We start from the raw sequence: 57,671 nt of genomic DNA on the forward strand, positions 1-57,671 counted from the left end.
CTTGATGAATTATAAAGAAGCAAAAATGGTTCATCTATATGATTATTCTATTCAGAATGGATATGAAAACATTTGGCTGCCTGGATGATGGGGTATTCCAATAAAACCCAAAGCTGATATCCCCGGTATAATGTAACTGCATGAATTTTAAGTATGTGAAATGTCCTGTAAGTTCGGGTGTCTTAATTTTACATCAACTAAGGAGGATATGATGGTGTCTAAAAGTAATCATAGCAGCGAGGAAGAATTGATTAACCTGTTAAAAAACAAGAAAGAAACGTTTTGGTCTAATGCATCACTTAAACCTTATCACACGCTTGAAGATAATCTAGCCATTCCTATCGAAGACCTTCATGAAGCAGAAAGGCTTCTTCAGAGATTCACTCCATATTTAGCTAAAGTATTTCCAGAAACCAGGAAAATGAGCGGAATCATTGAATCCCCAATTCGTGGCATACCTTCTATGCAGCAGATATTGGAAAAGCGATTCCAGCAATCCATTCCTGGCAATTTGTATTTAAAGTGTGACCATGAGCTTCCGATAGCTGGGTCCATAAAAGCGAGAGGAGGTATTTATGAAGTTTTAAAATACGCGGAAGAGCTGGCAATAAAACATGGAAAACTTACAAAAGACGACGACTATTCCAAGTTAGCTCATCCCGAATTCAAGCAGTTTTTTTCTAACTTTTCGATCGCTGTAGGATCAACAGGCAATCTGGCTTTGAGTATAGGCATAATGAGTGCAGTTTTAGGGTTTCAGGTAACGGTTCATATGTCCGTTGAAGCGAAAGAATGGAAGAAACAGTTACTCAGGGATAAAGGTGTAGTGGTGGTTGAGCATGATAAGGATTTTTCTTTTGCCGTAACTGAAGGACGAAGACAGTGTCAGGAAGAAAGTAACTGTTATTTTATTGATGACGAAAATTCAAAGGATTTATTTATGGGCTATGCAGTGGCTGCTTTGCGGCTCAATGAGCAATTAAAAAAAGAGAATATCACGGTTGATGCAGATCATCCCCTTGTGGTTTATTTACCATGCGGTGTAGGAGGTGGCCCTGCTGGTATCACTTATGGACTGAAGTATGTTTTCGGGGATCATGTGCACTGTTATTTTGCAGAGCCGACCAGCTCTCCTTGCATGATGCTTGGTCTTGCCACAGGAAAACATGAGGACATTTCTGTTCAGGATATCGGGCTTGATAATAAGACGGAAGCTGATGGATTAGCAGTTGGACGACCATCCGCTTTAGCTGGCCGGCTGGTAGAAAACATGGTGAACGGCATTTACACGATCAACGATGAAAACTTGTACAAGCTATTAGCCCTTTTGCATAACTCAGAAGGCATATCCCTCGAGCCCTCAGCACTTGCAGGCATGTATGGTCCTGCTTCCATTGATATTCAAAAGCAGTTAAGCCGCATGTATGACTCTAGGTTTAGTAATGCCACTCATTTAGTTTGGGCAACAGGAGGATGTTTGGTACCAAAAGAAATTATGGAAGGTTTTGTTTCTAAAGGAAGCAAATATCTTCGTGAGGAGGATTAGAAAAACTAACCTGTTGAGTCTGTGAAATCAGAAATTTTTCTCAAGTTTGATGATATCCTTCTATTCATGATAATAGCGAGCGAGCTATCTTACTTTCTTAGTATTTTCAAATAGCTCTTAAAGGTCAAAGCTCAGACAACAAAAACAACGAAGCATCGTGCGCCACATGTCGCATCGATGCTTCGTTGTTTTTTCATTCTGGTGGGGTTGGTTTGATTATCTTGCAGGTTCCATGAAACCAAGGGTACGTGAGGTAGAAACATGAACCCTATCTAGCAGTTCAGGATGATTCTCCAGCGACTCGCCGTAGGAAGGAATGATTTCTTTCAGCTTCGGTTCCCAAGCTTTAACATACTCAGGAAAGCACTTGTGTAAGACCTCGAGCATGATCGATACGGACACGGAAGCGCCTGGCGATTCGCCAAGAAGCGCCGCCATGGAACAGTCTTCAGCGTGAATCAATTTGGTTCCAAACTGGAGCGCGCCCCGTCCGCCGTCATCTGTATCTTCAATCAATTGCACGCGCTGCCCTGCTACGTGCAGGTCCCAGTCTTCACTTGAGGCGTTCGGAACAAAATGCCGAAGCTCTTTCATACGGTCCTCTTTGGACATGGTGAGCTGCTGGGCCAAGTATTTGAGCAGGGATGTATTCTTTGCGCCGGCTGCGAGCATCGTTAAAACATTCGTTGGCTTGACCGATCCAAGCAGATCCATCGGAGAACCGGTTTTCAAAAATTTTGGCGTAAACCCGGCGAAAGGTCCGTACAACAGCGTGGTTCTTCCATCAATATGGCGACGGTCCAGATGCGGAACGGTCATAGGCGGCGTGCCTGCTGGTTCCTTTCCATATACTTTGGAATGATGCTGTTGAACCACTTCTGGATTGTCACAGACGAGAAACTGTCCGCTGATCGGAAACCCTCCTATGTGTTTGCTTTCGGGGATGCCTGTTTTTTGAAGTAATGGAAGGGCATTGCCCCCGGCACCGATAAAGGCGAAGGAAGCCGAATGCTCCTCGAGCGTTCCTTTTTCAAGGTTCTGTACCTTTACTTCCCAAGCTCCGTCTTTCCTTTGTTTAACATCATTTACTGAATGATTGTAGCGGATTTCTACATTTTTCTGATTCTCTAAGTGGTTCAGCATTTGTCGGGTCAATTCTCCAAAATTAACATCTGTTCCATGATCGACCTTCGTTGCCGCTATCGGCTCTTCGGAGGAACGGCCTTCCATCATTAAAGGAATCCATTCCTTTATTTGTTCTGGATCATCGGAAAACTCCATGCCCTGAAATTGAGGGTGGTTAGTCAGAGCATCAAACCGCTTTTTCAAAAATTCCACATGATTTTCTCCGTAAACAAAGCTTATATGAGGCAAGGGGCGGATGAACTCCTCGGGACTTTTAAGGTCGCCCTGCTCGACAAGATACGACCATAGCTGTTTGGAAATCTGGAATTGTTCATTAATTTCCACAGCCCGGCTGATGTTAATGGTGCCGTCCGGTTGTACAGGGGTATAGTTCAGCTCGCAGAGAGCCGCGTGTCCGGTTCCAGCATTATTCCATTCATTTGAACTTTCTTGTCCAGCGGAGTCGAGCTGCTCGTATAAAGTGATATGCCAATCCGGCTGTAATTTATTTAGAAGCGTAGCCAGGGTCGCGCTCACGACGCCAGCACCGATAAGGACCACGTCGGTCGTTGTGTGGTTATGATTCATGCTCTTCCTCCTTCTTATAATTTAACAGGCAGTGGAGGAAACGTATTTTTACACAGACTTGGCGTTTTTTTCCTCTACGTACCTTGTTAGTAGTCGTGTCTGCCTTGCTGCTTTTGATCCAACATCAAGGCAGCATACCTTCTTGCATACCAAAAATGATAAAGTCATCAGATGACTTTTGTTGCCTTAATCTTAGCACTAGAAGAAAACGCTTTCAAAGATAAGGTGATCCGCAATGAGGAAGACAATTGTTCACATGGACGACTCGGAAATGTTACGTATCTTTCCCTCCGTATGTTCTAAACCTTTTTCGGTTATTTCTGGCTAGTTATGTCCATGATTTAAATGGAATTTGATCTGATCAGGCTCTGGATGACAACCGTTTTCGAATATTCCCGCACAAGGGTTCAGCATTTGTATCATCATTCTAAATATTGGCGCCATCATCGGTCGTGCGGTTTTCGGTTGGATTTTAGCCAATGCCGCCTATAAATTAATCTTCTTGATTTTAGGTATCATCGCTTGTTTAAAGGTGTTCGCTTTACCTTTAACAAATAAAACGCAATCAAAAAGTCCGTCTCTGTGACGGGCTTTTTGATTCACAATTCTGTAAACTAGCTTAAGATGGCACGAATGAAAGATGATGTCATCAGATCGGAAATAAGGTGGGACTTCCGTCTAACGATTATATGCATAGCAGGCTCTTATTTATTGATCAACTGCCAATGGCGTTGGTATTTGAAGAAGGACAAAGGTTAGATCCACCTCTGCCATCTTTTTGATCCACTTCGGACAGGGAATTGATCCACTCGTGCCATAAGTGAGCCACTACCATATATGATCGTGGCCATGAGTTTTACTGGTGTAACCCGTAACGCTCTCTCATCGTGAAAGTGCCTGACCCCCACTCTGCTAAAATAATAATGCAGTGGGGGTCAGGCACTTTTAACAAAAATATAATATTAGCGAACAATGTTTATAAATAATAGGATGCCCAATCTAACGCCATAGATTGGTTTTTTTATTTTGAGATATCTTTAAGTATAGGTTTTCTTTTACCAGAGTTTTTATTGTAATGTCTTAACATAAGGATAAGATCATCACGGTCTAGCAACTTCACTTTGTTTTTATGTGCCTGGATAATTGCTGCATTCGTATAGAATTGATTGGTTATTACCCACTTCTTATTGGCTTTATAATACCCTGAAGCACCAATTATTTCATTTACGGCTGATATACCTATATAGTCAGAGTACCTTTTCGCTTGGACTACAATGACATCTGATCCTTTTCTTAAGACAAGGTCTGCTCCATAATCACCAGACTTAGGAGTTGGTTTTACATCATATCCTTCACTTCTAAATAAGTGAGAAAGGACGGTCTCAAACTGAATACCACTCATTGAATCGATATCTTCAATTAAAGCATTCAATTGATTGCTGTTATAGAATAAGTTTTTGTATATATTCAAAATTATTTTAATGACTAAAAAAGCTAAGTAAATAACTGAATAAAGAAAGAAAAGAAGGAATGAAAAGTATATTATTTCATTAGTAGGAAATAGACAAACAACACAAAAATAAAGCAAGTTTGAAATTCCAATGAATATTGCCTTCTCTGATAATGACCAGTACTTGAACCGCTGTATTTTTTTCCATTGCTTTATGTAGTATTTAAATATTTTAATCAACCACCTTATATATAAGATCAGATGGTATTTTGCCCAATTATTAGGAGGTTATACTGCTTTTAATATTACTGAAATGGATTAAAGTAGAAGCACCAATTGGAAATGGTGAAAGTAAATTGGCAGATATGTCTATAATGAGCGATACAATGTTAAATTGGTTGATGTGAAGATAGCTGGTTTCTTTATTTAATCAGTACTATTAATCATTCCTGTAAGACGGTTGGATTTTTAAAACAAAAGAAGAAGGAAATTAAATAATAGTATATATTAAAGAGTTATCAGAAGGTTTGTGCATGAAGTTAAAAGACGATAAAAATGAGTAGGTAGGAATAAGCGACAATGGTGAGTAACATCGACTAAGGGAAAATGCCTGACCCCGACTCTGCTAAAGCGATAATGCAGCGGGGGTCAGGCATATTTAAAGTTTATATTTACCTTCTGAAATTTCCTACTACTTCTACAGTTTCACTGACACTGACAAATGCTTTGGGATCAATACTTGTAATAAGTGATTTAACTAACGCCAGCTCATAACGTGTAATGACTGTATAGAGCACTTTTCGTTCTGTGTTTGAATACCCGCCTTGACCGTGCATGACAGTGATGCCACGTATTAAATTATCCAGCAGCTCCGTTTTCACTTCTTCCCCACGATTGGATACAACCATTAAGCTAAGCTTCACGTGCCGGGTATGGACACGGTCGATAACTATTCCCGTAATATAAATGGATATCATGGTGTACAAAGCTAATTCCCATGAAAAAATAAAGCCGGATATAAAAACCACAACACTATTTATAGCGAAAATTAATACACCTAACGGGATATCACGCTTCAACGTTAGTAGCAGCCCAATAATATCAGCTCCACCACCGGATCCGTAAAACCTGATGATAAGACCGATAGCTCCACCGGCAATGGCTCCTCCAAATACACATGCTAACAATGCATCCTCTGTTACTTGAGTGACTGGGAGATATTGCATCGTGATGGAGGTTATGACTACAGAAAATACGCTATTCCCAATAAACTCTTTTCCTAGCTTCATCCACCCGATAATAAAGATCGGGGCATTAAGAAGCACTAACCAAATACCAGAATTTATAGGAGTAAGTATTCCGAACACCATAGCCAGACCGGTTACCCCACCAGTTAAAACTTCATTAGGTATTAAAAACAGGTTGAAGGCTACGCCTAAAACTATCGAGGCGACCAACAGTACTGATAAATTTCTCAAGCGACTCATGACAACACTCCAATTCATGTTAATGAAAATACTAGAATGAATTCTAGTGGCCATGTATTTGGAAGTCAATAGTATAGAAAGAGAGAATAATTTCCTTTGGTCATGTTGCAATCAAAGTCCGTTAATTCTTAAGAAAAGCCGCAATCAGTTACTGATTTATACACTTTTAACGAAGAGAGACTTCTGACTGAATAATAATAAAAATAAGCGATAAGTCTCTCTTATTAGATAATGAAACCGTAAATCGATACTACTATCAAAAAAAATTTTTTGATCTAATAGATATAGGCTACCTTTACAGTGTTATATAAATTAATAGAAATGGCTATCATTGTTCGTGCCTGACCCCCACTCTGCTAAAGCGATAATGCGTGGGGGTTAGGCACTGTTTTATCGTGAACTACTTTTAAAAGAAATTTTTTTAAGAACAAATTTATAATATTGAGGAGTCGAAAGTAAAAACTAAATATATTACTACCCACCGGAGAGGGCTGGCTTCCACCTGTTTTCTAAATTATTATTCTTCCATTTGTACTCCGAATCGTAAAACTCCCAGACTTTTTAAAATAGTTTTATTTAAAAAATAGAAAATCCTCCCAAAACACCCTTGATTATTCTGAAAATTCGTGGTAGTTTGAATATTGAAAGCGTATACAAAACTTAGTTTAATATACTAAACCAAAGAGGGATAATATGGGAAATAAATATTGGGTACCTGCAATTGAAAAAGCGAACAACATCATGACAATAATTGCAAAAGAGCCAGGGAAGTTAAAGTTAATTGAAATTTCAAGAAGAAGTAATATCAATAAGAGTTCACTTTTTTCAATATTGAACACGTTAGAAGAATTAGGGTGGGTTTATAAAGAAAGTGATCAAACATACTCGTTAGGAACTAGATTAGGATTTTTTAGTGCTCAATATTTTCAACAGTTTGATTTAGTAGGTTTTTTTAATCGAGAAGCAGAAAAGGCAATGAAAAAAATAGAAGAAACTATTCAACTTTCAATTTTAGAGGGGAACGAAATTATATATATAGCAAAAAAAGAGGGGCCATCAAGAGTAAGAATTGCATCGGGACCTGGAATGAGTTTACCAGCACATGCTACCGCAATGGGGAAAGCAATGTTGTCTAAATTTTCAAAAGACGATCTAGCCGAAATGTATAAGGAAAGTGGTTTCGAACAATTAACGGATAAGACCGTAGATAATTTACATGATTTACAGAATCAAATTAACGATATGAGGGAAAAAGGTTATGTTATTGAGAACCAAGAGTCAGTGAAAGGTTTTACCTGTATTGCGGCACCAGTGTGGAACGAGAGAAATGAAATTATAGCTGCTGTAAGTTTTACAATGCCACTTGATAATTGGGAGAAGAAAAGTGAGCTTTGTAAAAAGGAGATAATTTCCTTAGCAAAAATACTTTCGATTAATAGTCATGTGTGAAACTTGGCACCATCAGTTGAATGTAATAAATGAAATAAATGTAATTGAGGTGCCAACATTCATATATAAACTGTTGAAAAATTTAGGGGGTGATTATATAAAATTAAATAAAACCGTTTTATTTTGAAGGCGATTGTTAGGAGTTTATGGAAAGAATTAGTTTTGGCAATCAAATAGTATTTAAGGTTAATTACACCTATAAGATTCAGAATTTTTTGATTTAAAATAAGGTTAAGGAGAGATGAATGTGAAAGGATTTCTTAAGTTAAAACTAAGCTTTTTTGCAATTGTGTTACTAATATTTACTGTTGCATGCTCTTCCGAAACAGGTTCAGACAATGCGGAGGCTAAATCAGATGAAGGCACCTATACAATCAATGTTGCTTATGGTAATCAACCTGACGAGCCCATAGGTAAATTGGCTACAAAATGGAAAGAGCTTGCTGAAGAGAAAAGTGATGGCCGGTTAAAATTAAATCTTTACCCAAGTTCACAATTAGGCGCGGAGAAAGACGTTGTTGAACAAGCCGTGTCGGGTAACAATGTCATTGTTATGGCTGGATATGATTTCTTAATGGACTATGTCCCAGATGCAGGAATCTTAACAGCACCTTACTTAGTTGAAGATTTTGATCAGTTGCTATACTTAACAGAAACTGACTGGTTTGAAGGAGTTAGAGATGATTTACGCAAACAGAATATTGAAATTGTAAATTCTAAGACAGTTTACGGGGAACGTCACCTTTTAACAAATGAAAAGGTAACCTCACCAGAAGACCTAAAGGGAATGAAGATTCGCGTTCCGGATAATCAAATGTCTATCAAAACCTTCGATGCTATGGGAGCAGCGGCGACTCCATATCCACTAGGGGAATTATATACGGCACTTCAACAAGGTCTTGTAAATGGAGCAGAAAACCCACTTCCAGTTCTACAGGGGGTTAAAGCACATGAGGTTTCTAAAAACCTTTCTTTAACAGGTCACCAAAAGTTTATCACCTCGTGGATTGCAGGGACTGAATTTATTAATAAGCTCCCTGATGACCTAGTTGAAATTTTAAGAGAAACGGGAAAAGAGGCTTCCAAATATGGACGAGAGGTCTTGGAAGAAGAGACTGCAGCAGTATTAGAAGAATTTGAATCGTCCGGTGTAAAACTACATGAAGTTGATCAAAAAGCATTTAAAGAAAAAGTACAAAGTGTTTATGAAGAATTTTCTGAATGGACACCAGGGCTATATGATGAAATTCAAGAGTTGTTAAAGGACAGTTAATAGTTAATTGGTTAGTAGAGTTTTGGGGCATGTATGCTATATAGATGGTCATTCAGCTGCTTGCCCTATAAACTCTGAGCGCGAAAGGAGTGAAACTTGGTGGTCAAAAGTGGACTTAATGCAATAGATGATGTAATGGCATCACTCGCTCTTGTTGGGGTGATTCTGCTAACGGGCATAAACGTTCTGTTACGTTATATATTTAATGCACCGATTGCATGGACGATGGAGGTTGCACTTGGATTATTCATATGGTTTGTATTTATAGGTATAAGTTCATCAATGAAGCGTAACGGTCATATAGGTGTGGATTTCTTTGTAAAAAAACTACCGAGACCCCTTTGGATTTTAAGTGAAATTATTCGGGCAGCCGCCATTTATTTTGTGCTTATTTACGTTTTTATTTATCTTGGATCCAAATTTACCATGATGGCCACAGGTAAATTAACACCAATTTTGGGTTTGAGTTATCAACTAATTGATATAGCCGTTCCAATCGGTGGGGCAATAACTGCTATTCACTTTACGAGAAATTTTATTTTATCTTTACGAACCGAGTTTAGAAACGAAGGAGGGGAAGATTAGAATGGCTTTAGCTGTCGCATTAGTTCTCTTACTAGGGTTATTCTTACTAAATGTTCCAATCGCCTTCGGTTTAATTATAAGTTCGGTTGCTTACGTTTTATTTAATGATGGTTATTCATCCGAAATTTTAGTACAAAGAATGATTGGTGGACTAGAGTCAGTTCCTTTGCTTGCTATAATTTTCTTTATTACAGCAGGTATTTTAATGAACTATACAGGGATAACTAGCAGAATGCTTCGGTTTGCGCAAATGATTACAAAGCACCTCCCAGGGTCACTAGCGCAAGTGAACGTGGTCCTTAGTACGCTAATGGGAGGATTATCTGGTTCGAATATCGCAGATGCAGCTATGCAATCAAAAATTTTAGTTCCTGAAATGGAAAAGAGAGGCTATAGTCGTGCTTTTTCGACGGCCTTAACGGCAGGTACATCTTTAATTACACCAATTATCCCACCAGGAATTGCTTTGATCTTATATGGTTTTATTGGAAATGTTTCGATAGGAAGTATGTTCTTAGCAGGAGTTATTCCTGGAGCCATACTCTGTATAAGCTTCATGATTTACGTTCATTTTTATGCGAAAAAACATAAAATAGAAACGGAGAAACAAGAAAAAACAACAATGAAACAATTTCTAATAGTATCAAAAGATGCTTTTCTCGCCATATTATTGCCGTTAATTATTATTGGTGGCATACGTTTTGGGATTTTTAGTGCCACTGAAGCTGGTGCAATTGCGGTTTTTTATGCACTATTTTTAGGATTAATTGTCTATCGAGAAATGAAACTCTCACAGCTAATAAAAGCTATCATAGAAACAGTACATACTGCTGCTTCGATATTAATTATTATCGCAGCAGGCTCGGCATTTGCTTGGGTGTTAACGTTGGAACGAGTACCACAGAGAATGACTATGTTTATGACTGAGTATGTATCTACACCAATGGCATTTTTACTTGTTGTTCTTGTATTCTTATTGATAATTGGAATGTTTATCGAAGGGAATGTAAGCATTATTATATTAACCCCTTTGTTTATGCCAATGCTCCACCAATTTGGAATAGACCCAGTACATTTCGGGATTTTCTTTATTGTTTGTATAAGTATTGGAACCTTAACACCGCCACTAGGAACGGTTATGTATACAACTTGCTCAATAACTAATACAAACGTCGAAAAATTTGTAGTAGCTAGTCTACCATTTCTAATTTTACTAGTTTTAGTTGCATTGTTGTTAGCATTTATTCCTGGTTTAACCATGTGGATGCCGAATACTTTCTAAAAAGGAGAAACCATGAGATTAAAAGATAAAGTTGTAATTATAACTGGTGCAGGATCTGGAATTGGAAAAGAAACAGCCGTATTGTTCGCAAATGAAGGTGCCACCATTATCGTAAATGATCTAAATGAAAAGGCTGGTCAAAAAACAATAGACGAAATTCTTTCCAATAATGGTAAAGGGCTTTTTGTCCAGGGGGATGTCACGAGAATGGAAGATGTAAAGCATTTAGTTGACAAGGTCATAAAAAAGTTTGGAAGAATCGATATACTTTTCAATAACGCTGGAGTTAGTGGAGTTGGTCAGCTTCACGAAATAGAACCGGAAACATGGGAACAAGTATTTAAGGTAAACGTATATGGGGTATTCCTAGTTTCAAAATACGTCATTCCCCACATGATAAAACAGCGGTCGGGGACTATTATAAATATGTCATCTTGTATTGCAGAAATAGGATTGGCTGATCGTTCTTCCTATGCAGCAACAAAAGGTGCAGTGTTGTCATTAACAAAATCTATGCAAGTTGATTACGCTAAATATAATTTACGTATAAATGCCTTAATGCCAGGAACGATTTACACTCCCTTCGTGGAGGATTATATATCAAATTCCCCGGATCCTGAAGCCACAATTTCATCTATTAAAAAACGTCAGTTAGGCGAGGAGCTTGGAAAACCAATAGACGTCGCTTATGCAGCGTTATATTTAGCGTCAGATGAATCAAAGTTCATGATGGGGTCCCCTATGTATATCGATGGGGGGGTAGTAAATGGAAAATAGGAGGTTGATAAATATTTGACTTACAATTTCGTTGCCTTGATTTTTTTACAGTTAATTAGGGATTTATCGTATTAAATTACTAGATTATTTACATTAAAAAACTAGAACCAACTGTATTTGAAAATGTATCCCCCAATATGCGTATTGCACTGGAAGAAATATTTGGACCAGTTCTTGCTCTGATGAAGGTAGATACTTTAGAGGATGCACTTAATATGGCAAATGATTCAAAGTTTGGATTAAGCGCATCCATATTCACAACAAATATAAGTAATATGCTTTCATTTATTGAAGATATGGATGCGGGAATGGTTCGTATAAACGCTGAGTGTGCTGGTGTAGAACTACAAGCACCGTTTGGTGGAATGAAACAATCGAGTTCACACTCCAAAGAGCGAGATAGAACCGCTATTGAATTTTACACGTCTATAAAAACAGTATTTGTAAAGGGATAAGCACATATAAGCTTAGTAAGTTTGATTAATTAGTAATATGATAGTAATAAATTACTATCATATTATAAAAAAATAATTTCTTTTCAAGGAATCTATTACTGTTAGTACTAGCCTTAACTAATGGTTAATTAACACTGGAGGCGCTTACAATATGAATTATTCTTATGAGGGATTTAAAAGGGATGATGGAACAGCGGGAACAAGAAATTATGTTGGTATTGTTTCATCCGTTATATGTTCTAGCGCTGTGGTACGTGAAATTTCTGAAAAGGTAAGTGGGACTATTCCAATTGTGCATGCAAATGGCTGTGCCCAACTTGGTGATGATTTAAAGTTAACAAAAAATATGCTTGTGGGTATGTCGGCGAACCCGAATATTCACTCTGCATTACTTGTGGGATTAGGTTGTGAAACAAATCAAGTAAGTGGGTTATTGAAGCAAATTCCTAAAACAAAACCAATAAAAGGAATTGGAATTCAACAACTTGCTGGAGGCACTAATACAGTCCAAAAAGGGATATCGATTGCCGAAAAGTGGGCGGAAGAGGCAATGGAACAAGAAAGAACCAAACTGTCCTTATCATCGTTAACGGTAGGGGTCCTAAATGTTGATGCGGATCACGATTCATTAACAGAAACTGGTCCGGTAATAGGGAATGTTGTTAATAGATTAGTTGAAAACGATGCAAACGTGATTATGGGACTTTCTAAAACTCTAGCACCTGCTGGGCTTTTATTATCCGAACGAATGGTTGATATAACCGAAAAGGAAAAAATGATTAGTACTAGTAAGGGATTAAATCGTCTGCGTTGGAAAGATCCAACTATAGAAGATACTAATGGTAATGAATATACGGAAGAACAAACAAATCTGGCGGTACTAGAATCAGAGATGACAGGATCAGTTCCTATAAACAGTATCTTAGATTATGGTGAAATTCCAAAAGAGAATGGTCTTCATTTAATGAAGATTTCTAGTAATATTGTGGAATCGCTATCAAAAATGGCTTCAAGTGGTTGTAATATCGTGTTGGTCGTAAGTAAGAGGGGAGTATTGACGGGGTCGATTGCTTTGCCTTGTATGACAGTAACACCCCAAAGTAATAAAGGCTCATTTGACGAACTCATTGATTACACAATAAAAGGAAGTAATGTTCACCAAGAGAGTGAAAGAATTATAGAGGAATTGTTAGAGGTGTGTTCAGGAAAACAAACAGAAGTTGAAATGTTAGAGTTGGGAGAGTTTTCCATACCTCACTTAGGAACTACCTATTAAGGAGCGATACTGATGGGGCAAAAAGTCAATGCTATTAAATTAGATGAAAAAGATAATGTTGCAGTTGCGCTTGAAACTTTAAAAGTTGGAGAAACTTTATCTATTAAAGATGGGATAGAAGAAATCACCGTGTTGAAAAAGATAGCTTACGGGCACAAAGTAGCGATTTCCTCAATTCCTAATGATGGTAAAGTTATCAAATATGGGGAGTGCATGGGAATTGCAACGATGGATATTGCAATTGGTGATCATGTGCATGTACTTAATGTCCGCGGCTTAACCGAGGAAGATAAAAGTTTTCAAAAGGAGGTTTATTAACGTTGAGAACATTTGAGGGTTACCGTAGAGCAAATGGAAGCATCGGGGTTAGAAATCATATTATTGTTATTAATACAGTTGGTGAATTGGCTGGGCTTACCAACAAGTTGGCTGGTCTTGTTCCAGGTGTTATTCCAGTTGTTCACCAAGCTGGACAATCCCAATACTCCGAAGACAGTGAACAAACAATTAAAACGTTGGAAGGAACAGCAGGACACGCAAATGTTAGTGCTGCGTTATTTTTAGGGATGGGATCAAAAGACCCTGCTGAAGGAATTGTAGAAACGTTAAAAAAGAATGGTCATCATGTTCATTCCATTATATTTGATAAAGATAAATCTATAACTGAATGTTTGAAAGATGGAAAATCCTGGCTTGAAAATGCAATGAAGAGAAGTAAGGAAGAAAAAACAGAGAAGGCTGATATCTCTGAATTAATAATTGGACTTGAGTGTGGTGGCTCGGATGCATGGTCGGGAATAACTGCCAATCCTTCGATAGGAGCCCTTTCTGATTTAATTGTAGAGGATGGTGGCACCAGTATTTTGGCTGAAACAACTGAAGCAGTGGGTGCGGAACATATCTTGGCAAATCGAGCAGTTAATCAAGAAGTAAGTAACAGATTTTTGGAAATTGTGAAAAGGTATGAACAAAGGGCAAAAGCTGTGGGAGAAGATATTAAAGCTGCAAATCCTTCACCCGGTAACAAAACAGGTGGTTTAACTACACTGGAGGAAAAGTCTCTTGGATGTATTAAAAAGGGTGGTAATTCTACATTAATGGAAGTAATTGATTATGCCCATAAGCCAAGAGAAAAAGGATTTATATTTATGGATACACCAGGCTATGATGTGGAATCTGTAGTGGGACTGGTGGCCGGCGGAGCACAAATTGTCTTATTTTCTACCGGTAAAGGTTCGCCCACAGGTTCTCCAATTGCTCCAGTTATAAAAATTGGGACGAATCCCAAATTATATGAAAACATGCCCGAACATATCGATGTCAATGCTGGAAAGATAATTGATCAAAATTACACGATTGAGCAAATTGGTGAAGAGATCTATACAAAAATTTTACAAGTTGCCAATGGGGAAAGTACGGCTTCCGAAAAGTATAAAAACCACGAATTTAGTATATGGCGGTTAGCTGAAACACAGTAGCCCAGGAATTATCAAAAGGAAATTATAGGGAGGATTTTAATTGAAGATTATTCGTTTCTAAAATAATAAAAGCCAACTCTAGGTGTTTTCATCACTCAACAGCACTTTTACCCTTTACCTTACTCTGATTTTATGGAGTTAGTAAATGATGCAGAAAACAAGGAATGCACACCTTCCATGTTAGTTCAGTAATTAATCGATGATTATGCACCTACAGAGGAATTTTTATATGATGAATTAAATCTATTTACTCCAGTTGCAGCGCCTGAAGTATGGGCTTCGGGAGTAACTTATTTCAAGGGTCGTCAAGCGAGATTTTGACGGAACAGTTTTATTAACGGGCACGCCTATTGTACCGCCAAATAATTTCACACTCCAAGAGGGAGATCGTATCGAAATTGAAATTCCGGAAATCGGCGTGTTAGCTAACCCTGTTAAAGAATTAATTTTAAAGGAAAGTCATGTGATCAATTAATCGTCTCAACAATTAATAGTGTGAAAAATAGTAGAGTTTTGGAGGTAAATGCTATGAAATTAGTTACAATTTTGAAAAATGATCGTCCCTCACTAGGTGTTAAAGTTGAAGAAGGAGTAATAGATATTGCAGCAGCATTATCTATCACTCCTATGCAAAATATACCCACAGATGTAATGGATTTAATTAATGGAGGAGATGAAACTTTATCTTTGTTAAATAGTTATATTAGTAACCTTGATATTAGTTTGGATTCTCCTTATATACTTAATGAAAAAGAAGTGGAATGGGGGCCTTCTGTCACTGATCCAGGCAAGATAATATGTATTGGCTTAAATTACCGAAAGCATGCTGAGGAAACAAATGCAGATTATCCTGAATCACCAATACTATTTAACAAATTCAATAACACATTGACTGGAAATTCATGTAATATTACAGTACCTAAAGAAACAGACCAGTTAGACTATGAAGTGGAATTAGGAATTGTTATTGGAAAATCTGCAAAGTATATTTCAAAAGAAGGAGCCTTGGATTATGTCTTTGGATATTGCACGGCAAACGATCTATCAGCAAGAGATTTACAATTTAAAACAAATCAGTGGTTACTAGGTAAGACGTGTGATGGTTTTAGTCCGGTAGGGCCATATTTAGTCACAGCCGATGAAGTAAGCGATCCAAATAACCTATCGCTAAAAACAACAGTTAATGGAGAATTACGTCAAAACTCAAATACATCAGATATGATATTCTACTGTGATGAAATCATCAGTTATATTTCACAATATATGACTCTTAATCCTGGAGATATTATTTTAACTGGTACACCAGAAGGGGTTGTTCTTGGATTGCCTGAGAAAGAACGTGCGTATTTGCAGCCGGGTGATCAAGTTACAGTTGAGATTGAAAAGTTGGGTAAATTAACCAATACATTTGTGTCAGAATAAATGATATCTAACTAGAAAAAATATCCATGAAACCTATAGTATTAAAATGGTTAATAAACTAACGGAAACAATTAATGAAATCACTTGTTTTCGTTTCATTAATTTAATATATCCAAATATGGGGTTGTAACAAATGACGAGAAAATTATCATCTTTAAAAACAGAAATGTATAAAAAGCTAGTTCAGGAAAATGCTGATTATCCAGAAAGAGTAATTCAAATTGGTGATGGTAATTTCATTAGAGGTTTTATTGACTGGATGATTTACGAGATGAATCAAAAGAGTAATTTTGCAGGGAAGGTGGCTTCAATTCAAGCAACTCCAAGAGGCAAAACCGTTCCAAAACTTAACCGTCAAAATGAACTTTTCACATTAATATTACGTGGTATAGAAAATGGGAAGATAATTAATAAAAAACATGTTATCAATTCTATCAATAAAGCAATTAACCCTTATAAGAATTGGTCTGACGTGTTGAAAATTACAGAGCAACCAGAAATTGAATTTCTTTTCTCGAATACTACTGAAGCTGGTATTCGCTATGAAAAAGAGGATTTCTTGGAAGATGTATCCCCATTATCTTTTCCTGGTAAAGTTGCCGCACTTCTTTATCATCGATATGTTTATTTTAATGGAGAAAAAACTAAAGGGTTGATTGTTATACCATGTGAACTTATTGAAAACAATGGGGAGGAACTAAAAAGGATTTGTTTAAAAATAATTGAGGATTGGAATCTACCTAAATCCTTCGTGCAATGGATTAATGAAACATGTGTGTTTTGTAATACACTTGTTGACCGGATTGTGCCTGGTTATCCGAAAGAAGAAGACCAGCAGATATTTAACCATCTTGGATATAGTGATGAGTTGTTAACAGTAGCGGAACCTTATCATTTATTCGTTATTGAAGGACCTTCATCTGTTGAAGAAAAACTCCCGTTTAAGCAAGCAGGCTTGAATGTTCACTTTGATAATATTTCCGCATATAGAGAATTGAAAATTAAGTTACTGAATGGACCTCATACTATGCTTGCAGTAATTGGGATATTAAGTGAAATTGAAACTGTTCGTGAGTGTGTGGAAGATTCGTTAATTTTTCCTTTTATTAGTAATACTGTAGAGGAAGAAATAGTTACTACGCTACCTTCAAGCGAGAAAGAAATAGCAAAAACCTACATTAAAGAAACATTCGATAGATTCGCTAATCCTTTTTTAAATCATAGATTGATTGATATAAGTTTAAATAGTTATGCAAAATTTAAAACACGAATATGGCCAAGCATATATGAATATCGGATCAAATTTGGGGATAATCCCAAACGATTAACGTTTGTCTTTGCATCATTACTTTATTTTTTCAAAGATGTGCAAGAAATTCACTCACACAAAATAAAAGATGATACCAACGTAATTAACAAGTTCCACCAGTTTTATAATGAATTTGACAATTCAAAAGACTCTCTAGTTGCGTTTATCAAGAATTTGATTCAAGTTGACTTCTTAGAGAATAATAAGGACTTAGGTAATCTGTATGAAGACGTGGCAGAACACTTTATACGTATTGACAGAGAGGGGATTACATCAGCAATTTTAAAGTTAGAAAGGGATGGTGACCTATGAAATCAATAGTCTGTATAGAACCAGGGAATATGAGTGTAGCGAATAAAAGAACCCCCATTGAAATTGGAGAGGATGATGTTTTATTAGCGATAAAAAGGATAGGTGTTTGTGGAACTGACATACATGCATTCAAAGGAAATCAACCATTTTTCACATATCCCCGAATACTCGGACATGAAATTTCCGGTATTGTTGATAAGGTAGGTAAAGGAGTAGGAGATATTAATATTGGGGATACAGTAGTTGTTATACCTTATCTACATTGCGGTAAATGTGATGCATGTAGATATGGGAAAACAAATTGTTGTGCAAATATGAAAGTGTTAGGTGTACACACTGACGGTGGAATGGAGAAATATGTAACAGTGCCTTCCAGTCACGTGATACCGGTAAATGAATTAACATTAGATGACGCGGCAATTGTAGAACCACTTAGTATTGGAGCTCATGCTGTACGCAGAGCACAAATTCAGAGTGATGATACGGTTTTAGTTATTGGGACAGGACCAATTGGATTAGGGGTTGCCCGCTTTGCAAAGCTACAAGGGGCAAAAACAGTCGTAATGGATTTAAATGAAGAACGTTTAAATTTTTGTCAAAAGTGGGCTGAAAGTGATGTAGCTATAAATGGCTCTGAAAATGTCTTGCAACATTTGTTAGATACTGGTGATGGCTCATTACCAACAGTCGTTTTTGATGCAACTGGTAATAAACATTCAATGATGGAATCCTTTAATTATGTAGGTCATGGTGGGAAGCTCGTTTTAGTAGGTTTGGTAAAAGATGATATCAGTTTCTTTAATCCCGATTTTCATTCTAAGGAACTAACACTACTCGGAAGTCGAAACGCAACGAAACAGGACTTTAATTACGTAATTAATTGTTTGTCTAATGATATGATTAATTCATCTTACATTACGAATAAAATTAAGTTTGATGATACTGTTGCATATTTTAAGAAAGGTAACTTTCAAACAAATAAAACATTAATATTGCTAGACTAGGTGATAATCGAAAGTCGGGTACCGGAGGGAAGGGAATATAGAACTCCTTGCTTTTCTACACAAGACGATCTGATAAGAGATGTATTAACGTTCAAAAAGTGTATAATTGGTTCGTCTTTTGTAAGGAAGTACATCGCCAGGTATCCATTCCAGCCGAGTACGTAACCGCTATCTCAGCATGCCAAAACTCTGGTGGATAGATGATCATACATTGTGAAACTCTTCCACATTCCCCAACCGTTTTTCGGTCTTAGAGACCATTCGTCTAGCTCGGCCTTTCTGGAGCAACTATTGTCCCCATTCGCTTTACGGTACTTCTTCAGATTCAATTTTTCTGGGGTGGTTTGCTCGTTTGTGAATTCTAGGCACCCATCTGTTACGCAGAAGAAGTCATCCTCTGTTATCCGGAAGTGACTTTTCCTTGCGAAAGTTACTAATGTTCAGTGCTTAGCTCACCAGTGTCAATCTGATTAAAAAGAGAATATATAAATGCTCTGATTTACTATTAGATAATGGGTCAGAATTTAGTTGTTTTTACTCCAATTTAATTTATTGAGATAGTATTCTATCCTTGAAAAGTTTATTTTATGGGATTAAATACTCCAATATAATGGTGCGTATCATTTCCACACCAACAGCCTTCTAAGTTGCAGATCGTTTCGCTGCTGGTTTGAGGTAGTATTTCAGACTGGTTATTGTCTGACTTTTTTATTATTATTACTGATATCTAAATTAAACTCGTAATAATAGAGTAAAGCTGTAAACCGATTATATTGAGGCTTTTTATATCTTATTCTTTAGTATCTATTAAATACTGTGAATGGGCGACAGGATTTAAGGCATTCTTTACACTTTCTCCTTGCTCCCTAGAGCTACCTAACAAAGAACCTACTTCCCTAATGAGGGAGTAGGTTCTTTCTTTTCTTACACTAATTATTCTTTTCACTTTAGAGTAGGAGGGTGGCGGTGACTCTCAAAATCTTTAACCTATGGTGCATGGCCAGGGAGACTGTCTCCACTATTGTGCTTGTTTGGAGACGGACTTGGCTTCTTTTATGTTTTTCCCTTCTGTGACTCGCTTTTTGGACCAGTAGGTTGCTAGAATCGGTCCGGAAATATTGTGCCAGACCGCTGCGATGACATTAGGCAAGGCAGCTAATGGTCCGAAGTGGGCGGTTGCTAGAGCTACGCCAAGGCCGGAATTCTGCATACCGACTTCAATGGATATAGCTCTTCGTTTACTCTCATCCAATCGCATCAATACAGCTGCTGCATATCCAAGGAAAAGGCCCAGCAGGTTATGAATCATGACCGCTGAAAAAATCAGCAACCCTGAAGTGGTGATACTTTCTACGTTCGCTGCTACGACTGCGGAAACGATGATGATAATCGCGAGAACGGAAATCAACGGAACGACGGTGGCGCTTTTTTCAACGGTTGCCGGAAAGATTCGTCTGAGTAAAACCCCTAGGGTGATCGGAACAATTATGACTTGTACAATGGATAAGAACATCGCGACTGGGTCTACGGGCAGCCATTGACCTGCTAAGGCTAACAGGATCAACGGTGTGAGAATCGGCGCAAGCATGGTAGATAAGGAAGTCATGGCAACAGAAAGGGCAAGGTTTCCTTTCGCCAGGTAGACCATGACATTTGAAGCTGTACCGCCTGGAACGGAACCCAAGAGGACCAGTCCTGCTGCCAGTTCAGCCGGTAAATTCATGAGATAGGCAAGCATAAAAGCTACTAACGGCATTAGAACGAATTGGGCAGCTACTCCAATGATAACGGGGATAGGTTTACTTAATACCAGCTTGAAATCTACGGGTTTAAGTGTGAGCCCCATCCCGAACATGACGACTCCCAATAGGATCGTAATATAAGCACCCAAACCGATGAAAGGCGCCGGGATGAAAAAGGCGATAAGCGCTACACCGATCACCAAAAATGCAAAGTATTTCCCCGCTAGATTACTGATTGTCTCTAGTATTTTCATTTGCTTCTTCCTTTCGCATCTACAAGTTTATGAGGATTCATGATTCCTTTAGGGTCCAGCGCCGATTTGATATTTTCCATGACATTCAGTGCACTTCCATGTTCACGCTGCAAATACTTCATTTTCCCCGTCCGACACCATGTTCTCCGGTGCATGTTCCGCCTCGTGCCAAGGCGTATTCCACGATGGCTTCATTGAATTGCTCCGCCATCCTTACTTCTTTTGGATCATCTGTATCGATCATCAACAAAGCATGGTAGTTGCCGTCACCGACGTGGCCCAGGATGCCTGCTTCAAAGTCCAATTCCTCGATTTTTCCTCTTCCGTGTTTGATGGCACCTGCCAATTCCGAGATGGGTACACAAACATCAGTGACCATGAGCTTTCTTCCAGGGTTGCCATGGATATAAGCGTAGGCCAGGTTATGGCGCGCTTCCCAAAGCTTGGTGCGGGCTGCATTATCCTTTTCAAAATGGACTTCTTCACAATGATGGTCTGCGACGATTTCTTCCATAAAGGCGACATCATGCTTGAGACCAGGTTCATTCCCATGAAATTCGAGGAACAAGGTAGGTTTTTCTTTATAATCCATTTCGCTGAAGCTGTTCACTTGCCTGATGGAAGCTTCATCGACGAGTTCGACACGGGCGACTGGGACACCCGTCTGTAAAATCGAAACCACTGCCTCCACAGCATCATCGACAGTCGGGAACGATGCTCGTGCTGCCATGATATTTTCCGGGATTCCGTATACTCTTAAAGTCAGTTCGGTAATACAGCCCAGCGTCCCTTCTGAACCAACATAAAGGCTCGTCAGGTCATATCCGGAAGCTGACTTCTGCGCCATGTTTCCTGTGTGGATGATTTCACCGTCCGGCAGCACTACTTCTAAATCATTCACCTGATCCTTCATGACCCCATATCTGACAGAGGTTGTCCCACTGGCATTGGTAGCTGCCATACCCCCGAGCGTTGCGTCTGCCCCTGGGTCCACCGTGAAAAACAGACCGTATTTCTTCAGTTCTTTATTCAATTGCGACCTTGTTACACCGGGCTGGACCTTGACGAGGAAGTCCCTTTCCCGGATTTCAACGACTTTGTTCATTAATGTAAAATCGATGGTAATCCCCTTATCATAAGGGATGACATGCCCCTCCAGGCTGGATCCCAGTCCAAAAGGGACAATCGGTGTATCATTTCTATCCGCTACTTTGACAATCTCACTTACTTCCTCCGAATTTTCAGGGAAAACGACAATGTCTGGATTATTCCCGGCATGATAGGATTCGTCCTTGCTGTGGTGCTCAAGAATCGTTTCATTAGTAGTGACTTGCTCATCTCTTAAGAATGCTTTCAATTCATCTAATAAAGTCTCGACACTAGTACTCATATGTATTTCACCTCTTTAGTCTAATAAACCGTTTATTCCAAGGATTATACATAATACTCTGAAAATTTACAACCTTAAATTATCTTGAGGTTGTTTATCTATGTGCCTGACCCCAAATGCGTTATCTTTTAGAGAAGCAGGTGGACAGGGTACTGATATTAGAGGGTTTAAATTACACAAATTAAAAGGTAAAGTATGGCTTTTTACGTAATACAATAGAAGGAGATGTTTAAACCTAAAAAAGAGGAGGTAATCAGTGGAAACATTCTTAATGATTTTAATGCTAACGGCTTTAGCAGGTGCGATAGTCTTTTTTGTTTTGGGCTTCGTGAAAGGTAAAGATAACAGACTCAAGAACTTTGCAAAATCAGGGGCATGTCTGTTCGCATCTCTAGCCCTAGGAATGATTGTAGGAGCGACAGATGGAGCTTTTCAAACATTCTTAGGAATTTTAATGTTAACAGCTTTAGCAGGTGTGCTAGCCTTTTTTGTTTTAGCCTTTGTAAAAGGTAAGGGAAACAGGCTCGGGAATTTTGCGAAGTCAGGTGGATGCCTGTTCGCGCTTCTAGTCATAGCACTGATTGCAGGGGCGATAAGTGAAGAAACCCCTGTTGCTGAAGAGGTTACTGCTATAGCTTCCGCAGAAGATAAAGAGCAAGAAGAACAGGAAGCTAAAGAACAAGCACAGAAAGAGCAAGAAGAACGTGAAGCTGAAGAACAAGCAGAGAAAGAGCAAGAAGAACGTGAAGTTGAAGAACAAGCACAGAAAGAACAAGAAGAACGTGAAGCTGAAGAACAAGCACAGAAAGAGCAAGAAGAACAAGAAGCTAAAGAGCAAGAACAGAAAGAACAAGAAGCCAAAGAGGCTGAGGAGCAGGCGAAGAAAGAAGAAGAGGAACGTAAGGCTAAAGAAGAGGAAGAGCGTAAAGCTAAAGAAGCCAGCGTAACAGTTTCTCAGGAGCAGGCGGTTGCAATGGCTCAACAATATCTTAATTATACTGCATTTTCTAAATCAGGTTTGATCGATCAATTAAAGTTTGAAGGTTTTAGCACAGAAGATGCGACATATGGTGTAGAAAATATCACCGTTGATTGGCAAGAACAGGCAGTTGTTATGGCTCAGCATTATCTTGATTACACTTCTTTTTCAAGACAAGGTTTAATTGACCAATTGACTTTTGAAGGGTTCAGCACAGAGCACGCAACATATGCTGTCAGTCAAGTTGGATTTTAATGAAAGAGTAATTTAGGGAGGTTTGGTCAGCTGGATTCCTTAGCGGGAGTGCGTTAAACACATAAACGAATCGGGAGTTAGGCTCCATTGCAGTACAAACGGGTCAGATAATGATAAAGTTAAAATTGCTCATACCTATCTGGTGGAGTCTCGTGCAAATCGCCACATACAAAAGAGCGCTTCATTCACGAAGCGCTCTTTGTCTATTCTGAGATAATTTCTTCCGGACATTTTCGTTCAAGGTATCCATCTCTTCAATGAACTGTTCACTTGAAGCGATGATTCGCTCGGACGACTGCTCTGTCGTCTTCAGTGCTTCGAATACGTTATCGAAAGACTCCTGGAGAGCTTCCATACTGATTGCCGGATTCTCCATCATCTGCGTGGTTTCTTCTGCATTCTCCCTGAGGTTCCTCGAGTTCGAAAGCAGCATTTCCTCGGTCGCTTTATTGACGCCGTTCACCGTATCGATCACTTTCCGCTGATTATTCAAAGCGAGCTGGATCGAAGCGGAGACGGTAATGATATTTTTCGTCAGCGTAACGGCATTACGGATCGATTCTTTCAGCTTTTCATTGTTTTTCTTAATGATATCAACGGAAGAAATACTCTGATGCAGCACACTCTTCATCTGCGTCATGTTTCTCGTACGGGTAATGATTTTTTCTTTTCCTTCTGTAAGCAGTGCCACGTCGTATTCGCCTGTCGCTTCTTTTTCTTTCAAAAGCTCAAACAGCTTCTTCCCGAGGTAGATTTGCTTGTCCAGGTCATAAATCCGCTTCTGTGCGTTCTCTTTGATCAGCTGTAATTCGACGCTGTCTTCTTCAAGGCGATCTTTCCCTGCCAGCAGACTGCGGACCACCGTATCAATCTTCGAGTCGACCGTTTCGTATTTCTTCATGTAGCGGTCGATGGGCTTTGTTTTGCTCAGTTTATAAAAGAACCGCTGCACGCCGTTGCCTTCGGTGCGCTTTGGATCAAGGTCCGACACGATCGCCTCGAGTTCATTCAGTGTTTCGGGAATGTCGTTATTGCCTCTGGTCATGAGATCGTTCACCGGGCGCTTCAATGAGTCCATCGTCTCCCCGGCGATGCGTTGTTCTTTATCTCCGAGGTCACCAAGTTCTCTCATCACTTCTGATAGGGATTCGTCCCTGGACGAGTTGAACTTTACTGCATAGGCTTCAGCCTCTTCATTCAGGCGGTCGATGTCTTCTTTTTCGATAAGAGTCATCGCTTCTCTCAGGTCATTATCGTTCATTTCAGCTTCTTTGTCTCTGTGCATAGAATTTTCGCTCATGTCCATACCTCCTGTCTGCCATTCATTGGTTTCAAGAAAAACAAAACGACCGGCTGCTCTACAACTTTTTATTTCCGTGACAAGAAACTCTCGTCTTCCTTATTATACTTGGAAGCAATGATTCCTTTGCGTCTGGCAAAGTTCATTGTACGACTTTCTTCTTCTTTTCGCTCAAGCGTTTCGATGAACTTATCCAAATCATACATCGTTTCCACCAGTTCACTTTTCCGCGTTTCCTTATTGATATCGGACAAGCGCTGAAACGAGTCGATGAAGTCTGGAACGTCTTTCTCCACCATCGTTTCGAGGGCGTATTGTTCTTCAATGTCGAGTTCTTCCATACGTCTGAATTGTTTCACTGTCCGCTTCTTTAAAGATGTCCACTCTTTGTGAAGATCAGGATGGTTCTCGAGAAACGGGAAGTCCCAGCCTTCGAGTATCGTTTCTTCGGTATGTTCGGAAGTTGTTTCCTCCCGGGATTTTTTCGTGTTTTTCTCAACGTATGAATCTAAATACGAGAACAAAACCTTAGAAAAATCAATCAATGTGTCTCTGAGTCCTTTTCTTCTCGTGAATTCTTCTTTCAAAAATGTAGGGAAAAATACCTTTTCTTCTTCTCCCATTTCAAACCGTCCAAGCAGCGTTTTCGGTGGCTTTCCGTAAACCTCGATGGTACCCCTGAAGGTGTCGGAAGTTGGAAGAACCGCAGTGAAAAAGACACCGTTCCAAAATACATCCACAATATATCGATTGTCCATCTCGACCAGTTCTTTTATATCCAAATCGAAGTAAGCAAGACGGTTCCTTTTGATCGCCTGTTTCATATCTCTCATCGTGTGAAAGTCGATGTATCGCTGATATTCGGAAGTATGTGGCATGAATGTTCTTTCCAAATTCTCAAGCGTAGAAGAGAAGAGGTTTTCCATGATTTTTCAGCCCCTTTGTAGTCCTTCCTTTGCCACGACTAAATGTTCTATAATAATTCAAGAATACCACAAATGGGAGTTTGATACGAAGAAATGCCCATGTCCTCCCTGCCGGAGAATAAAGAAGGGACAACATTCTCATGGTGTCTGGTTCACTCGATTCATCCATTCATCTAATCGACTCTTTACTATTTGTGAGAGTGCCTGATCCCCAATCTGCTTAAGCGATAATGCGGTTGAGGTCAGGCGCTTTTTTATATCCTTAAAAAGTAAAAATGAGGAAAGTTCGTGTGTCTTGAGTTTTATCTATTTTTAAGGCAATCAGGTCCATCGATGTGTTTATTGTTAATGATCCGTAAATTCTGAATTCTTATCCTCGATTTATGGTACGTTGAGAATTGCGAGAATAAAGTGAATGGGGGATGGAACACGTGAAAAGATGGAAACCAGGATTTATAGCCGTACTTATTTTTTTATTAGGATGGACAAGTTTGCCTGTGTCGCAGATGGCCGAAGCGGCAGGAACGAATGATGTGGTCATTAATGAAGTGGCCTGGATGGGCACGGATGTGAGTTATAACGATGAATGGATCGAGCTTTACAATCCGACTGGTTCAGACATTTCCCTTGAGGGATGGTCTTTGAATGCAACCGATGGCTCCCCGCAGATTTCATTATCGGGCACAATTCCGGCTGGAGGGTATTACTTACTTGAAAGGACGGACGATTCGACCGTTTCTAATGTCGATGCTGACTTCATTTACACAGGGGCCATGGGCAATACGGGCGAAGTGCTTGAACTTAGTGATGGTACACAAATCATTGATGCGGTGGATGCCTGGTATGCAGGTAATAATGAGAGCAAAGCGACGATGGAAAGAGTCGATCCAGAAACCGAGGGGACGGATGCTTCAAACTGGCGTACAGCGACTGATACATATACAGAAGGACTGGGAACACCTTCTGCCAGCTATACTTCCGAGGAGGAAGGGTGTTCCACGGCGAATGAACACTTGAACAACGTCAGTGAAACTGCCGGAAGCATCAATGTGTTTTTTAACAAATGTGCTGATGAACAATACGCAACTTCTGGTAACGAAGCCAACTATAATGTGAATTTGGAAGATCGGTTGATTCATCGCATCAATCAGGCGACGACATCGATCGATCTTGCAACATATGAAATCAACTTGCCAGGCATCATTGATGCGTTGATGGCAAAAGCTGCTGAAGGGGTAGACGTCCGCGTCATCGCTGATGCCAAAGATGGAAGCGATCCTCACTACGCGGAGCGTTATCAAACGATGCGTTTGTATGCGGAGAAATTGGTACGTGGACAGGATAATGTCATCGGAACCAGTGATGATACGACGGTTTTCTCCGATTCGATCATGTTTGCTGTAGAGGACGTAACGCTCAGGGAACAGTACGGACTTCCGAGTTCAACAGCTGGGATGGAGGAAGTGACAGTAGAAGTAGGGAGTGGAACAGAGACCGGATATAAACTTGCCGGTGCGGAACAAAAAAGTGAAGGAAGTTATTACTCGCCAGGACAGCAAATGCATAACAAATTTGCCGTCATTGACGGGGAGTGGGTGTTTACTGGAAGCTGGAATTTTACCGTGACGGGGTTATATGGTTCAGAAGAGAACATGCAGAACGATGTCCTTGGAGGGAACACTCAGCACGTGGTGGAATTGAATTCCTCAGCACTTGCGGATGTATTTAAAACAGAGTTTGATGAAATGTGGGGAAGCGCTGGGATGAACCCGGATGCGGCCGTTTCGAACTATCATGGTCGGAAAGTGGACAACACTCTTCATACTGTCGACGTTGGAGGGAAAGAAGTGGATGTGTACTTTTCAGCAGGTGATGATGCGATTGGACAAATGACTTCTTATGTAAAAAATGAGGCGGATTACAGCAGTTACTTTTCGATATTTGCCTGGAGTGATCAAGCCCTTGTCGATGAATTGAAATACAAATGGGAAGGCTCGTATGACGACATGGAAGGTAGTTTGACAGGTTTTGATGTACGCGGAGTCTTTGATCAGAGCTTCTGGAATCAATGGTGGTCAGCTTCCATTGAAATGACCGGTCGTACGGCAAGCCAAACTTCCGAAAACAACCCGAATGTCCGTTGGAATCATGCCGCTCCAGTTTATGAAGATGCGGAGGATCGCAAAATGCATGCGAAAACGATGTTGATTGATGCCGCAAACCCGACCAGTGATCCGACCACAATTGTCGGATCGACGAATTGGAGTACGAATGGAAATGAAATCAACGATGAAAACATGTTGTTCATTCATGATGAAGATGTGACGAATCAATTCTTACAGGAGTTTTATACCCGGTATGAGGCAGCGGGAGGAGAGATTCCAGCTCCTTGATCGGATAGGAAGGAGTTGGGACAAAATGATAACTGCCTTTGGAAAAGACGAACAATAGCGAAGTATGTTCCCGGAGCGGTGTATGCATTAATAGCTTCATAAATAAATCCTGCCATTAATCTATGCCAGAAAAAGGGGGAGTTCGATCAGCGTGCGAGTACTCAAGCAGATTATTTCTCTTTCTTGGATGCATTTGTCATAATATGCAAGGTAAGAAAGAGGAGGCTATACATTGACATCAACTACAAATAAATCCATCGAACCTCTATTTGAGGCATTCCATAGTGAAAAATTAGACTTGGACAACCGTACAGTCATGGCACCTATGACACGCGGATTTTCTCCAGAGGGGATACCTGGCGAGGATGTCGCTGCTTATTACCGGCGCCGTGCGGAAAATGGTGTAGGTCTGATCGTTACAGAAGGAACCGGAATTAACCATCCCTCTTCTGTATCAGGTGCAAGCATTCCGCTTTTCCACGGAGAAGAGTCATTAAATGGCTGGAAGCACGTGGTTGACGAAGTGCATAAAGCAGGCGGCAAAATAGCACCACAGCTTTGGCATGTCGGCATGACTCGGAAAAAAGGTGAGCTCCCAAATGAGGAGGCCCTGCCTGTTGGTCCTTCCGGTTTAAGCCTTGACGGTGAACAAGTAACGGAGCCGCTGACGACAGAGGAAACGGAACAGCTAGTGGAAGCATATGCGCAGGCTGCTGCTGACGCTAAACGCCTCGGCTTTGATGCCATTGAGCTTCACGGGGCTCATGGGTACCTGATTGACCAGTTTTTCTGGGAACAAACGAACAAGCGCACAGATCGCTTCGGCGGAGACATCGTTGGCCGCACACAGTTTGCTGTGGAAATCATCGAAGCGTGCCGCCGCGAAGTCGGACCAGACTTCCCGATCATCTTCCGTTTCTCTCAATGGAAAATGAACGACTTTAATGCAAAACTCGCGAAAACATCAGAAGAACTGGACAGTTTCCTGCAGCCGCTTGTATCAGCTGGAGTGGATATCTTCCACTGTTCTACACGCCGCTTCTGGGAACCTGAATTTGAAGGTTCTGACTTGAATCTCGCAGGCTGGACGAAGAAACTCTCAGGTAAACCGGTTATTTCTGTAGGTTCCGTCGGCTTAAATGGAGAATTCACAAGCTTTAATTCAGCGGAAGCCACCAGTCTCGATAACCTCATGGGAAAACTCGAAAATGATGAGTTCGACCTTGTGGCCATCGGACGCTCTCTATTAATCGATCCTGAATGGGTGAAAAAAATCCGCGAAGGCCGTGCGGAAGATTTGCAGCCATTTGATAAAGCTGCGCTTCAACAATTATATTAATCGATTAAAAGGTCCACCGACGCCGGTGGACCTTTTTTTAGTGAAAGTAACTGAACCCAAAGTGCGATAACCCTATAGCGACGCATAGGAGGGGCAGCGTATAATGGCAAAGAGATTTACTATAAAAAGAACGCCCTTACTCCAGATTCTTTTAACAGATACAACATTGATAAAAAGGCTTTATTTATTGGTATATGTTCCCGTCTTGATCGACATAAACGGAAAGGATAATGGTGCGATTAAAAGCATCGTTGTTTACTGTTTTACCATGAACATCGACTGTAATATTATAGATTCCCTCTCCGTATTTAGGAATCTTTGTGAAAATGGTCTGGTTGATGTTCTTCCAGCTATTGGTTTTCGATTGCCGTTCTCCTTTTCTGATAAAAGCTAAGCGGATATCTGCAGTTAATTTCCTTTGATTATTCCAAATTAAATAGCTGTCTTTGGTCTGGAAGAGTAAATTCAAATCAGCATCGACGATCACTTCAAGTTCTTCATTAATCGGACTTTCATAAGCTACCGATAGCAGGTATCGTTCATAGGGAGAAGTCGATTGGAGCTTCCAACTGCCCTTTTCAGGAGATACAAGGGTGAATGTGTGATGGTAGGCTCCTTCGAAAATCTCACTATCAGCTGTTGTTATCATTTGATAATCTTTGCTTCCATCTGGATGAAATAAGGTAAGGAGAGGGTCTGGCTGGTTGCTGACCCAGTCGACGATCACTTCTTTTACCTCTTCTTCTACTTCAAAAACCTCCACAATAGATCCTCTGTAAACTCCGCCTTGATGATATGAGGGATGGTAAGCTTGTGGGGAATGACTGGCGACATTGACCGTTTGAGTGATGGGGATTCTTCCACCCTCTGATAAGTAGTCTTGTAAATAGGGGAAGGTAGAACTACCCCGTTTTATTTCATAATGGTTCCAGTCGTCTACCCGAATTTCTGTTGCATAAGGAAGCCTTGAACTCTCAACTGTAACAACCCCGTCATTTGCACCAAAACTTCTTAAGTATAATCCACCCCAGAATAAAGATGTACCAAAGGCTCCCCAGCCTGTTCCCCCGAATGTAAAAGTAGGGACATGATCAATTGTCGGCAGGGAGTCCGTTTGACTTCTGTAGTAGCTCATGTACCCTGTTTGAAGAGAAAACGTGGCATCATTTTTACTCCCGATTATATCTGCGAGCCAGGAAGCCCAACTGCTGTAAGCCAGATTCGCGAGCTGCGAACCATGGTGCGGTGAAGATAGTGTAATGATCTCATGAACGTAAGGGAGAGCACCATAATGCAAAAGTGCTGCCTGGGTGTCTATTCCGCCTTTACTATGAGCGATTACAGTTAATCGCTCACCAAAATGTTCATAAAGGTCAGGGATGATCGTTGCTAATAATAGACCGTTGTCCCACATATCCTTTACAGGCGATACATCAATGAACGCTGTCTCGTAGCCATGCTCTCGAGCCAATTCATACATATCATTATCCTCCCACCATGTGTAGGAAGAGCTATTGATTCCATGAATGAATACGAGAGGAGCAATACCAGGCTGAGGGTTTGCAGGGGCTTCTCCCAGATACCATTTTCCTGGAGTTCCAAGCTTGCTGTACTTTCCCATCATTTTTGTTCTAACTTGAGAAGAATAAGAATTCATGAAAGACCTCCTTCAAGATAAAAACGAGTCTACCATTAATTTGCAATCAGGGATATTATTCCAATATCAGTTCCTATTATAGTATGATTGAGGTAGTCCGTATATCAACCGAAAGTGATAGTAAAGCAATTATAAATGTGAAAAAGTACCTGAAAAACTTTCAGAAGCATATAAACAACAAGTTTTTATTTGCTGCAAAAAATATTCAAGAGGCAGCAAGATTCCTAGCTGAAAAATACAATACTACAAAGAGTAAATATTATCATCAAATTGAAAGAGGACATAAGAATGCCCGCCGATTTTGGTTAGTACCAGCTAACCCGAATGATTATGACATAGAGAGTGCATTTAGCTATTATGAAACCATAGATTGGAAACGTTCTTATAATTATGAGAATGGGGATATAGTAACACTTGTATTATCATCCTGTGTCTAGAAAATGAAACGTATTGAGTTTCATTACGTATCAATTAACGAAAGGAAAACAAGAAAGCAGGCGATTGATCAATGACACAAAAACTTCTCCGTTTTGAAGGTTTATTTGTTTTACTAGCTTCTCTCTATTTCTATTCCATCCTGGAAAATCACAGCTGGCTGTGGTTCATTCTTTTGTTGTTCGTCCCCGACATTTCTATGATCGGGTATGCTTTCAATGAACAGATCGGGAGTATTCTGTATAACATTTTCCACAGTTATCTTATCCCGATTTTTGTTGTCATACTGGCATTTTTCATTACAAATGAATGGCTGTTTTCTATAGCGATCATATGGATGGCTCATATAGGGATGGACAGGATGCTTGGATTCGGTTTGAAATATCCAAGTGGATTCAAAGATACGCATTTACAGAGAGTATAGGAGGGAAGGACTTTGGTGAAGGAAGTGTTGGAGCACTTGGTAGGTAAAATCAAAGACATCGCAGGTGATCGATTGGTAGGTGTGTATTTACATGGTTCGCTCGCTATGAGCAGTTTTTTTCCTGAGAGTAGCGACATCGATGTGATCGCAGTGACAGATCAGGCTTTGGAAAATGAACAGTACAGGCTGCTTACAGAATATTTATTGGCGCGATCCGACCATCCATTTCCAATTGAAATCAGTGTTTTGAATAAGGAACAATTGCAGCATTGGAAGCATCCTTGTTTGTTCGATTATCATTTCAGTGAAGATTGGCGGGAGCATTTTGAAATGAAGCCAGCGGTGTACTTCAATAAGGGAGGAATGAGAGACGCTGATTTAGCGGCCCACCTGACTATTTTAAACAAGAGAGGGCAAGTGCTTTACGGATCGCCGATTAAGGAGGTTTTTCCTGCCATCCCTGTCGAAGATTATAAACATGCGATTCTTGCAGACTATCAGGATTGTTTGGAAGACATGGATGATGACCCCGTCTATAGTATTTTGAATATGCTCCGGGTCTATCGATACTTGCTGGACGGGATGATTAATTCTAAGCTGGAAGCGGGAGAATGGGGGCTTCTTCAACTGCCTGAATATCAATCTGTTTTACGAAAAGTGATAGCTGTTCAAAAGGGCGATTCCAAATTACTCGATATGCAGGAGTTAGACAGTTTGAGGGAAGCAATACATAAGCAAGTGAAGGGTATGCTTTGAAAATGCCAAGATAGAGGAGGATATTATGAATTTCCGCGAATTCGGAATAATTTTGTTCGTTGAACATTATGAGGATTGTATCAATTTCTATAAGAACGGATTACGACTGGAAGTGAGAAATGTAAAAGATACCCTCACCACGTTCGAATTACCGCAGGGTTATTTGATGGTGGAACAGGAGGGTGTCGGATTCATGTACGAAAAAAATCGTGCGCAGAATCCTGTCGTTCTCCGTTTTGACGTGCATCATTTAGAGGAACAAGTAAAAGTATTAAAACAAAGAGGTATCGACTTTTCACAGGAACGACTGGAATTTGACTGGGGAACGATCGCTGTCCTCCAGGACCCTGACGGCAACCGCATCGAACTGGGAGAAATCAATGAAACTAGCGGTTCTTATGCTAAGGATGAAAGGTAAGTAAACACAAAAACGCTAGGAGAATTCGAGGCAAGTGAAGAACTGCAACTTTTTGAGCTATGCATCAAATAAAGAAGCCGAGTTGGACGATTTTGTCGTTCAACTCGGCTTTTTTTCAATTTACAAGAAAATCACTCTTATCAGATGGACCTGGTTGATTCCACGATGAGCGGTCGGTGGTGACGCCTGCGGGAATAGCGCGAGCCGAAGATTCACTTGGTCAAGTGATCTTCTTGACCAAGTTAGCTGAGGCCGTGCCCGCGGCAAGCACCCACCGACAAGTGATTCGTGAGAAGCAACAACAAACTTTAACAGCTCCAGTGAGTTCACTTATTTTTGTTTCAACAACCGCATGCTGTTCAAAATGACGATCAACGCGGCACCAGTATCACTTAGTACCGCCATCCAAAGTGTAAGAATTCCAGGGAATATGAGGATTAATGCAGCGAATTTCGTAATCAGCGCAAACCACACATTCTGTTTGATGATTTTCAATGCCCGGCGACTGAGACGAATCGTATAAGGAAGTTTTTCTAAATTGTCAGCCATCAATACGATATCGGCAGTTTCCATTGCGGTATCAGTACCAGCGCCACCCATGGCGATTCCAAGATCTGCGGTAGCAAGGGCTGGTGCATCATTAATTCCATCGCCGACCATGGCCACCTCTTTCCCTTCTGACTGCAGTTTTTTCACGGCAGTCACTTTATCTTCAGGTAAAAGTTCTGAAAAAGATCGGTCGACTCCTGCTAAGGATGCCATTTTAGCGGCGGTTCCTCTGTTATCACCTGTCAACATGACGATTTCCTCAATGCCACTTGCCTTCAACCGAAGGAGAGCATCTTTCGTGATTGGGCGAATCGTATCCGATATAGCCATGAACCCTGTAATTTCTTTTGCTGTACCGATGATGACGACCGTATGCCCCTCCTGTTGCAGCTGATGAATAGCGGAGCGTGTCTTCTCCTCCAATGAAACATTCATTTCTTCGTATAGACGGAGGTTACCTGCAAAGTAGGAAAGACCTTCTATCGTTGCTTTCGCTCCTTTACCTGCTAACGCTTCAAAGTCTTCTCCATGCCGCTCCTCTATAGAACGTTCCTTTGCATAATCGGTAATGGCCTGAGCGATCGGGTGACTGGAACGAGCTTCAATCGTATGGGCAACACTTAACATTTCCTCAGGTGAACCATTTATTGGAAATACCTTTGTGACTTTTGGTTTTCCTTCGGTCAATGTTCCTGTTTTGTCAAAGGCGATGGCTTTTATGGTCCCGGCTTTTTCCAGGAATGTTCCGCCTTTGATGAGCACACCGTTCCTTGCTGCATTGCCGATAGCTGAGACGATAGCAACAGGGGTGGATATGACTAGGGCACATGGGCATGCGACGACAAGCAAGGCAAGCCCTTTATAGACCCATTCGCCCCAAGTACCGAATCCGAGTAGTGGAGGACCGACCATGACGAGTAGAGCCAATAAGAACACGATCGGAGTATAGACGTTTGCGAAGCGATCGACGAATGCTTGTGTGGGTGCTTTTTTCTCTTGTGCTTCTTCCACTAAATGAATGATGTTCGCGATTGTCGTATCTTCCACGAGTTTTGTCACATGTACTTCAATCGAACCGTTCTCATTGACAGTACCTGCATAAACAGTGTCCCCGATATTCTTATCTACAGGAAGAGATTCTCCTGTAATCGGTGCCTGGTTGACACTTGTCGATCCTTTGGTGATTTCACCGTCTAACGGGAATTTTTCTCCTGGTTTAACGAGGATGGTATCCCCGATAGCTATTTCTTTCACTTGTAAAGTCACCCATTCAGCGTTGCGCTTTACAAGGGCTTCTGATGGGGTGAGGTCGATCAAGCTACGAATGGAATCACGGGTCCGTTCAATCGAGCGATTTTGTAATGTGTTTCCGAGAGCGAAGAGCCAGACGACCATTGCCCCTTCGAACCACTCCCCAATAAGCGCGGCACCTAATGCGGCTGACGCCATCAGCACATTCATGTCCAGCGAACGGCTTTTGATTGAGTAAAAGGCGCTTTTGGCTGGTTTCCATCCTCCAACGACTATTGCTGTCGCATAAAAAAGGATGACCAAATATTCGGGTAGCGCTGTAAAGGAAGCAACGAAACCGCCAGTGAGGAATATCCCGGAAATCCAAGTCGTTATGTCCTTTTTAGAAGGAGCTTTTTCTGCTGACTCCGTCTTGGAAAACAAGGAGGCTTGGAAACCGGATTTCTGCACTTCTTTCATAATCGTTTCAGAATCAGTCGTGTGATCGATTTGCATTTTGCCTGTCGAGAAATTCACGCTCACTTCTTTGACTTTTGGATGGTTCATCAAGTGTTTTTCTATGGTTTTAGCACATGAACCACAATCCATACCTTCAATGCTATAGGTTTCAACGTCTTTTTCCTGTTCTACAGGGGCAGCCTCAAACCCGAGCTTTTTCACTTTTGCAGGGATATCGGAAAAGGTACTGTCCTGATCAGCTTTTACCTTCATTTTGGCTGTGCTGTAATTTATGTTGACTTCGCGAATATTTCGGGACTGCATCAGATTCTTTTCAATCGTTTGTGCACAGGAAGGACAATCCATTCCCGTCACTCGATATTCTTTTTCAACGCCCGTTACACTGCTGCTATCTTCTGAACAGCAACTGGATGCAGTAGAGGTTTGATCCGATACGCAGCAACTCACCGCTTCAGTTTTTTCGGTTGAGCAGCAGGAGGTTTCGTTTTTCTTAAGTTCACTCATTTTGATGGCTCCCTGGCTTCTTGAGGGTCTGTTTGTTTACTATGCGCAAGGGCGATGGTCACCATTTGATGGATGTAATCGTCAGCCAGCGAATAAAAGACTAATTTGCCTTCTTTGCGATATTTGGCAAGCCCCATGTTACGTAACAGTCGTAAATGGTGGGAAGCGGTTGCCGTAGTTGAACCGGTGATGTTGGCGACATCACACACACAAAGTTCATTTTCCAGTGTCATAGCATAGGCGATCTTCAAGCGTGTGGCATCTGACAAAGCTTTGAAAATCAGCTCGACACCATTCACCTCTTCGATTTGCGGCTGGACTCGTTCTACGAGCTCTTCATCATAACAAAAAGTATCACAAGTATCTTTTCGCTTTATATTCGTCATCATGTCACTCCTATATATTCAAACATTCATTTGATTATTAGTTTATGTGCTTTAAGTGTAAGTGTCAATCAAATATCAGTTTGAATGATACGAAATAAAAAAATGTTAAAATAAAGAGAGGGGGGAGTTCAGTTTGAAAATACTTAATTACGGTTCATTGAATATTGATAAAGTCTATCGTGTTCCGCATTTTGTCCGAGAAGGTGAGACACTTTCATCGCTTAATTACAGCGAATATTGTGGAGGAAAAGGTTTGAATCAATCGATTGCTTTATCCAGGGCCGGGGCAGACGTCTACCACGCAGGAAAAATCGGGCCCGATGGCGCTTTTTTATTAACGGAATTACAGAAGAATGGTGTACATACAGAATTTATTGAAGGGGATGGGTCAGTCACTGGACATGCCATCATCCAAGTTACAGATACTGGTGAAAACAGCATTCTACTATTCGGAGGAGCGAACAAAGAGATTGGCCATCATCACATTGACCACGTTTTATCACGATTTGAAGCAGGAGATTTGCTCGTTTTGCAAAACGAAATCAATGACTTGGATATCATCATAGAAAAAGGGTATAAAAAAGGAATGTTCATTGCCCTGAATCCTTCTCCAATGACCGAGCCACTGTTACAGTTGGATTTGTCCAAAATCACTTACCTTATTGTGAACGAAGTGGAAGGGGAGAGATTGACCGGCCATAGGGATCCTGAGAAAATATTGGCTTCTTTCCATGGGGAGTTTCCGCAGCTGAAGGTTGTATTGACACTAGGTGCGCAAGGAGTCATTTATCAAAGTGAAATTGAAACGGTAAAGCAGAAAAGCTTTCAAGTGGATGTCATCGATACGACAGCAGCCGGGGATACCTTTCTCGGTTACTTCTTAAGTGGCATCTTTAATGATATGAAAACAGTAAATGCTCTCCGCATAGCATCAAAAGCCGCGAGTATTGCAGTCTCACGTGAGGGCGCAGCTAGTTCGATCCCTCATTTGTATGAAGTTGAGTGAAACCATTGATCCGTCCCTCCCGTACATCATAGAACAGGAGGTGATGTTAGTGATAAAGGCCAATCGCTCCATCATGGTCGTCATTTTCCTGGTGATCCTGTTAGCTGGATGTGAATTAGACGATCGTTATGTTTATGAAGGGCAGAGTCAAAACTGGCATGCACAATTGGATTATATCGAGGGGGATCCCGGGCAAACTTACGATCTTTATTACACTTATAAAGGTGAACTTGAAGATCTGTCTGACGTTGAGGAGATGATTTTTTCATATGAAATGGAAAATCAGTCGGGAAATTCGACAATCAACTTTGAAGGATCCCCGCCAGACGAAAAGCAATACTGGAACACGATTTCATTCCAGGGGGTAGATGTGGAGGAGATGGAACAAATTGATGTGGCAGTAGAGTGGAAGGATCAGAGAGAGAGTTTTCAAATAAAAAGATGAGAAGGAGTTATTATGGTTTTAGTCATTATTATTGCAGCGATCATTTTCTTTACTATTTTACATTATGTCATAAGAAATGCGGTCAAAGAAGGAACCGATCAATCCAAGACCGCTCGTGTGATCCAGCAGGTACATAAAAGGGAATGGATGAAAGTTGAAAGAGAAGAACCAGAGAAAAACAAATCTTCACTGGATCGAGTGCTCGAGGGTGAAGAGGATAAATGAGCCTCCGAGGTTGAGACAAAACGATGACTGCCACTGGAAAAGACGAACATTAGGGTAGAATGAATCAAATGAAGCGTAGGCAACATACGTAGACTCCCTCCTGCGGGGAAAGCACGAGTCGAAGATCCACTTGGTCAAGTGATCTTCTTGACCAAGTTAGCTGAGGCCGTGCCCGCGGCAAGCATCCACCGACAAGCGATTCGTGAGAAGCAACAACAAACTTTAACAGTTCCTCTAGGTTGAAAAGTGTTTTTCAGTGGCCTCAAGTATGTTGTCGTAGAGGCGTATGCATTTATTGCTTCATAAAGAAAACCCGAACAAATTCGTTCGGGTTTTATAGTGGAAAAATTCTTTTATCCCACTCTTTTTTTATAATTCTTCTAACACATCTTGCAACACTTGTTTCTGTTGGTCCATTTCTTCGATGGCATGATCGATATTACGCTCATAGATGGATAAGATGCTTTGACCGTAAGTTGTGCCGGGGACAGCCCATTTTCCATTGAGCTGTATCCATGTCTTCCCACTTCCACGGCTGACGAGGTCAAACCTTGGATCTACTTTTGCGTAACCGGTCGGGATAGCTTCCGTGGAGGCATATGCGTAAAGGTGCTGTATTTGTGCATGAACGCCTTCTTCAGGAGAGCTGAATGTCGCACCAGGATTCCCTGGTCCTGTAGCACCGATGCCTGCATAGTTGTTTTGGTCTGCATCAACGAGGCCGGTGAACCGGAAATAATCTGTTTCGTGAATGGCTTGGGCATAAGCGATATCGCCGCGAATGCCGTAAGCATTTCCGTACTTCATATAGAATCGTCCGAGGTCAGGGGCATCAGGGTTGACTGTTTTTACAAAATCGTCAAGCTGGCAGGCATTCAAATACTGATCACCAAGAATAGAGTAGCCTTCTTCTTGTGGAGGTTCCGGAGCAGGTGTTGGAGGTGTGGTCCCCGTTTCCCTTACAATGAATGCTCCGGTAATTCCGATGCTTTTTAAACGAGCTACTTGATCTTTGGCATTCTTCTCTTGCTCATAAGCGCCAGCCTGGACACGGTAATAGACAGTTCCAGAGATGGTCGTCTGTACTACAAATGATGCAATCCCTTGATTGGCAAGAAATTCGATTCGATTTTCTGCATTTTCACGATTGCGAAACGAACCGGCAATGACCCTGTAAAGATCTCCGGGGGCAGGTTGTGGTTGTGTCTTCCCAGGTAGATTCAAAGCGTCTGCTACACCTTCAGCGATGCTTCTGCTTACATCATTGATGAAGGAAGAATTCTTCAGAAGGGCAAGGTCGCCAGGGTTGTCGACAAACAAAATTTCGAGAAGAAGTGCACTCATGTCTGATTCTCTCAGCACATGGAAGTTCGCCTCTTTCTTACCGCGGTTGCTGACATTGTATTTCGGTCCGACAGTGTTGATAATGCGATCGTGGATGGTGTTTTGATAAGCTTGGGTAGTAGGAACTAACGGGCCATTGTAAATGTAACTTTCGAACCCGCTTCCACCAGCTGCATTATTGTGAATGGACAAGAAGAAATCCGCATTCCTTTGATTGGCGAGCTGTGTACGGGCGCCAAGGGACAGAGTTACGTCAGACGTACGTGTCATAATGATTTCCACTTCGTAATTCTGCGATAATATACGCTGGACATTCAAAGCGATGGATAAGTTGAAGGTTTTTTCCTGGCTTCCCTGATAGGTTGCTCCGGGATCAGACCCTCCATGACCGGCGTCTATGACAATAGTCTTCATAATTTAGTCAGTCTCCTTTCTAGACTTCCAACTATTATATGAAAATATAAGACAGCTTGTATGGTTGATTGTATTAGATTCAAGATAAATTGTATTCTATCATTTAGTGACAAAGTCAACTTAATGTATAATGATACAATAGAAGTGTATAGAGGAGGGGACATATGGATCCATTAGATATCATAGGAAACTTACATAAGATCAAGCCCGTCTTCCAGCCGATTGTCAGTGCGATCAACCATGACATCAATGGCTATGAAGTACTCGGACGTTATCAGCATGAGAATGAGTGGTGTAGTCTCGGCCCTTTCTTCCATGACCCTGAGGTTCCGGAAGAGTTCAAAGCGGAAGTCGACCAACATATATTAAGACTTGCGATGACAGAGATGCTTGAAAAGAATAAAAAAGGTCTATTGTTCATCAACCGGAACGCAGGGCAGCTAATGATGAATGAAGGAGAGGACTTACTTGAAACGCTGCTGGTCTACGAACAAAAGGGCTTTAGTTTAGACCGGGTGGTCATTGAAGTGACAGAGCACGAGTTCGATGAAGATTTTGAGTCCTTAAGTCACTTGCTTCTCTACTATAAAACGTACGGGATCCAGATTGCGGTCGATCATGTAGGGGCCAAAAGCTCGAACATCGACCGGATCCGCCAACTGGAGCCTCATATATTAAAAATCGATGCCAGCATCATCCGCAAACAGAACAGTGATATTTTCCAGGACATCGTCTACTCTTTGTCCATGCTCGCCAACCGAATCGGGGCGGCTATCCTCTTTGAAAACATTGAAGATGATTTCGAGCTTTATTTCGCTTGGAAACACGGGAGCCGTTATTATCAAGGTTTTTACCTAGCCTATCCAGCCTTCGATCTTGTCGACAAGGCATCGCTTACCAATGATTTAGGGGAGAAAGTAGCGGGGTATGTCCAACGGGAAAAGAACCTTCTCGAACAACGTTACGGATTCGTGAAAAAATGGGAAAACAAAGTCAAAGGATTGCTACCCAAGTGGGAAGGACCGAAGAAATCGGATGCATTCATAGAATGGGTGACAGAGCAATTCCACGACGAAAGCTTTCGTATGTTCGTTTGTCATATCGATGGTCAGCAAGTGTCTGCCAACTTTAGAAAAAGAGAAGATAAATGGGAACTGGAACCACATAAACGCGGCTCGAACTGGGCGTTCCGTCCCTATTTTCTGGAAAGCGTCGTGCAGATGAAGGTACTGAATACAGGGCTGTTATCTGAACTCTATTCTGATATAGAAACAAAAGAAATGGTACGGACCTTCAGTGTCCCGCTTACGGATCAGCATTTTTTATTCATCGATTTACGTTATGCTTACCTGTACAATCATGAATGTTTGTTAGCATGAAGCCACTTTTGGAAACGCTATCTGATAGTGTGTCTTTGCACTGCTATTTTGTTAAATTCATAGTACTTGAAAGATAGAGGAGAATGCATATGACGAAGTTTGTCCAGCCAATGACTGAATTTCTCGCTAAACAGTCACTTCAGTGGAGGTACCAGCCTCCTTATGATTTATACAATGTTCAAGCAGATGCTGAAACGATCGCTGAAAGACTCGATGGCAGTTATCAGGCAGTCTTCGAGAACGAAACATTCATCGGCTTTTTCTGTACTGGAACGAGTGCTAGAGTTCCAGCCGGCTATGACTACGGTGTATATGAAGAAGCATGTGTCGATATGGGACTAGGAATGGACCCTGTCCTCACCGGAAAAGGAAATGGGTATGAGTTTGCCCGTTTTATCATTGAACAGATTGGCAATCAGAAAGGAACCCTGCCAATCAGGCTCTCCGTCGCAACCTTCAATAAACGAGCGATTCGATTATACGAGAATCTTGGTTTTGTAAAGGTGGACACGTTTTTTAACGACACAAATGAATTCATCACGATGATCAAGGGATAAAGTTGAAACTCAGCTGCTGGTTTAGGCAGCTGAGTTTTTATTTTCGGCGCAAAAAAATCTAAAAATTTAATCTAGTGCTTATTACCTCCTTAATCAGGGTATATACATTTTGGCACATTCAGAATTGCTTCCTAAAACCCCTGCACGTATAATCGACCTAACCAAAAGAAATAGGACTTAAGAATGACGTAATAGGTTGGAAATTACGATGGAGAGGACTGTTGTTGATGTTACATACGAGGGAGCAAGATAATTTCAGACATGAGTTTTTATTCAATGCGATCGATAAGAATCTGGCAATCATTCAATTCGGAACGGATCGCCGTGTTTCTTATGTGAATGAGATTTTTTCAAGTACGATGAATTTTCGTAAGGCAGAAGATATGATCGGGCTGCACCACAAGAAGTTCTGTTTTGAAGATTTTTCTCAAAGTAGAGCTTACGACGATTTCTGGGAAGATCTGCTCAGGGGACGCAGTTTTCAAGATAAAATTGAACGTAAAGATGCTCTTGGGAACCGGGTCTGGCTTGAAGCTACCTATATGCCTGTATATGAAAATAGCCAGGTGGTCGGGGTGTTGAAGGTTGCGACAGATATTACCAAAAGACAAACGGATATCAATGAGGTCGTCATAAATCTTACACAAATGTCAGCAACGCTTAATAGCCAGGCGGAGGAAGGCATGAGCCAACATGAAGATTTGAACGATAAAATAGATGAAATAGCCAAAAGATCCAGGAACAATACAGAAGTATTGAACAGTTTGAGTTCTCAAGCGGAAGATATTCAAGGGATAGTGAAGACGATCCGCGACATTGCAGCCCAGACGAATCTGCTTTCTTTGAATGCAGCGATAGAAGCGGCCCGTGCAGGGGAACATGGCAGAGGATTCGATGTTGTTGCAAAAGAAGTTCGTAAGCTGTCTACAAAAGTGGAAGAATCGATCGGGGAAGTGAGGGAGAATATCGAAAATATCACTAAAGAGATTTCGAATATATCAGAAGGAACTGAAAAAATTCAGAAGGAAGTAAGAAGTTGTGGACTCTGCAGAGTCTTTGAAGAGTGAAGCCAGTAAACTGTCAGGCATCATCTGATTTTTTCCGATCCCCAGAAAGGGCGTTTGATCATGAAAAATGACTATTTATTAACGATGTTCTTTGTTTATACAGGATTGGGCGTTTTGATCGGCCTCGGTTTTTCATTCATACTTCCGCAAGTGATTCCGATTCCTGATCATCTTTTCACACTATTCCTGATCGCATCTGTAGCAGCAGGCATTATGCTCGGGATCATTAACCATCTTGTCTTTTATTATTTCGTCAGACGTTTCACCCACTATTTCAACGGGGTGTTGAAGTCGGTTCGGAACGGGGATCTGAGAGCCAGGTCAGGCCTCAAAACGAAAGGCATTCTTGGAGAATTGAATACAAACATAAATAAGACAATCGCTGATCTTGAAAAATCGCAGAACGCGATTCATCATGATGATTTGACCGGTCTGCCGAATAGGCAGGCATTGCAGCAGTTTTTCTTGAATCAGGATAATGATGACAAAGATTATGCGCTTCTTTTTTTAGATGTGGATAGGTTCAAACAAATCAATGATACATACGGACATGTAATCGGGGATGAAGTATTAAGATATATCTCGTTTTTGCTTCACGATCTTGCTGAAGGGAAGGGGAAAGTGTTTCGACTGAGCGGTGATGAATTCATTATCGTACATGAATTGTATGCGGGTAACCGGACAGCGTGGGAATTGTGCCAGGACATCCACCAGCATTTCAGGGAACCTTTCTTTTGTGCCAAGCACTGCATCCCCATCAGTATCAGTATAGGTGTTTATGAATTTTGTTTCGGAAGCGAGGATTTTATTACAATACTCGATCAGGCCGACCAGGAAATGTACAAAGTTAAGAAAAGGATTACAGATGGCTTTGACGTAAGAAAGAGAAGGACCCTTCCATGAGGGACCTTCTCTTCGCTTTATCCGGATTTGAATGTGAGTCCACCGACCCCCATATTGGCATCAATATCGATGGTGACTTCTGAATCTCCATAAGCTTTGTTTACCAATGAATCTCCGTGATAGGTCAATCCATCAGCCTTTATTTTACCTAGCCCTTGAGCTGTTTCTATTCTTACTCCGATGCCTTCTGGCAGGTGGATCGTGGTATCACCGACGCCACATTCCAGGTTTACTTGAAAGCTTTCCTGCCAATCGCCACTCAAATCAAGCTCCAAGTTCCCTACACCCGTCTGGATATCCACTTTCTTAATTTGAGTACCTGATAAATCCAACGAAGAAGAGGAAGCCCCTGTTTCGATCTGAAGTTCAACGGGAAGTTCATTTGTCAGGTTCAAGTCCCACTCACTCCCGCCTCTCCTTTTTAACGAATTGGATTTTTGCTGCAAAGAAATGATTCCTTGATCATCTTGCAACGTATAAGATAACAGGGGGACTAATTTATTTTCCCTGTACAAGAAGGTTCCATCCATCCATTCCTTTGAACCACCGGCGATGTTCAGTTTCCCGACCCCCATTTGAATGTTTACTTTCAACCTTCTCGCTTCATCAGCGGTAATTGTTTTGATTTCCTCTATCCGCTCACCAGCCTTAACAAAAGAAAACCCGCGGACTACCTTTGTAATTAACGATTTTATAACTGTCATGACCATCGCTCCTTTTCTATTGATTTCATTATATAGGAAACTAGAATAAGGGAGCAGTGGCTTGGGAAGGAAAAAATCTCAATCTTGAGACTGAGTTACCACCAGATAATATACATAATAAAATTATTGTAAACTTAATCCATGTACCGTCTTTTATAATGCGGATTGGGAAAGTGCTGCTTCCAGTCATCATGGAATAGAAATTTTTGTTACAATATTAGGGAATAAAATCCAATTTATGATTTGTTAAGCCTTTGGTGTGATGAAGACGGAGGAAGGTGTCATCAACATGGATAAGTCTTTAAAGGTTACCGCCTGGATATTATTGAGCATAGCTCTGGTTCTTTATTTGCTCCCGTTTTTCACCCAGTTTGTTATTTCATTATCAGCTGTGTGGGTATTTTTGACCTGCTCTCTTATGATGAATGCCTGGAGTGAATACAGGAAAACGAGAAAAAAGCCGAAAATCATTTTTAGTATTTTCTTCTTTGGGTTCCTGTTTTTCTTCGCCATATTTGATCTTTTTTTTATGAGATGAAAACAGATTAATCAATTACTCCAAACTGAAAAGTAGTAAGATTTATGGAAGATAGTTTATACATAAGGGGTACGTGTTATGGAAGAAGCTTTAGAAAAAGAAAGCATCAATCAAATTTCGATAAGAAATAAAGAGAGAAAATCAGCCTGGTATCTATTCTTGACTATGGCTCTTTGTATAGGATTTGGCCAGCAATTTCTCGATTCAGTACCTGGACTCATCTATTTAGGTGCCGTCGTGTTTTACGCGATATTTCTCTATGAGACTTATATGAGCAGGAAAACGAACAAAGAACTTTGGAAATTATGGGAGGAAAGATGGAGCGAACATAAGAGACTTTTTCAGCTCCGTTCCTCATTTGGTGAAAGTTTGCAAGTCTTTCTCCCTGCGATTTTGATGGCGGATTACTCCGGAGTCATGTCTATTATCTTCGGGGTGATTGCACTGGTTACAGGGTTCAGAAGCGGGGATAAGAAATGGAGAGCCAAACAGCACTATTATGAAGAATTCCAGGAAAATAACAACACGATTGCAGCTAGGCAGGTCCGGGGATTACTTTCGATCATGGACCTCCATGCCTCCTCATCAAAACAATAATTATAGAAGGTTATCATTCTGGTTATACTGATGGTAGAAAGGGTGATGAGGCATGAGTTATATGGAGAAGACGAACAAAGTGATGGAGGAACTGATTTCCGGAAAACGAGGACAATTCGGGAATTACTCTTATCATCAATCCAGGTTTACCGATGGAAAAGCTGATATCCCTGAATGGGAAGTCCGGAGATTTATCTTAAACTACTTCCTTACATTGGACAACTTGAAAAAGAATGCATGAGGATTTGCCCCTAGGACCTGTAAAATAACTTCGTAAAGATAAAAATAGCCGTACTGAATATTTGAAAAGCGACCCTTGAATGAAATGGATCGCTTTTTTACTTTGGTCAATAGTCGTATCTGGCCAGGTCGTTCCTGTCCCTTTCGGTGGAATACTATTCACCCGGCAAGCGATTTACTTCCACCAATAGGCTGTGCTCGTTTTGATTCTTGTACGATGATGACAGATAGGATGACAAGCCCGACACCGGCATATTGCCATATATCCATCTTTTCTGCAAAAACAAAATAACCTACGAACGTTGCGACCACCGGCTCGATGGTTGCGATGATCGATGCCCGGCTGGATTCTACAGCTTCTAGTCCTTTCGTATAGAGAAGAAAAGGAAGCACGGTCGACACAAGACCGAGCCCAAGGATGAGCAGCCATACCTTCACACCAATCAAGAGATCGCCGGTCTCCCAGAGACGGCTGAAAGGAAAGACGCCGGTTGCTGCTAGGAGAAAGGTGTAGACAGTTACTGTCAGAGAACGATATTTTTTCAATACGAACTTCCCGAATATGCTGTAAAGCGCATAAAAAAGCCCGGAACCTAATCCCAGCATCAGTCCATAAAATGACAGCGAAGCATTCCACCCCGGAAATAACCCTATGACGAGCGCACATCCTGTGAATGTGGTGATAAGCGCGAATATTTTCCTGAACGTCAAAGACTCCTTGAAAAATATTCTCGATAAAAGCGTGACGAACATAGGTGCAGTGTAGAGGAGGACGAAGGCGATTGATATGGAAGTTTCCTCGATCGCACTGAACAAGCACCAATTAAACCAGACAATACTGATGATGCCTGTCCCTATGAAATAATGGGTATCTTTCGGTTTGATGATCAATAACCGTCGATTCATCAGACTTACATACAGCATAAGCAGTACAGCCGCTGTGATGACTCGTAGTGCAACGACTTGCAATGGCGTAAACCCGATTTCATACAGCTGGTTTACAAAAATTCCAATGATCCCCCAGAGGGACGCGCCGATGAAGATTAACAGGAAAGCTTTTTTTCTACTCACTGCCATCCTCCTTCCGTTTAATGATATTCGTCTATTATACAAAAATAGGTAAAGATTGAATATATCTATTGAAAAAACTTCAAATATCGGGTTTGATAGATTATAAGAATTTGTAGGAGGGGAAGGGTGGCAATCGATGAATCCGATTATGAAAGATGTTAAAACATCAATTGAAACAGAACGCTTACTATTAAGGAGACCGGAAGCAGGAGATGGTGCTGTCATCAATGAGGCAATCCGGGAATCAATCCATGAACTGAAACCATGGCTCGTTTTTGCCCAGAAGCTCCCAAGTACTGAGGAGACAGAGGAAAACGCAAGAAGAGCACATGCGAAATTCCTGACCCGTGAAAGTCTCCGTTATTTAGTTTTTCTGAAAGAGGGGGATGTATATATCGGCACCACGGGTTTTCCTGACATCGACTGGGATATCCCTAAGCTTGAAATCGGGTATTGGGTGGACACGAGGCATAGTGGGAAAGGGTATATGAGAGAAGCTGTCGGGGCCATGACACAGTATGCATTGAATGAATTGAAGTTTGCACGGTTAGAGATCCGCTGTGAATCAGAAAACATGAAGAGCCGCGCCATCCCTGAAGCGCTTGGGTATGATCTGGAAGGTGTTTTACGGAATGAAGACTTGTCAGTAGATGGGGAGCGGCTGACTGATACCTGTATTTACGCGAAAATACGTACATGAAATAAGGGGTTTTTTCAATGAATGACGTAACAATCATCGGAGCAGGTGTAAGCAGTGTTTTTCTTGCTTACACCTTAATGGAGAAACATCCTGATTGGAAAGTCCACGTGATTGATAAAGGAAAGCCATTAGCAGAACGGGCCTGTGGTCTCGACCATGGAGAGGGATGCACATGTGAAGGAGGATGCAGTAAATATATCGGGTTTGCCGGTCTGGGAAAATCAGAAGGGAAATTCAACTTAACGACTGACTTCGGGGGGCAGTTACCTGAAAAAATCGGTGAACAGGAGACAATGGATTTAATGTACGAAGTTGACCGTATCCTGTGTTCTTTCGGGACAGACCGAGTAAAAAAATATAGTACGAAAAATGAGCAGCTCAGCAAAAAAGCCGAAAGTCATTCGCTGAAACTGCTCTCCACAGATGTCCGTCATCTCGGTACACAGCTTGCCGGGGGAGTTTTTCAGAAGATGTATGAAGCCTTGAAGGAACGCGTCACGTTCAGCTTCGAAACAGACGTTGCCAGCATAACCAGGAAAGAAAATGATTTCTTGATTGAGACAAAAGACGAGGACTATGTGAGTGATAAAGTCGTACTGGCAACAGGCATGAGCGGAAGCCAGTGGATGTTGGAGCAAACGAGAAAGCTGGGGTTGAAGCCGGCTGAAACCAGACTGGATCTCGGGATACGTGTAGAAATGCGGAAAAATCAATGGGATGAAATATTGAAAAACACTTTTGAAACCAAATTGCAGTACACTGACGGTGATTATACAGCTACGACCTATTGTATGAACCCCTATGGACGTATCGTTCCCAAACATCAGCATGGACTGGTAATGCCCGATGGCCAAAATCAACATGAGGAAAATTCACCAAGCGGCAATTTGAATTTCACATTGTTTATTCCGAAATATTTTGAAAGCTACGAAATGGCGTTTACATATGCTGAAAGGGTTGTCGGTGGAATCAACGATGGAAGCAACCGGATTGTCGTCCAACGGTTCGCAGATTTGTTGAAGAATCGCCCTACTGAAGTGCTCATGGATAACAAAATTGCCCCGACCATCGAAGCAGAAGGTGGAAACTTGCACGAGGAGGTTCCAGCGCTGTATATTAGATTTTTGCTCGAGTTTTTTGAAGCTTTGGAAGGCCTATTAGGAGAGAAAATCGATCCTGACACTCTTCTTTACGGCATCGATAGTAAATTCTATGAATCTAAGATTTACACAGATGAATCCTTTCAAACATCCGTATCAGGGCTGTATTTGGCAGGCGACTGCTCTGGGGAGACGCATTCTCTTTCACAAGCGGCTGCAAGCGGAATCTATTTAGAATCTAAACTCTAATAACCTCCGGGGCTTTCACTCCTGGAGGTTATTTCTATTGCTTGTGGTAAAGTTCTTCAACGTTCTGAATAGCCGCTACGACGACATCAGCTTCAGAGACACCCATCAAATGAATCGACTCCCCCTGTCTGGTTGTGTAACGAGCAATTGTTTGGACCGCTTCGTTCGTGATTTCTCTTAACCCTAAATCATATAGTGACCTCGGCAGCTGCATTTTCTGATAGAAGGGGTATAACCGCTCGATTTCTTCAAAGCGTTCTTCAAGGGCAAGTTGGACCAAAATGCCGTACGCTACTTTATCTCCGTGTAAATGTCCGTGTGTCTCTTTGACTTTTGTTAAACCGTTATGAACCGAATGGGCTCCGGAAATCCGACCGTACACATCACCGAAACCGCCGACCATTCCACCTGCCAGGATGATCGTTTCGACTACTCTGATAAACGAAGGGTCTACTTCTTGCTGCTGATGGGCACGGATAGAATCGGACCCGTTTTCAATCAAAACATCCCGGCATAGTTTAGCTGCATGAAGTGAAACGTCTAAAGGTACCGGCTTTGTCTTTATGTGCCTTGTCAGTACATCTGCTTCATACCACTTTGCGATCGTATCCCCAATACCTGCCCGCAAATATTCTACGGGTGAGGCAAGTAATAAATCCGGATCAACGAGAACCATCAAAGTGCTTCGCGGAAATACAATGTATTCTTCGAAATTGCCTGTCTCATCATAAAAAACGCTTAAAGGAGTCCAGGCTGCACAATTGGATGGAAGTGTAGGAATCAGAACTACCGGCTTATCCAACCGGTCACCGGAGGCTTTGGCCAAGTCGAGAATCTTTCCACCACCGACACCGATAATGAGCTCAGCACCCGAAAGGTTTTCACACAAACGTTCAACCTCTTTATGTGAGCATTCACCGTTATACTTTTGATAAGAGATGGATAGAGGGAGGTCAGGAATGTGAGGTTCTGCTGCACTCCATGACTGTTCTCCGTGGATGAGGCCAGCTTTGTTCACATGTTTTCCTTTGAGTAAGTCAGGCAATTGGGCTAAAACTCCTTGCTCACAACGGTAGACTGCTGGAGCACCTTGCACATTCAATGATTCCATTATTTCACCACGCCTTTGTTAGATATGCCCATCATTATCAGTTCAAGCGGTAATTTTGTCAATATTGTAAATAATTCTCCGGATCATTCATATAGTAAGTGTTCAGGCTCCGTTTCGCCCGCACCGATTTGTTACTACAGGTCTGGTCATCATCTTTACAGAATCTCCCCGCCATTCCCGTGTCATTTGAGCATTGAGTAAATAAGTTGCCTATTATAAATATTGGGAAAATTGTTTACAACCACAAATATTTACGTTAAAGTGTTAAATTATACAGTTCAACAACAAAACTGAATCGAAACACTTCTTATCGAGAGTGACAGAGGGAGAGGCCCGTTGACGTCACAGCAACCTTCCAGCCGGAGTGGTGCTAATTCCTACAGAATGATTCATTCTGGGAGATAAGAGTTTGGCTGAAATTATCATGCGAAACTCTCTTCCGAATGTGGAAGGGAGTTTTTTAGTTTCTGAAAATGGGGGGAAGCAAATGATTTCGATTGAACATCTGAGTAAAGTCTATCAATCCAAAAACCGTCAAATCACCGGGGTGGATGACGTATCACTGCAGGTAGAAAAAGGGGAGATTTATGGAGTGGTCGGTTATAGCGGAGCAGGGAAAAGTACATTGCTGCGCTGTATGAACATATTGGAAAGACCGACAAGTGGGAAGGTCAACATAGATGGAATCGATCTCCTATCTTTATCCTCAAAAGATTTGCGGAGAGCCAGGCAGTCGATTGGCATGATTTTTCAAGGCTTTCATTTGACGATGGCAAAAACTGTCCTCGAAAATGTGGCATTTGCGCTGAAAGCATCAGGCGTGGGGCGGAGCGAAAGAAAAGAGCGGACACTGCAGTTACTGGAACTCGTCGGGTTATCTGACAAAGCCGATCAGTACCCTGCCCAGTTGAGTGGGGGCCAAAAGCAGCGGGTCAGTATCGCGCGGGCTTTGGCCAACAATCCTAAAGTCCTTCTTTGTGATGAAGCGACTTCCGCTTTGGATCCGAACACGACTCAGTCGATTCTTAAACTATTGAAGAAGATTAACCGCGAATTGGGTTTGACGATTGTCCTCATCACACACGAAATGGAAGTCGTCAAGGAAATTTGTGACCGTTGTGCCGTCATGGAAGAAGGACGGATTGTTGAACAGGGGAATACGTACGATATTTTTGCAGCACCTGAAAACCCTTTGACGAAGCAGTTCATCCAGACTGTGATCGATTTCAACATCCCGGAAGAATTGATGGAGAACAACAAGGGGACGATCGTCCATATGAAATTCACAGGAAATCTCGCCAGGGAGGCTGTCGTATCAGATTTGCTGCAGAACCATCAAGTTCGAGGCAACATCCTTCACGGGAAAGTCGATTACATACAGGGTCATGCATTAGGAACTTTTGTTATGGAATTGACAGGAGAAGAAAGTGAAGTTCAGCAGGCGATCGCACGTTTGCGGGAAAAACTAGGGGAAGTGGAGGTGTTAAGAGATGTGGGAACAGTTCATCACGATATTGCCAGAGCTGAATAAGTCATTTTTGGAGACATTGATCATGGTGGGGATCGGACTTATAGTTGCTTTGGTCGTCGGCTTACCTTTAGGGCTCCTGCTGTTTGTCACAGACCGGAATTTATTTTTGGAAAACAAATGGGTGAAAGGCATTGCAGGTGTTGTCGTAAACTTGGTCAGATCTGTACCGTTCATTATATTACTCGTCTTTCTTTTTCCTTTTACTAACTATTTATTAGGGACGACAACCGGTCCGGTTGCCGCATCTGTCGCCCTATCTGTCGCAGCGATTCCGTTTTACGCCAGAATCGTAGAATCATCTGCCCGTGATATCGATCGCGGCGTCATAGAGGCAGCGATTGCATGCGGAGCGTCCCCATGGCTGATTATCAAGGACATAATTTTTCCTGAAATCAAATCAGGATTGATCAGTGGATTGACGATTACAGCCATCAGTCTGATTGGATACTCGGCAATGGCAGGAGCGATCGGTGGCGGTGGAATCGGTGACCTGGCGATCCGCTACGGGTATTATCGTTACGATAATTTCGTCATGTTCACAACGGTTATCCTGCTCATTGTCATGGTCCAGGTTGTCCAATATGTCGGTGACTTTGTTGCAAAATCTGTGAAGAAAAGCTAACCAACTTTAGGAGGAATTATAGATGAAAAAATTATTCGCCGTACTTATCACACTATTAACAGTGACTATTTTATCAGCTTGTGGAGGGGATGAATCCGGGAGCGCAGACGCATCTGATAAAGATACCATCCGCTTCGGTGCTACTTCCGGCCCCTACAGTGATATGGTCAACAAGGCCATCAAACCATTGTTAGAAGAAAAAGGCTATGAAGTGACCAATAAGGAATTCACGGATTATGTTCAGCCGAATAAAGCATTAGCGAATGGTGATTTGGATGCGAACCTTTTCCAACACAAAATTTTTCTTGAGTCTTTCGCTGAAGAACATGGTTTGGATTTATCTGAAGTGATCATTGTACCAACTGCTCCGATGGGGATTTATTCAAATACATTCGAGGATATCGAGAGCATTGAAAAAGGGAGTACAATGGGCGTGCCGAACGATCCGACCAACCTTGCCCGTGCACTTATCGTGCTTGAGGAAGAAGGCTTGGTGACAATTAAAGATGATGTCGATCCATTACGTGCTTCTCTGAAAGATATCAAAGAAAACAAGAAAGATATTGAATTCGTCGAAGTAGAAGCTGGACAACTCCCACGTCTGGTCGATAGTGAAGACTTATCTATGGTTCCTGGTAATTATGCGTTGGCTGCAGGTATGGATTTACTCAATGCTTTGGCATTGGAAGATATGCCGGATGATTACCGTAACCGTGTTGCGGTTAAGACAGAAGATCTTGATAAACAATTCGTCAAAGATATCAAGGAAGTCGTCGAATCCGAAGAGTTCGAAAAAATCATTGATGAAGAATTTGAAGGATTTGGAAAGCCGCAATGGATGAAGGATAAAGAAGAATAGTAAAAAACGGGACCTCATGATAAGGTCCCGTTTTTTTTCGTATTGAAATGACAGAGTCTCGTGAAGGAAAACCGTTTCACGTTACGAATGTTCTTAAGCTTGTCGGGGCTCCCAAGGCGCTTGCGCTTTTGATTCATCCAGCTCCAGCGCCTAGCCTCTCGAGGTCTTAAGTCCATCCGTATCGTGAAGGAAAACCGCTTCACGTTACGGATGTTCTTAAGCTTGTCGAGGCTCCCAAGGCGCTTGCGCTTTTGGTTTTTAAAATGGATTTGTCGCCCACTGAAGGGATTGTTTTATAAAGATTCTTGGGTGCAGTTTCAGTTGGGATACCATATACTCTGCCATGTCTTCAGGCTGCATGAATTTCTCTTTATCTTGTTCTTCCAAGTTATCACCAAAAGCGAGCTCTGTCGCTACAAGGCTTGGATTCAACGTAAAGACGCGGATATTGTTCCTGCGTACTTCCTGCATGAGAGCTTCCGTCATGCCCTGGATGGCAAATTTGGAAGCACTGTAGGATGTTGAGCCTGCTGTGCCTTTCAGCCCATTGCTTGAGGATATGTTGATGATGTCACCTTGATCTTTTTCAATCATTTGTGGCAACACAGCACGGGTTACGTGATAAGTCCCATACACATTGACTTCAAAGGTATGTTTCCATTCTTCAGGGTCGGTTTCTAAAAAGGACCCCTTCAAACCGATTCCGGCATTGTTGATCAAAATGTCAGCACTGCCAAAATCTTCTTTTAAGTGTTGGATCGCTTCTTCAACATTTTCTAAATCGGAAATGTCTACGGCAGCGATACTTGTTTTTACTCCATATTGCTTCGCTTCCTCAGCTACTTCCTGCAGTTTGCTTTCCGTTCGAGCAATCAAACCTACGTGAACACCTTCTTTTGCTAACTGTAAGGCTGTCGCTTTTCCGATACCACGGCCGGCTCCAGTTACGTAAGCAATTTTACCTTTGATTTCTTGTCCCATCACCATCATCCTTTCTTTCTTCTTATAAAAAGTGTACGTCCTTCCTCATAATGATGCAAAAATTTACTACTGAATCCAGATCTTTCATTCATGGGTTGAGATTTGAACTCTTTACATTGAGAAAGGTAGATCCGATTCTTTTTCGTGAGAAGGTGATTTGATGATCAGACTTCACTAGGATTAAGAAGTTATAACGAAGACTGCAGCCAGCCTTCGTTTTTAATTTGAATTAAAATTTTGTGTGCCGAAATCAGTGATTTTTGTTTTCACTTCAACAGAAACATCAATATCTTTGAATGTATTGTTCCAATCCTTTCCATGTTGCTTCCAATATTTTGGTTGTTGAATTTTAACCCTCTTCGAAAAGTCGAGAAAGTCAATTTTGAAATCTTTTTGCGCCATTCGGATGACTTGTTCTACTTTATCCTTGATCACTTGGTTCCCTGCTGCTTCTACTTTACCTTTCCAACCTTTTTTATAGACATTTCTTTCCATTCCCCAGTCCTCTCCAAGAACTGAGGAAATATGAATCGTGATTTTCATCGTTAAAGTGTTGCCGGAGAGGGTGGTATCATATTCCGTTTTCGAGTCTTTGATTTCTAAAACTACCGGTCCCTGGTCGATTTTTTCCTCAACTATGTCGATGTACCCTCCTTGAACATTATTATAAATAAAACGAAGGCCTTCAATGTTTTCGCTGGGAATCCAGCCTGCATATTTTGATTCTTCTGCAGAGATGACCCCCGCACCGGATGATTTGATAAAACCGTCTTCGAGAGAGATGCCTGGGATGACAAAGTTAGTTTCCTCTGAAATTTTCTGGGACATATCTCCGATGCTTAAGTTTCTGGGGATTTTGTTATTCTTAAAATAATTCTCACTAAGCTCTTTGATTTGGATGGAAGGAAATAATTCCTTCGTAGGTTCTGTACTGAAAATGTCCTCTACTGAGTCGCCCGTAATGAACACAGGGACGGTCCGTCTGAATTCATGATCCCGGATGAATAAATCGATGACTTGATCGACCCGTTCTTTTTCAAAAAGACGCGTGGAAGTAAGGATTGATTTCAAGTGTGTGTAATTAGGAGGACGATTACTCTCGAGAGAATTCTCCCGGATGATTTCAAAGAAAGACTCTCCATTGATTTGTATGTTTTGATAAGGAGCTTCCTGATTGGAGCTTTCCTGTTGGGTGGGGATTTTTCCTGGAACAACATATTGGTTGACCATCGATAAGGAACTTTCTTCAGAGACGTCCAAAGCCAGACCAGTAACAATCCCGACGTTCTCAATTTCCTTACTATCCCAGCATCCAGCCAAGAGAACGAGAACCAACCCGCTAAGTAAAATCTTATGATGCATAGGAATCCCCCCTGAAAAACGAGACAATCAATAGGATGGCTGGGAGTGCAACGATTGCGATTAAGGAAATGATCTGGATATAGGCAGAGTAATGAAAAACTTCAGTAAGACCTTTTGGTAAAAGCGTTGCTGTGAATATTCCCGCCGCGCTGATGAGCAGCATCCAGTTGGAAGGTTTGATCAGTCTTTTTAAACCCAGTGTCATAGAAAACGCATAAGCAGTAAAAGACGTGAATGCTGTCGTCAGCCAGCCGAATAGAAAAATGAGTTCAAATCGCTCAAAAAAGAAGCCTTGGAATTCAATACTTTTGGCCAATTCAATGGTGGGGAAGGTGATTTCTTTCAGTTCTGCCACCCCTAGGACACCAATGGAAATGATGTGGAAGATTACATAAATAAGAGCGGTAATCCCAATGCTTGTCCAAACAGTGAAGAGAAGACTTTTCACTCGTTTCTTTTTTATTAGAGAAGCGAAAATAAGAAGGAATTCCACCCCCAAAAATGAAAAGAAGGTGATTTTCACCCCTCCTAATGTAGAAAGAAAATCGTTTTTCAAAACAGGTCTGACATTCTGTATATCAACATCCTTTATACTCAGTAAACAGAGAACAAAGAACATGAAGAGCATTACCGGGAAATATAGTTGAAAAAAACGAACAACATCCCCTGCTCCGTTAGATAGTAAGTAGAAGCTGACCAGGATAAAAGTGCCGATGATCACATAAAGAGGCGTTGTATCCAGCAAATAATTTTTTATAATCCCTGCGGTGATACGCATAATGTACGCTGCCACAATTAGACTGTAGAGGATATAATAAAGGTTAAAGAAAAAACCTAGGGATTTCCCCATGATGAGCGGTGACAATTCAAAAAAAGTTTTTCCAGGGTAGCGGCTGGCTAACAAAACATAAATTATAGAAATAACGGATATGGCAATAGCGCCAAAAATGATGCTGATCCATAAATCAGGGGAGTCCACTTCGTTAGCAAGCTCCCGTGGCATCAAGACAATGCCGACACCAATCATAGTCGAAATGAGGATGACGACAAGCTGCAATGCAGTCAATTGCTTTGCATCACTCATTGTTCCCACTCCCCTTTTTCAGTTTCATTCGTATGATGGAGTCTTTCCATCGATTCACGTAGTATGGAGCGAATGGCTCCAGGTAAGGAACAGAAAAGCTTTTGAGTCGGACTAAATGGATTGAGAGCGCGAATATGGCAAGAATGAGCCCATAAATGCCTAATAGTGCAGCTGCGAACAACATCGCGAAGCTGATCGATCTCAAGGCTAAACTCAATCCATAATCCGGAATAGTGAATGAACATATAGCAGCGAAGGATACGACGATTACCATAAGGGGGCTGATTATCCCAGCTGTGACAGCAGCTTCTCCAAGCACAATGGCGCCGACGATGCTGACAGCAGGACCGATGGGTTTAGGTAAACGGATACCTGCTTCACGCAGGACTTCAATCGTGATTTGCATGATCAATGCTTCCATGAACGAGGGAATCGGAACACCTTCTCTCGTTTTGGAGATAGAAATTGCCAAATCGGTAGGAATCAGTCCTTGATGGAATGAAATCAGTGAAATATAAATCGCTGGCAGCATAACTGAAATAACTGCAGCAAAATACCTCATCAATCGAATCAGAGTAGCAGGTATCCATTTGAAATTGTAATCATCGGCTTTTTGAAATAAAGCATTCAGTGTTGTGGGGGCAAGTAATACGGTAGGGCTTCCTTCCACGAAAATAGCGATTTTGCCTTCTACTAGAGCACTTGAGACCTTCGTTGGCCGTTCAGTTTCCTGTATCTCAGGGAACAACGAATAGCTGTTCTTTTCAAGTAATTGCTCCACTACACCACCATCAGGAATATATGTAGCATTTACTTGTTGTAACCTTGTCCGCACATCGCTGAGCAATTCTTCATTAGCTTCTCCCTTCATGTAAGCAAGAGAAACATTTGTAAATGATTTCTTACCAAGTGTGAAGTTTTCAAAAGCCAAATCATTTGTACGTAAATGGACACGGAGAAGGGCGATGTTCTCATCGAGAGATTCAATGAATCCATCCCTGGCTCCCCTTAAAGTCATTTCTGAAACAGGTTCCTGTACAGAACGATATGAAAATTTCGCTGAATCTATAGCGTAGAGGGTTTCTTCTTCAATGAGCAATGTAAATCCGTCTAAAAGATGGTGATGAGCATCATCGATTTCCTCTAAACAAATCAAAGGTTCAGCTGAGAATGCATGCGTCACTGAACCTTTTCCTTTTGTATCGTATTCCATCAATGGTTGAAGGATGGACCCCTGGATTCTCTTCGTATCTGTAATCCCTGGTATATAGAGAATATGTATGAGGTGGATGGAAAGCTCCACTTCTTTAATCGTTACGTGCGGCATTTTCTGCATCTGTTGCAAAA

Annotated in this window: 52 protein-coding genes, 3 pseudogenes and 1 riboswitch (2 of these 56 running past the window's edge); of the genes and pseudogenes, 37 read left to right on the plus strand and 18 right to left on the minus strand. The window is 41.3% G+C overall.

The annotated features are described in order from the left end of the window. A protein-coding gene (locus HLI_RS20290; RefSeq protein ID WP_241655901.1) for an HNH endonuclease crosses the window boundary here: on the plus strand, positions 1-5 show its end. Its footprint begins 895 nt before the window's first position; 5 of the gene's 900 nt are visible here — the last part of the coding sequence; the start codon falls outside the window, past its left edge; it ends in the stop codon at positions 3-5. Positions 6-211: 206 nt separating this feature from the next. Next, entirely contained in the window at positions 212-1,546 is a 1,335-nt protein-coding gene (locus tag HLI_RS20295) for a D-serine ammonia-lyase (protein ID WP_128526708.1), read from the plus strand. Positions 1,547-1,762: 216 nt separating this feature from the next. On the opposite strand, the gene mqo is transcribed toward HLI_RS20295, so the two are convergent. From mqo to HLI_RS20310, 3 genes are all read right to left on the minus strand, one after another. Then, positions 1,763-3,259 (minus strand): malate dehydrogenase (quinone), encoded by a 1,497-nt coding sequence (mqo, locus tag HLI_RS20300; RefSeq protein ID WP_128526709.1) that lies wholly within the window; start codon positions 3,257-3,259, stop codon positions 1,763-1,765. A 1,021-nt stretch (positions 3,260-4,280) separates the two neighbouring features. Beyond that, on the minus strand, positions 4,281-4,949 hold the full coding sequence (locus HLI_RS20305; protein WP_128526710.1) for a restriction endonuclease: 669 nt from the start codon (positions 4,947-4,949) through the stop codon (positions 4,281-4,283). A gap of 431 nt (positions 4,950-5,380) precedes the next feature. After that, the gene (locus tag HLI_RS20310) at positions 5,381-6,196 is read right to left on the minus strand and encodes a YitT family protein (protein WP_128526711.1); all 816 of its coding nucleotides are present in this window, start codon (positions 6,194-6,196) and stop codon (positions 5,381-5,383) included. Between the two features lie 693 nt (positions 6,197-6,889). On the opposite strand from HLI_RS20310, the gene HLI_RS20315 reads away from it, so the two are divergent. The 13 genes and pseudogenes from HLI_RS20315 to HLI_RS20370 all read left to right on the plus strand — a co-directional run bounded on the left by HLI_RS20315 (position 6,890) and on the right by HLI_RS20370 (position 18,818). Beyond that, positions 6,890-7,645 carry an IclR family transcriptional regulator gene (locus HLI_RS20315; RefSeq protein WP_128526712.1) on the plus strand — a complete coding sequence of 252 codons (756 nt, stop codon included), beginning with the start codon at positions 6,890-6,892 and terminating at the stop codon, positions 7,643-7,645. A gap of 247 nt (positions 7,646-7,892) precedes the next feature. Beyond that, on the plus strand, positions 7,893-8,918 hold the full coding sequence (locus tag HLI_RS20320) for a C4-dicarboxylate TRAP transporter substrate-binding protein (protein WP_241655903.1): 1,026 nt from the start codon (positions 7,893-7,895) through the stop codon (positions 8,916-8,918). 99 nt (positions 8,919-9,017) lie between these two features. Beyond that, entirely contained in the window at positions 9,018-9,503 is a 486-nt protein-coding gene (locus HLI_RS20325) for a TRAP transporter small permease (protein ID WP_241655904.1), read from the plus strand. Between the two features lies 1 nt (position 9,504). Continuing rightward, positions 9,505-10,785, plus strand: a complete 1,281-nt coding sequence (locus HLI_RS20330) for a TRAP transporter large permease (RefSeq protein ID WP_128526714.1) — start codon at positions 9,505-9,507, stop codon at positions 10,783-10,785. A gap of 12 nt (positions 10,786-10,797) precedes the next feature. Further along, complete coding sequence (locus HLI_RS20335) at positions 10,798-11,562, plus strand: SDR family NAD(P)-dependent oxidoreductase (protein ID WP_128526715.1); 765 nt, start codon at positions 10,798-10,800, stop codon at positions 11,560-11,562. A 101-nt stretch (positions 11,563-11,663) separates the two neighbouring features. Next, positions 11,664-12,017 (plus strand): annotated as a pseudogene (locus HLI_RS20340) (aldehyde dehydrogenase family protein); the annotation flags it as partial. Between the two features lie 151 nt (positions 12,018-12,168). Next, a complete protein-coding gene (locus HLI_RS20345) occupies positions 12,169-13,293 on the plus strand; it encodes a UxaA family hydrolase (protein WP_128526716.1) in 1,125 nt (374 codons plus the stop codon). A gap of 12 nt (positions 13,294-13,305) precedes the next feature. Further along, positions 13,306-13,611 carry a UxaA family hydrolase gene (locus tag HLI_RS20350; RefSeq protein ID WP_128526717.1) on the plus strand — a complete coding sequence of 102 codons (306 nt, stop codon included), beginning with the start codon at positions 13,306-13,308 and terminating at the stop codon, positions 13,609-13,611. Between the two features lie 2 nt (positions 13,612-13,613). Further along, entirely contained in the window at positions 13,614-14,771 is a 1,158-nt protein-coding gene (locus HLI_RS20355) for a UxaA family hydrolase (protein ID WP_128526718.1), read from the plus strand. Between the two features lie 316 nt (positions 14,772-15,087). Further along, positions 15,088-15,246 (plus strand): annotated as a pseudogene (locus tag HLI_RS22235) (fumarylacetoacetate hydrolase family protein); the annotation flags it as partial. Between the two features lie 53 nt (positions 15,247-15,299). Continuing rightward, positions 15,300-16,193, plus strand: a complete 894-nt coding sequence (locus tag HLI_RS20360) for a fumarylacetoacetate hydrolase family protein (protein ID WP_128526719.1) — start codon at positions 15,300-15,302, stop codon at positions 16,191-16,193. 133 nt (positions 16,194-16,326) lie between these two features. Beyond that, positions 16,327-17,814 (plus strand): tagaturonate reductase, encoded by a 1,488-nt coding sequence (locus HLI_RS20365; RefSeq protein ID WP_128526720.1) that lies wholly within the window; start codon positions 16,327-16,329, stop codon positions 17,812-17,814. Continuing rightward, positions 17,811-18,818, plus strand: coding sequence for a zinc-binding alcohol dehydrogenase family protein (locus HLI_RS20370; RefSeq protein ID WP_128526721.1), 1,008 nt, complete (start codon positions 17,811-17,813; stop codon positions 18,816-18,818). The genes HLI_RS20365 and HLI_RS20370 overlap by 4 nt, the downstream gene beginning before the upstream one ends. Before the next feature lie 1,018 nt (positions 18,819-19,836). On the opposite strand, the gene HLI_RS20375 is transcribed toward HLI_RS20370, so the two are convergent. Next, positions 19,837-20,814, minus strand: coding sequence for a bile acid:sodium symporter family protein (locus HLI_RS20375; protein WP_128526722.1), 978 nt, complete (start codon positions 20,812-20,814; stop codon positions 19,837-19,839). Then, positions 20,811-22,204, minus strand: a pseudogene (locus HLI_RS20380) (FAD-binding oxidoreductase). Before HLI_RS20380 ends, HLI_RS20375 begins: the two are co-directional and overlap by 4 nt. 256 nt (positions 22,205-22,460) lie before the next feature. On the opposite strand from HLI_RS20380, the gene HLI_RS20385 reads away from it, so the two are divergent. Continuing rightward, positions 22,461-23,438: an Ltp family lipoprotein gene (locus tag HLI_RS20385; protein WP_241655905.1), complete on the plus strand. Its 978-nt coding sequence runs from the start codon at positions 22,461-22,463 to the stop codon at positions 23,436-23,438. Positions 23,439-23,619: 181 nt separating this feature from the next. Here the strand turns inward: HLI_RS20385 and HLI_RS20390 are convergent, their stop codons facing one another. Together HLI_RS20390 and HLI_RS20395 are read right to left on the minus strand one after the other, a co-directional pair. Then, complete coding sequence (locus HLI_RS20390) at positions 23,620-24,738, minus strand: toxic anion resistance protein (RefSeq protein ID WP_128526723.1); 1,119 nt, start codon at positions 24,736-24,738, stop codon at positions 23,620-23,622. Between the two features lie 68 nt (positions 24,739-24,806). Next, on the minus strand, positions 24,807-25,664 hold the full coding sequence (locus HLI_RS20395) for a hypothetical protein (RefSeq protein WP_128526724.1): 858 nt from the start codon (positions 25,662-25,664) through the stop codon (positions 24,807-24,809). A 431-nt stretch (positions 25,665-26,095) separates the two neighbouring features. On the opposite strand from HLI_RS20395, the gene HLI_RS20400 reads away from it, so the two are divergent. Together HLI_RS20400 and HLI_RS20405 are read left to right on the plus strand one after the other, a co-directional pair. Beyond that, positions 26,096-28,057, plus strand: a complete 1,962-nt coding sequence (locus HLI_RS20400; RefSeq protein WP_241655906.1) for a phospholipase D-like domain-containing protein — start codon at positions 26,096-26,098, stop codon at positions 28,055-28,057. A gap of 232 nt (positions 28,058-28,289) precedes the next feature. Continuing rightward, the gene (locus HLI_RS20405) at positions 28,290-29,396 is read left to right on the plus strand and encodes an NADH:flavin oxidoreductase (protein WP_128526726.1); all 1,107 of its coding nucleotides are present in this window, start codon (positions 28,290-28,292) and stop codon (positions 29,394-29,396) included. 184 nt (positions 29,397-29,580) lie between these two features. Here HLI_RS20405 and HLI_RS20410 read toward each other — a convergent pair whose 3' ends face one another. Beyond that, the gene (locus HLI_RS20410; protein ID WP_128526727.1) at positions 29,581-31,053 is read right to left on the minus strand and encodes an esterase/lipase family protein; all 1,473 of its coding nucleotides are present in this window, start codon (positions 31,051-31,053) and stop codon (positions 29,581-29,583) included. A 137-nt stretch (positions 31,054-31,190) separates the two neighbouring features. On the opposite strand from HLI_RS20410, the gene HLI_RS21845 reads away from it, so the two are divergent. The 5 genes from HLI_RS21845 to HLI_RS20430 all read left to right on the plus strand — a co-directional run bounded on the left by HLI_RS21845 (position 31,191) and on the right by HLI_RS20430 (position 33,454). Then, on the plus strand, positions 31,191-31,490 hold the full coding sequence (locus tag HLI_RS21845; protein WP_164908616.1) for a hypothetical protein: 300 nt from the start codon (positions 31,191-31,193) through the stop codon (positions 31,488-31,490). A gap of 71 nt (positions 31,491-31,561) precedes the next feature. After that, positions 31,562-31,912 carry a DUF4260 domain-containing protein gene (locus HLI_RS20415; RefSeq protein ID WP_128526728.1) on the plus strand — a complete coding sequence of 117 codons (351 nt, stop codon included), beginning with the start codon at positions 31,562-31,564 and terminating at the stop codon, positions 31,910-31,912. A 15-nt stretch (positions 31,913-31,927) separates the two neighbouring features. After that, a complete protein-coding gene (locus tag HLI_RS20420; RefSeq protein WP_241656021.1) occupies positions 31,928-32,668 on the plus strand; it encodes an aminoglycoside adenylyltransferase domain-containing protein in 741 nt (246 codons plus the stop codon). Between the two features lie 25 nt (positions 32,669-32,693). Continuing rightward, the gene (locus tag HLI_RS20425; protein ID WP_128526730.1) at positions 32,694-33,086 is read left to right on the plus strand and encodes a VOC family protein; all 393 of its coding nucleotides are present in this window, start codon (positions 32,694-32,696) and stop codon (positions 33,084-33,086) included. 176 nt (positions 33,087-33,262) lie between these two features. Then, on the plus strand, positions 33,263-33,454 hold the full coding sequence (locus HLI_RS20430) for a hypothetical protein (protein ID WP_128526731.1): 192 nt from the start codon (positions 33,263-33,265) through the stop codon (positions 33,452-33,454). Here HLI_RS20430 and HLI_RS20435 read toward each other — a convergent pair. Both HLI_RS20435 and HLI_RS20440 read right to left on the minus strand, forming a co-directional pair. Then, the gene (locus HLI_RS20435) at positions 33,417-35,849 is read right to left on the minus strand and encodes a heavy metal translocating P-type ATPase (protein WP_128526732.1); all 2,433 of its coding nucleotides are present in this window, start codon (positions 35,847-35,849) and stop codon (positions 33,417-33,419) included. The two genes, HLI_RS20430 and HLI_RS20435, sit on opposite strands and share 38 nt — an antisense overlap. After that, a complete protein-coding gene (locus tag HLI_RS20440; RefSeq protein ID WP_128526733.1) occupies positions 35,846-36,235 on the minus strand; it encodes an ArsR/SmtB family transcription factor in 390 nt (129 codons plus the stop codon). Before HLI_RS20440 ends, HLI_RS20435 begins: the two co-directional genes overlap by 4 nt. Positions 36,236-36,368: 133 nt before the next feature. On the opposite strand from HLI_RS20440, the gene HLI_RS20445 reads away from it, so the two are divergent. From HLI_RS20445 to HLI_RS20455, 3 genes are read left to right on the plus strand one after another with little or no spacing between them, the layout of a single operon-like run. Then, entirely contained in the window at positions 36,369-37,241 is an 873-nt protein-coding gene (locus HLI_RS20445; RefSeq protein WP_128526734.1) for a ribokinase, read from the plus strand. 49 nt (positions 37,242-37,290) lie between these two features. Beyond that, positions 37,291-37,686, plus strand: coding sequence for a TorF family putative porin (locus tag HLI_RS20450; protein ID WP_128526735.1), 396 nt, complete (start codon positions 37,291-37,293; stop codon positions 37,684-37,686). Positions 37,687-37,698: 12 nt separating this feature from the next. Next, positions 37,699-37,911 (plus strand): hypothetical protein, encoded by a 213-nt coding sequence (locus HLI_RS20455; RefSeq protein WP_128526736.1) that lies wholly within the window; start codon positions 37,699-37,701, stop codon positions 37,909-37,911. Positions 37,912-38,280: 369 nt separating this feature from the next. On the opposite strand, the gene HLI_RS20460 is transcribed toward HLI_RS20455, so the two are convergent. Continuing rightward, on the minus strand, positions 38,281-39,669 hold the full coding sequence (locus tag HLI_RS20460) for an N-acetylmuramoyl-L-alanine amidase (RefSeq protein WP_128526737.1): 1,389 nt from the start codon (positions 39,667-39,669) through the stop codon (positions 38,281-38,283). A gap of 164 nt (positions 39,670-39,833) precedes the next feature. Between HLI_RS20460 and HLI_RS20465 the strand changes: the two genes are divergently transcribed. The 4 genes from HLI_RS20465 (at position 39,834) to HLI_RS20480 (ending at position 43,575) form a co-directional block, all read left to right on the plus strand. Continuing rightward, the gene (locus HLI_RS20465; RefSeq protein WP_128526738.1) at positions 39,834-41,048 is read left to right on the plus strand and encodes an EAL domain-containing protein; all 1,215 of its coding nucleotides are present in this window, start codon (positions 39,834-39,836) and stop codon (positions 41,046-41,048) included. 89 nt (positions 41,049-41,137) lie between these two features. Further along, positions 41,138-41,605, plus strand: coding sequence for a GNAT family N-acetyltransferase (locus HLI_RS20470; RefSeq protein ID WP_128526739.1), 468 nt, complete (start codon positions 41,138-41,140; stop codon positions 41,603-41,605). 227 nt (positions 41,606-41,832) lie between these two features. After that, positions 41,833-42,672 (plus strand): methyl-accepting chemotaxis protein, encoded by an 840-nt coding sequence (locus HLI_RS22180; protein ID WP_164908617.1) that lies wholly within the window; start codon positions 41,833-41,835, stop codon positions 42,670-42,672. A 60-nt stretch (positions 42,673-42,732) separates the two neighbouring features. Beyond that, the gene (locus HLI_RS20480; protein ID WP_128526740.1) at positions 42,733-43,575 is read left to right on the plus strand and encodes a GGDEF domain-containing protein; all 843 of its coding nucleotides are present in this window, start codon (positions 42,733-42,735) and stop codon (positions 43,573-43,575) included. Positions 43,576-43,592: 17 nt separating this feature from the next. Here HLI_RS20480 and HLI_RS20485 read toward each other — a convergent pair whose 3' ends face one another. Further along, positions 43,593-44,279, minus strand: coding sequence for a toast rack family protein (locus tag HLI_RS20485; RefSeq protein WP_164908618.1), 687 nt, complete (start codon positions 44,277-44,279; stop codon positions 43,593-43,595). A 616-nt stretch (positions 44,280-44,895) separates the two neighbouring features. Between HLI_RS20485 and HLI_RS20490 the strand changes: the two genes are divergently transcribed. After that, positions 44,896-45,414, plus strand: coding sequence for a hypothetical protein (locus HLI_RS20490; protein WP_128526742.1), 519 nt, complete (start codon positions 44,896-44,898; stop codon positions 45,412-45,414). Positions 45,415-45,466: 52 nt separating this feature from the next. Next, on the plus strand, positions 45,467-45,655 hold the full coding sequence (locus HLI_RS20495; RefSeq protein ID WP_128526743.1) for a hypothetical protein: 189 nt from the start codon (positions 45,467-45,469) through the stop codon (positions 45,653-45,655). Positions 45,656-45,813: 158 nt separating this feature from the next. Here HLI_RS20495 and HLI_RS20500 read toward each other — a convergent pair whose 3' ends face one another. Continuing rightward, positions 45,814-46,725, minus strand: a complete 912-nt coding sequence (locus HLI_RS20500) for a DMT family transporter (protein ID WP_128526744.1) — start codon at positions 46,723-46,725, stop codon at positions 45,814-45,816. Positions 46,726-46,861: 136 nt separating this feature from the next. Here HLI_RS20500 and HLI_RS20505 point away from each other — a divergent pair, with 136 nt between their 5' ends. After that, positions 46,862-47,425 carry a GNAT family N-acetyltransferase gene (locus HLI_RS20505; RefSeq protein ID WP_128526745.1) on the plus strand — a complete coding sequence of 188 codons (564 nt, stop codon included), beginning with the start codon at positions 46,862-46,864 and terminating at the stop codon, positions 47,423-47,425. Between the two features lie 17 nt (positions 47,426-47,442). Then, a complete protein-coding gene (locus HLI_RS20510; protein ID WP_128526746.1) occupies positions 47,443-48,774 on the plus strand; it encodes an FAD-dependent oxidoreductase in 1,332 nt (443 codons plus the stop codon). A gap of 34 nt (positions 48,775-48,808) precedes the next feature. On the opposite strand, the gene HLI_RS20515 is transcribed toward HLI_RS20510, so the two are convergent. Continuing rightward, positions 48,809-49,885 carry an iron-containing alcohol dehydrogenase family protein gene (locus HLI_RS20515; protein WP_128526747.1) on the minus strand — a complete coding sequence of 359 codons (1,077 nt, stop codon included), beginning with the start codon at positions 49,883-49,885 and terminating at the stop codon, positions 48,809-48,811. A 304-nt stretch (positions 49,886-50,189) separates the two neighbouring features. Further along, positions 50,190-50,293: riboswitch (SAM riboswitch) on the plus strand. A gap of 79 nt (positions 50,294-50,372) precedes the next feature. Here HLI_RS20515 and HLI_RS20520 point away from each other — a divergent pair. From HLI_RS20520 to HLI_RS20530, 3 genes are read left to right on the plus strand one after another with little or no spacing between them, the layout of a single operon-like run. Next, positions 50,373-51,416, plus strand: a complete 1,044-nt coding sequence (locus HLI_RS20520) for a methionine ABC transporter ATP-binding protein (RefSeq protein ID WP_128526957.1) — start codon at positions 50,373-50,375, stop codon at positions 51,414-51,416. Beyond that, positions 51,376-52,038, plus strand: coding sequence for a methionine ABC transporter permease (locus tag HLI_RS20525; RefSeq protein ID WP_128526748.1), 663 nt, complete (start codon positions 51,376-51,378; stop codon positions 52,036-52,038). Before HLI_RS20520 ends, HLI_RS20525 begins: the two co-directional genes overlap by 41 nt. 22 nt (positions 52,039-52,060) lie before the next feature. Beyond that, positions 52,061-52,897 carry a MetQ/NlpA family ABC transporter substrate-binding protein gene (locus HLI_RS20530; RefSeq protein WP_128526749.1) on the plus strand — a complete coding sequence of 279 codons (837 nt, stop codon included), beginning with the start codon at positions 52,061-52,063 and terminating at the stop codon, positions 52,895-52,897. Positions 52,898-53,155: 258 nt separating this feature from the next. Here HLI_RS20530 and HLI_RS20535 read toward each other — a convergent pair whose 3' ends face one another. From HLI_RS20535 to HLI_RS20550, 4 genes are all read right to left on the minus strand, one after another. Then, positions 53,156-53,878, minus strand: a complete 723-nt coding sequence (locus tag HLI_RS20535; protein WP_128526750.1) for a 3-ketoacyl-ACP reductase — start codon at positions 53,876-53,878, stop codon at positions 53,156-53,158. 219 nt (positions 53,879-54,097) lie between these two features. Next, complete coding sequence (locus HLI_RS20540; protein ID WP_128526751.1) at positions 54,098-55,240, minus strand: Ger(x)C family spore germination protein; 1,143 nt, start codon at positions 55,238-55,240, stop codon at positions 54,098-54,100. Next, positions 55,230-56,324, minus strand: coding sequence for a GerAB/ArcD/ProY family transporter (locus HLI_RS20545; protein WP_128526752.1), 1,095 nt, complete (start codon positions 56,322-56,324; stop codon positions 55,230-55,232). The genes HLI_RS20540 and HLI_RS20545 overlap by 11 nt, the downstream gene beginning before the upstream one ends. Next, positions 56,317-57,671 carry the 3' portion of a spore germination protein gene (locus HLI_RS20550; RefSeq protein ID WP_128526753.1) on the minus strand. It continues 34 nt past the right edge of the window, so only the last 1,355 of its 1,389 coding nucleotides appear in the window; its start codon lies beyond the right edge, outside the window; it ends in the stop codon at positions 56,317-56,319. The genes HLI_RS20545 and HLI_RS20550 overlap by 8 nt, the downstream gene beginning before the upstream one ends.

This window comes from Halobacillus litoralis (genome assembly GCF_004101865.1).
Taxonomy (GTDB): Bacteria; Bacillota; Bacilli; order Bacillales; family Halobacillaceae; genus Halobacillus; species Halobacillus litoralis_A.

Coding starts and splice junctions, on each gene's coding strand:
- HLI_RS20415 (WP_128526728.1), top strand. CDS start 31,562: ATGACACAAAAACTTCTCCGTTTTGAAGGTTTATTTGTTTTACTAGCT.
- HLI_RS20520 (WP_128526957.1), top strand. CDS start 50,373: ATGATTTCGATTGAACATCTGAGTAAAGTCTATCAATCCAAAAACCGT.
- HLI_RS20495 (WP_128526743.1), top strand. CDS start 45,467: ATGAGTTATATGGAGAAGACGAACAAAGTGATGGAGGAACTGATTTCC.
- HLI_RS20375 (WP_128526722.1), bottom strand. CDS start 20,814: ATGAAAATACTAGAGACAATCAGTAATCTAGCGGGGAAATACTTTGCA.
- HLI_RS20465 (WP_128526738.1), top strand. CDS start 39,834: ATGGATCCATTAGATATCATAGGAAACTTACATAAGATCAAGCCCGTC.
- HLI_RS20540 (WP_128526751.1), bottom strand. CDS start 55,240: ATGCATCATAAGATTTTACTTAGCGGGTTGGTTCTCGTTCTCTTGGCT.
- HLI_RS20505 (WP_128526745.1), top strand. CDS start 46,862: ATGAATCCGATTATGAAAGATGTTAAAACATCAATTGAAACAGAACGC.
- HLI_RS20460 (WP_128526737.1), bottom strand. CDS start 39,669: ATGAAGACTATTGTCATAGACGCCGGTCATGGAGGGTCTGATCCCGGA.
- HLI_RS20345 (WP_128526716.1), top strand. CDS start 12,169: ATGAATTATTCTTATGAGGGATTTAAAAGGGATGATGGAACAGCGGGA.
- HLI_RS20525 (WP_128526748.1), top strand. CDS start 51,376: ATGTGGGAACAGTTCATCACGATATTGCCAGAGCTGAATAAGTCATTT.
- HLI_RS20335 (WP_128526715.1), top strand. CDS start 10,798: ATGAGATTAAAAGATAAAGTTGTAATTATAACTGGTGCAGGATCTGGA.
- HLI_RS20395 (WP_128526724.1), bottom strand. CDS start 25,664: ATGGAAAACCTCTTCTCTTCTACGCTTGAGAATTTGGAAAGAACATTC.
- HLI_RS20470 (WP_128526739.1), top strand. CDS start 41,138: ATGACGAAGTTTGTCCAGCCAATGACTGAATTTCTCGCTAAACAGTCA.
- HLI_RS20510 (WP_128526746.1), top strand. CDS start 47,443: ATGAATGACGTAACAATCATCGGAGCAGGTGTAAGCAGTGTTTTTCTT.
- HLI_RS20390 (WP_128526723.1), bottom strand. CDS start 24,738: ATGAGCGAAAATTCTATGCACAGAGACAAAGAAGCTGAAATGAACGAT.
- HLI_RS20545 (WP_128526752.1), bottom strand. CDS start 56,324: ATGAGTGATGCAAAGCAATTGACTGCATTGCAGCTTGTCGTCATCCTC.
- HLI_RS20330 (WP_128526714.1), top strand. CDS start 9,505: ATGGCTTTAGCTGTCGCATTAGTTCTCTTACTAGGGTTATTCTTACTA.
- HLI_RS20515 (WP_128526747.1), bottom strand. CDS start 49,885: ATGGAATCATTGAATGTGCAAGGTGCTCCAGCAGTCTACCGTTGTGAG.
- HLI_RS20435 (WP_128526732.1), bottom strand. CDS start 35,849: ATGAGTGAACTTAAGAAAAACGAAACCTCCTGCTGCTCAACCGAAAAA.
- HLI_RS20425 (WP_128526730.1), top strand. CDS start 32,694: ATGAATTTCCGCGAATTCGGAATAATTTTGTTCGTTGAACATTATGAG.
- HLI_RS20315 (WP_128526712.1), top strand. CDS start 6,890: ATGGGAAATAAATATTGGGTACCTGCAATTGAAAAAGCGAACAACATC.
- HLI_RS20365 (WP_128526720.1), top strand. CDS start 16,327: ATGACGAGAAAATTATCATCTTTAAAAACAGAAATGTATAAAAAGCTA.
- HLI_RS20535 (WP_128526750.1), bottom strand. CDS start 53,878: ATGGGACAAGAAATCAAAGGTAAAATTGCTTACGTAACTGGAGCCGGC.
- HLI_RS20310 (WP_128526711.1), bottom strand. CDS start 6,196: ATGAGTCGCTTGAGAAATTTATCAGTACTGTTGGTCGCCTCGATAGTT.
- HLI_RS20370 (WP_128526721.1), top strand. CDS start 17,811: ATGAAATCAATAGTCTGTATAGAACCAGGGAATATGAGTGTAGCGAAT.
- HLI_RS20360 (WP_128526719.1), top strand. CDS start 15,300: ATGAAATTAGTTACAATTTTGAAAAATGATCGTCCCTCACTAGGTGTT.
- mqo (WP_128526709.1), bottom strand. CDS start 3,259: ATGAATCATAACCACACAACGACCGACGTGGTCCTTATCGGTGCTGGC.
- HLI_RS20295 (WP_128526708.1), top strand. CDS start 212: ATGGTGTCTAAAAGTAATCATAGCAGCGAGGAAGAATTGATTAACCTG.
- HLI_RS20410 (WP_128526727.1), bottom strand. CDS start 31,053: ATGAATTCTTATTCTTCTCAAGTTAGAACAAAAATGATGGGAAAGTAC.
- HLI_RS20455 (WP_128526736.1), top strand. CDS start 37,699: ATGGTTTTAGTCATTATTATTGCAGCGATCATTTTCTTTACTATTTTA.
- HLI_RS20490 (WP_128526742.1), top strand. CDS start 44,896: ATGGAAGAAGCTTTAGAAAAAGAAAGCATCAATCAAATTTCGATAAGA.
- HLI_RS20480 (WP_128526740.1), top strand. CDS start 42,733: ATGAAAAATGACTATTTATTAACGATGTTCTTTGTTTATACAGGATTG.
- HLI_RS22180 (WP_164908617.1), top strand. CDS start 41,833: ATGTTACATACGAGGGAGCAAGATAATTTCAGACATGAGTTTTTATTC.
- HLI_RS20440 (WP_128526733.1), bottom strand. CDS start 36,235: ATGACGAATATAAAGCGAAAAGATACTTGTGATACTTTTTGTTATGAT.
- HLI_RS20350 (WP_128526717.1), top strand. CDS start 13,306: ATGGGGCAAAAAGTCAATGCTATTAAATTAGATGAAAAAGATAATGTT.
- HLI_RS20485 (WP_164908618.1), bottom strand. CDS start 44,279: ATGACAGTTATAAAATCGTTAATTACAAAGGTAGTCCGCGGGTTTTCT.
- HLI_RS20530 (WP_128526749.1), top strand. CDS start 52,061: ATGAAAAAATTATTCGCCGTACTTATCACACTATTAACAGTGACTATT.